The organism is Caulobacter sp. GW821-FHT05F04, from assembly GCF_059419665.1.
This window is the reverse complement of the sequence record NZ_JBWKSF010000003.1, coordinates 336,941-389,655: the sequence shown is the minus strand read 5'-3', so window position 1 is coordinate 389,655 and position 52,715 is coordinate 336,941. Positions and strand designations below refer to the sequence as shown.

The 52,715-nt window shown below is 68.0% G+C and carries 63 protein-coding genes, 1 tRNA gene and 1 pseudogene (2 of these 65 running past the window's edge); 31 read left to right on the top strand and 34 right to left on the bottom strand.

All coding sequences use genetic code 11. The features are described 5' to 3' along the window. The 3 genes from AC07R7_RS10530 to AC07R7_RS10520 all read left to right on the top strand — a co-directional run. Positions 1-480, top strand: partial view of a demethoxyubiquinone hydroxylase family protein gene (locus AC07R7_RS10530; RefSeq protein ID WP_494635106.1) — the 3' portion only. Its footprint begins 81 nt before the window's first position; 480 of the gene's 561 nt are visible here — the last part of the coding sequence; its start codon lies off the left edge, out of view; it ends in the stop codon at positions 478-480. 75 nt (positions 481-555) lie between these two features. After that, complete coding sequence (locus tag AC07R7_RS10525) at positions 556-2,322, top strand: M1 family metallopeptidase (protein WP_494635105.1); 1,767 nt, start codon at positions 556-558, stop codon at positions 2,320-2,322. A gap of 81 nt (positions 2,323-2,403) precedes the next feature. Beyond that, positions 2,404-2,904 carry a VanZ family protein gene (locus AC07R7_RS10520; protein WP_494635104.1) on the top strand — a complete coding sequence of 167 codons (501 nt, stop codon included), beginning with the start codon at positions 2,404-2,406 and terminating at the stop codon, positions 2,902-2,904. On the opposite strand, the gene AC07R7_RS10515 is transcribed toward AC07R7_RS10520, so the two are convergent. The 5 genes from AC07R7_RS10515 to AC07R7_RS10495 all read right to left on the bottom strand — a co-directional run bounded on the left by AC07R7_RS10515 (position 2,897) and on the right by AC07R7_RS10495 (position 5,510). Continuing rightward, positions 2,897-3,181, bottom strand: a complete 285-nt coding sequence (locus AC07R7_RS10515) for a hypothetical protein (protein WP_494635103.1) — start codon at positions 3,179-3,181, stop codon at positions 2,897-2,899. The genes AC07R7_RS10520 and AC07R7_RS10515 overlap by 8 nt on opposite strands. Positions 3,182-3,315: 134 nt before the next feature. Then, entirely contained in the window at positions 3,316-3,879 is a 564-nt protein-coding gene (locus AC07R7_RS10510) for an HNH endonuclease (RefSeq protein ID WP_492840044.1), read from the bottom strand. A 174-nt stretch (positions 3,880-4,053) separates the two neighbouring features. After that, positions 4,054-4,695, bottom strand: coding sequence for a DNA-3-methyladenine glycosylase family protein (locus AC07R7_RS10505; RefSeq protein ID WP_492887936.1), 642 nt, complete (start codon positions 4,693-4,695; stop codon positions 4,054-4,056). Between the two features lie 52 nt (positions 4,696-4,747). Further along, a complete protein-coding gene (gene greA / locus AC07R7_RS10500) occupies positions 4,748-5,230 on the bottom strand; it encodes a transcription elongation factor GreA (RefSeq protein WP_494635102.1) in 483 nt (160 codons plus the stop codon). A gap of 169 nt (positions 5,231-5,399) precedes the next feature. Next, entirely contained in the window at positions 5,400-5,510 is a 111-nt protein-coding gene (locus tag AC07R7_RS10495; protein ID WP_492103908.1) for a hypothetical protein, read from the bottom strand. A 162-nt stretch (positions 5,511-5,672) separates the two neighbouring features. Here AC07R7_RS10495 and AC07R7_RS10490 point away from each other — a divergent pair, with 162 nt between their 5' ends. Both AC07R7_RS10490 and gluQRS read left to right on the top strand, forming a co-directional pair. Continuing rightward, complete coding sequence (locus AC07R7_RS10490; RefSeq protein ID WP_494635101.1) at positions 5,673-6,302, top strand: TetR/AcrR family transcriptional regulator; 630 nt, start codon at positions 5,673-5,675, stop codon at positions 6,300-6,302. 19 nt (positions 6,303-6,321) lie between these two features. Further along, positions 6,322-7,161 (top strand): tRNA glutamyl-Q(34) synthetase GluQRS, encoded by an 840-nt coding sequence (gene gluQRS / locus AC07R7_RS10485; RefSeq protein ID WP_494635100.1) that lies wholly within the window; start codon positions 6,322-6,324, stop codon positions 7,159-7,161. Here gluQRS and AC07R7_RS10480 read toward each other — a convergent pair. From AC07R7_RS10480 to AC07R7_RS10460, 5 genes are all read right to left on the bottom strand, one after another. Continuing rightward, positions 7,158-7,472, bottom strand: a complete 315-nt coding sequence (locus AC07R7_RS10480) for a winged helix-turn-helix domain-containing protein (RefSeq protein WP_492887932.1) — start codon at positions 7,470-7,472, stop codon at positions 7,158-7,160. The two genes, gluQRS and AC07R7_RS10480, sit on opposite strands and share 4 nt — an antisense overlap. Positions 7,473-7,479: 7 nt before the next feature. After that, positions 7,480-8,112, bottom strand: coding sequence for a hypothetical protein (locus AC07R7_RS10475; protein ID WP_492887931.1), 633 nt, complete (start codon positions 8,110-8,112; stop codon positions 7,480-7,482). Positions 8,113-8,144: 32 nt separating this feature from the next. Continuing rightward, positions 8,145-9,362 carry an acyltransferase family protein gene (locus AC07R7_RS10470; RefSeq protein WP_494635099.1) on the bottom strand — a complete coding sequence of 406 codons (1,218 nt, stop codon included), beginning with the start codon at positions 9,360-9,362 and terminating at the stop codon, positions 8,145-8,147. Between the two features lie 106 nt (positions 9,363-9,468). Then, the gene (locus AC07R7_RS10465) at positions 9,469-10,203 is read right to left on the bottom strand and encodes a GNAT family N-acetyltransferase (RefSeq protein ID WP_494635098.1); all 735 of its coding nucleotides are present in this window, start codon (positions 10,201-10,203) and stop codon (positions 9,469-9,471) included. Next, positions 10,200-10,823 carry a TlpA family protein disulfide reductase gene (locus AC07R7_RS10460; protein ID WP_494635097.1) on the bottom strand — a complete coding sequence of 208 codons (624 nt, stop codon included), beginning with the start codon at positions 10,821-10,823 and terminating at the stop codon, positions 10,200-10,202. The genes AC07R7_RS10465 and AC07R7_RS10460 overlap by 4 nt, the downstream gene beginning before the upstream one ends. Between AC07R7_RS10460 and argH the strand changes: the two genes are divergently transcribed. The 4 genes from argH (at position 10,824) to AC07R7_RS10440 (ending at position 15,564) form a co-directional block, all read left to right on the top strand. Then, positions 10,824-12,245 carry an argininosuccinate lyase gene (gene argH / locus AC07R7_RS10455; RefSeq protein ID WP_494635096.1) on the top strand — a complete coding sequence of 474 codons (1,422 nt, stop codon included), beginning with the start codon at positions 10,824-10,826 and terminating at the stop codon, positions 12,243-12,245. Continuing rightward, a complete protein-coding gene (locus tag AC07R7_RS10450; protein WP_492887926.1) occupies positions 12,242-12,565 on the top strand; it encodes a hypothetical protein in 324 nt (107 codons plus the stop codon). Before argH ends, AC07R7_RS10450 begins: the two co-directional genes overlap by 4 nt. A gap of 9 nt (positions 12,566-12,574) precedes the next feature. Further along, positions 12,575-13,855 carry a diaminopimelate decarboxylase gene (gene lysA / locus AC07R7_RS10445; protein WP_492887925.1) on the top strand — a complete coding sequence of 427 codons (1,281 nt, stop codon included), beginning with the start codon at positions 12,575-12,577 and terminating at the stop codon, positions 13,853-13,855. Between the two features lie 110 nt (positions 13,856-13,965). Beyond that, positions 13,966-15,564, top strand: a complete 1,599-nt coding sequence (locus tag AC07R7_RS10440) for a methyl-accepting chemotaxis protein (protein WP_494635231.1) — start codon at positions 13,966-13,968, stop codon at positions 15,562-15,564. Between the two features lie 6 nt (positions 15,565-15,570). Here the strand turns inward: AC07R7_RS10440 and AC07R7_RS10435 are convergent, their stop codons facing one another. Next, positions 15,571-16,155, bottom strand: coding sequence for a phosphoribosyltransferase (locus AC07R7_RS10435; RefSeq protein WP_494635095.1), 585 nt, complete (start codon positions 16,153-16,155; stop codon positions 15,571-15,573). Next, a complete protein-coding gene (locus AC07R7_RS10430) occupies positions 16,094-17,059 on the bottom strand; it encodes an MJ0042-type zinc finger domain-containing protein (protein ID WP_494635094.1) in 966 nt (321 codons plus the stop codon). Before AC07R7_RS10430 ends, AC07R7_RS10435 begins: the two co-directional genes overlap by 62 nt. Positions 17,060-17,117: 58 nt before the next feature. Here AC07R7_RS10430 and ftsE point away from each other — a divergent pair, with 58 nt between their 5' ends. From ftsE to AC07R7_RS10410, 4 genes are read left to right on the top strand one after another with little or no spacing between them, the layout of a single operon-like run. Then, entirely contained in the window at positions 17,118-17,825 is a 708-nt protein-coding gene (gene ftsE, locus AC07R7_RS10425; protein ID WP_494635093.1) for a cell division ATP-binding protein FtsE, read from the top strand. Further along, entirely contained in the window at positions 17,822-18,715 is an 894-nt protein-coding gene (locus AC07R7_RS10420) for a cell division protein FtsX (protein ID WP_494635092.1), read from the top strand. Before ftsE ends, AC07R7_RS10420 begins: the two co-directional genes overlap by 4 nt. A gap of 13 nt (positions 18,716-18,728) precedes the next feature. Next, positions 18,729-19,346 carry a YdcF family protein gene (locus tag AC07R7_RS10415; RefSeq protein WP_492840010.1) on the top strand — a complete coding sequence of 206 codons (618 nt, stop codon included), beginning with the start codon at positions 18,729-18,731 and terminating at the stop codon, positions 19,344-19,346. Next, a complete protein-coding gene (locus tag AC07R7_RS10410; RefSeq protein WP_492887921.1) occupies positions 19,343-20,047 on the top strand; it encodes a lysophospholipid acyltransferase family protein in 705 nt (234 codons plus the stop codon). Before AC07R7_RS10415 ends, AC07R7_RS10410 begins: the two co-directional genes overlap by 4 nt. An 11-nt stretch (positions 20,048-20,058) precedes the next feature. Here the strand turns inward: AC07R7_RS10410 and AC07R7_RS10405 are convergent. Beyond that, positions 20,059-20,152, bottom strand: a pseudogene (locus AC07R7_RS10405) (hypothetical protein); the annotation flags it as partial. 14 nt (positions 20,153-20,166) lie between these two features. After that, positions 20,167-20,730 (bottom strand): gamma-glutamylcyclotransferase, encoded by a 564-nt coding sequence (locus AC07R7_RS10400; protein ID WP_494635091.1) that lies wholly within the window; start codon positions 20,728-20,730, stop codon positions 20,167-20,169. Positions 20,731-20,759: 29 nt separating this feature from the next. On the opposite strand from AC07R7_RS10400, the gene AC07R7_RS10395 reads away from it, so the two are divergent. The 4 genes from AC07R7_RS10395 to AC07R7_RS10380 all read left to right on the top strand — a co-directional run bounded on the left by AC07R7_RS10395 (position 20,760) and on the right by AC07R7_RS10380 (position 24,787). Next, positions 20,760-21,782, top strand: coding sequence for a DUF2125 domain-containing protein (locus tag AC07R7_RS10395; RefSeq protein WP_494635090.1), 1,023 nt, complete (start codon positions 20,760-20,762; stop codon positions 21,780-21,782). 114 nt (positions 21,783-21,896) lie between these two features. After that, positions 21,897-22,697 (top strand): chorismate mutase, encoded by an 801-nt coding sequence (locus tag AC07R7_RS10390; RefSeq protein WP_494635089.1) that lies wholly within the window; start codon positions 21,897-21,899, stop codon positions 22,695-22,697. Positions 22,698-22,726: 29 nt separating this feature from the next. Beyond that, positions 22,727-23,848 carry a histidinol-phosphate transaminase gene (gene hisC / locus AC07R7_RS10385; protein WP_494635088.1) on the top strand — a complete coding sequence of 374 codons (1,122 nt, stop codon included), beginning with the start codon at positions 22,727-22,729 and terminating at the stop codon, positions 23,846-23,848. Then, on the top strand, positions 23,849-24,787 hold the full coding sequence (locus AC07R7_RS10380) for a prephenate/arogenate dehydrogenase family protein (protein ID WP_494635087.1): 939 nt from the start codon (positions 23,849-23,851) through the stop codon (positions 24,785-24,787). An 18-nt stretch (positions 24,788-24,805) separates the two neighbouring features. Here AC07R7_RS10380 and AC07R7_RS10375 read toward each other — a convergent pair whose 3' ends face one another. Then, the gene (locus AC07R7_RS10375; RefSeq protein WP_492840003.1) at positions 24,806-25,660 is read right to left on the bottom strand and encodes a DUF6065 family protein; all 855 of its coding nucleotides are present in this window, start codon (positions 25,658-25,660) and stop codon (positions 24,806-24,808) included. Positions 25,661-25,912: 252 nt separating this feature from the next. Here AC07R7_RS10375 and AC07R7_RS10370 point away from each other — a divergent pair, with 252 nt between their 5' ends. Together AC07R7_RS10370 and AC07R7_RS10365 are read left to right on the top strand one after the other, a co-directional pair. Then, complete coding sequence (locus AC07R7_RS10370; RefSeq protein ID WP_494635085.1) at positions 25,913-26,248, top strand: EF-hand domain-containing protein; 336 nt, start codon at positions 25,913-25,915, stop codon at positions 26,246-26,248. 341 nt (positions 26,249-26,589) lie between these two features. Further along, positions 26,590-27,426 carry an alpha/beta fold hydrolase gene (locus AC07R7_RS10365; protein WP_494635230.1) on the top strand — a complete coding sequence of 279 codons (837 nt, stop codon included), beginning with the start codon at positions 26,590-26,592 and terminating at the stop codon, positions 27,424-27,426. Between the two features lie 54 nt (positions 27,427-27,480). Here AC07R7_RS10365 and AC07R7_RS10360 read toward each other — a convergent pair whose 3' ends face one another. Next, positions 27,481-28,125 (bottom strand): winged helix-turn-helix domain-containing protein, encoded by a 645-nt coding sequence (locus tag AC07R7_RS10360; RefSeq protein WP_494635084.1) that lies wholly within the window; start codon positions 28,123-28,125, stop codon positions 27,481-27,483. A 147-nt stretch (positions 28,126-28,272) separates the two neighbouring features. Here AC07R7_RS10360 and AC07R7_RS10355 point away from each other — a divergent pair. Further along, positions 28,273-28,347, top strand: a tRNA-Gly gene (locus tag AC07R7_RS10355). A 12-nt stretch (positions 28,348-28,359) separates the two neighbouring features. Here AC07R7_RS10355 and AC07R7_RS10350 read toward each other — a convergent pair. From AC07R7_RS10350 to AC07R7_RS10325, 6 genes are all read right to left on the bottom strand, one after another. Then, the gene (locus tag AC07R7_RS10350; RefSeq protein ID WP_494635083.1) at positions 28,360-29,238 is read right to left on the bottom strand and encodes a TraB/GumN family protein; all 879 of its coding nucleotides are present in this window, start codon (positions 29,236-29,238) and stop codon (positions 28,360-28,362) included. A gap of 47 nt (positions 29,239-29,285) precedes the next feature. Beyond that, entirely contained in the window at positions 29,286-30,182 is an 897-nt protein-coding gene (locus AC07R7_RS10345) for an alpha/beta fold hydrolase (protein WP_494635082.1), read from the bottom strand. A 106-nt stretch (positions 30,183-30,288) separates the two neighbouring features. After that, entirely contained in the window at positions 30,289-30,483 is a 195-nt protein-coding gene (locus AC07R7_RS10340) for a helix-turn-helix transcriptional regulator (RefSeq protein ID WP_099576561.1), read from the bottom strand. After that, entirely contained in the window at positions 30,480-31,064 is a 585-nt protein-coding gene (locus tag AC07R7_RS10335; protein ID WP_494635081.1) for a hypothetical protein, read from the bottom strand. The genes AC07R7_RS10340 and AC07R7_RS10335 overlap by 4 nt, the downstream gene beginning before the upstream one ends. A 128-nt stretch (positions 31,065-31,192) precedes the next feature. After that, entirely contained in the window at positions 31,193-31,495 is a 303-nt protein-coding gene (locus AC07R7_RS10330) for a hypothetical protein (RefSeq protein ID WP_494635080.1), read from the bottom strand. A gap of 334 nt (positions 31,496-31,829) precedes the next feature. Next, entirely contained in the window at positions 31,830-32,858 is a 1,029-nt protein-coding gene (locus AC07R7_RS10325) for a 2'-deoxycytidine 5'-triphosphate deaminase (protein ID WP_492839996.1), read from the bottom strand. A 179-nt stretch (positions 32,859-33,037) separates the two neighbouring features. On the opposite strand from AC07R7_RS10325, the gene metZ reads away from it, so the two are divergent. The 3 genes from metZ (at position 33,038) to AC07R7_RS10310 (ending at position 35,459) form a co-directional block, all read left to right on the top strand. Beyond that, positions 33,038-34,222: an O-succinylhomoserine sulfhydrylase gene (gene metZ, locus AC07R7_RS10320; RefSeq protein WP_492887909.1), complete on the top strand. Its 1,185-nt coding sequence runs from the start codon at positions 33,038-33,040 to the stop codon at positions 34,220-34,222. Further along, a complete protein-coding gene (apaG, locus tag AC07R7_RS10315) occupies positions 34,203-34,667 on the top strand; it encodes a Co2+/Mg2+ efflux facilitator ApaG/CorD (RefSeq protein ID WP_125158662.1) in 465 nt (154 codons plus the stop codon). The genes metZ and apaG overlap by 20 nt, the downstream gene beginning before the upstream one ends. Before the next feature lie 138 nt (positions 34,668-34,805). Next, positions 34,806-35,459 (top strand): RhiA family protein, encoded by a 654-nt coding sequence (locus AC07R7_RS10310; RefSeq protein WP_492887908.1) that lies wholly within the window; start codon positions 34,806-34,808, stop codon positions 35,457-35,459. 18 nt (positions 35,460-35,477) lie between these two features. On the opposite strand, the gene AC07R7_RS10305 is transcribed toward AC07R7_RS10310, so the two are convergent. The 4 genes from AC07R7_RS10305 to AC07R7_RS10290 form a co-directional block, all read right to left on the bottom strand. Further along, positions 35,478-36,389: an Hsp33 family molecular chaperone gene (locus AC07R7_RS10305; protein WP_492839993.1), complete on the bottom strand. Its 912-nt coding sequence runs from the start codon at positions 36,387-36,389 to the stop codon at positions 35,478-35,480. A gap of 56 nt (positions 36,390-36,445) precedes the next feature. Further along, the gene (argF, locus tag AC07R7_RS10300) at positions 36,446-37,381 is read right to left on the bottom strand and encodes an ornithine carbamoyltransferase (protein ID WP_494635079.1); all 936 of its coding nucleotides are present in this window, start codon (positions 37,379-37,381) and stop codon (positions 36,446-36,448) included. A 114-nt stretch (positions 37,382-37,495) separates the two neighbouring features. Beyond that, the gene (locus tag AC07R7_RS10295) at positions 37,496-38,713 is read right to left on the bottom strand and encodes an aspartate aminotransferase family protein (protein ID WP_494635078.1); all 1,218 of its coding nucleotides are present in this window, start codon (positions 38,711-38,713) and stop codon (positions 37,496-37,498) included. A gap of 153 nt (positions 38,714-38,866) precedes the next feature. Further along, positions 38,867-39,688, bottom strand: coding sequence for an ABC transporter permease (locus tag AC07R7_RS10290; RefSeq protein WP_494635077.1), 822 nt, complete (start codon positions 39,686-39,688; stop codon positions 38,867-38,869). 239 nt (positions 39,689-39,927) lie between these two features. Between AC07R7_RS10290 and gcrA the strand changes: the two genes are divergently transcribed. The 5 genes from gcrA (at position 39,928) to AC07R7_RS10265 (ending at position 43,840) form a co-directional block, all read left to right on the top strand. Next, entirely contained in the window at positions 39,928-40,455 is a 528-nt protein-coding gene (gene gcrA, locus AC07R7_RS10285) for a cell cycle sigma 70 cofactor GcrA (protein WP_492887904.1), read from the top strand. Positions 40,456-40,582: 127 nt separating this feature from the next. Then, the gene (gene xseA, locus AC07R7_RS10280) at positions 40,583-42,109 is read left to right on the top strand and encodes an exodeoxyribonuclease VII large subunit (RefSeq protein ID WP_494635076.1); all 1,527 of its coding nucleotides are present in this window, start codon (positions 40,583-40,585) and stop codon (positions 42,107-42,109) included. A gap of 28 nt (positions 42,110-42,137) precedes the next feature. Next, positions 42,138-42,353, top strand: coding sequence for a DUF2093 domain-containing protein (locus AC07R7_RS10275; protein WP_494635075.1), 216 nt, complete (start codon positions 42,138-42,140; stop codon positions 42,351-42,353). Next, positions 42,338-43,189: a M23 family metallopeptidase gene (locus AC07R7_RS10270; protein WP_494635074.1), complete on the top strand. Its 852-nt coding sequence runs from the start codon at positions 42,338-42,340 to the stop codon at positions 43,187-43,189. The genes AC07R7_RS10275 and AC07R7_RS10270 overlap by 16 nt, the downstream gene beginning before the upstream one ends. Before the next feature lie 132 nt (positions 43,190-43,321). After that, complete coding sequence (locus tag AC07R7_RS10265; RefSeq protein WP_492839985.1) at positions 43,322-43,840, top strand: response regulator; 519 nt, start codon at positions 43,322-43,324, stop codon at positions 43,838-43,840. Positions 43,841-43,856: 16 nt separating this feature from the next. On the opposite strand, the gene AC07R7_RS10260 is transcribed toward AC07R7_RS10265, so the two are convergent. Further along, positions 43,857-44,804, bottom strand: a complete 948-nt coding sequence (locus AC07R7_RS10260; RefSeq protein ID WP_492839984.1) for a lysophospholipid acyltransferase family protein — start codon at positions 44,802-44,804, stop codon at positions 43,857-43,859. Between the two features lie 174 nt (positions 44,805-44,978). Here AC07R7_RS10260 and AC07R7_RS10255 point away from each other — a divergent pair, with 174 nt between their 5' ends. Together AC07R7_RS10255 and hisN are read left to right on the top strand one after the other, a co-directional pair. Further along, positions 44,979-45,368: a helix-turn-helix domain-containing protein gene (locus tag AC07R7_RS10255; RefSeq protein ID WP_494635073.1), complete on the top strand. Its 390-nt coding sequence runs from the start codon at positions 44,979-44,981 to the stop codon at positions 45,366-45,368. Positions 45,369-45,410: 42 nt separating this feature from the next. After that, positions 45,411-46,247 (top strand): histidinol-phosphatase, encoded by an 837-nt coding sequence (hisN, locus tag AC07R7_RS10250; protein WP_492887900.1) that lies wholly within the window; start codon positions 45,411-45,413, stop codon positions 46,245-46,247. Here hisN and AC07R7_RS10245 read toward each other — a convergent pair. From AC07R7_RS10245 to AC07R7_RS10225, 5 genes are all read right to left on the bottom strand, one after another. Then, positions 46,222-47,217: an alpha/beta fold hydrolase gene (locus AC07R7_RS10245; protein WP_494635072.1), complete on the bottom strand. Its 996-nt coding sequence runs from the start codon at positions 47,215-47,217 to the stop codon at positions 46,222-46,224. The genes hisN and AC07R7_RS10245 overlap by 26 nt on opposite strands. 6 nt (positions 47,218-47,223) lie before the next feature. Further along, positions 47,224-47,532 carry an SCP2 sterol-binding domain-containing protein gene (locus tag AC07R7_RS10240; protein ID WP_492887899.1) on the bottom strand — a complete coding sequence of 103 codons (309 nt, stop codon included), beginning with the start codon at positions 47,530-47,532 and terminating at the stop codon, positions 47,224-47,226. 90 nt (positions 47,533-47,622) lie between these two features. Further along, positions 47,623-48,273: a DUF2987 domain-containing protein gene (locus AC07R7_RS10235; protein ID WP_492887898.1), complete on the bottom strand. Its 651-nt coding sequence runs from the start codon at positions 48,271-48,273 to the stop codon at positions 47,623-47,625. Then, positions 48,270-49,166: a class I SAM-dependent methyltransferase gene (locus tag AC07R7_RS10230; RefSeq protein WP_494635071.1), complete on the bottom strand. Its 897-nt coding sequence runs from the start codon at positions 49,164-49,166 to the stop codon at positions 48,270-48,272. Before AC07R7_RS10230 ends, AC07R7_RS10235 begins: the two co-directional genes overlap by 4 nt. A 58-nt stretch (positions 49,167-49,224) precedes the next feature. After that, positions 49,225-50,067 (bottom strand): class I SAM-dependent methyltransferase, encoded by an 843-nt coding sequence (locus AC07R7_RS10225; RefSeq protein WP_494635070.1) that lies wholly within the window; start codon positions 50,065-50,067, stop codon positions 49,225-49,227. Positions 50,068-50,301: 234 nt separating this feature from the next. Between AC07R7_RS10225 and AC07R7_RS10220 the strand changes: the two genes are divergently transcribed. After that, entirely contained in the window at positions 50,302-50,763 is a 462-nt protein-coding gene (locus AC07R7_RS10220) for an Hsp20 family protein (protein ID WP_492839977.1), read from the top strand. Positions 50,764-50,839: 76 nt separating this feature from the next. Here AC07R7_RS10220 and AC07R7_RS10215 read toward each other — a convergent pair whose 3' ends face one another. Together AC07R7_RS10215 and AC07R7_RS10210 are read right to left on the bottom strand one after the other, a co-directional pair. Beyond that, positions 50,840-52,102, bottom strand: coding sequence for a pentapeptide repeat-containing protein (locus AC07R7_RS10215; RefSeq protein ID WP_494635069.1), 1,263 nt, complete (start codon positions 52,100-52,102; stop codon positions 50,840-50,842). A gap of 100 nt (positions 52,103-52,202) precedes the next feature. Further along, on the bottom strand, positions 52,203-52,715 hold the 3' portion of the coding sequence (locus tag AC07R7_RS10210; protein ID WP_492887894.1) for a pentapeptide repeat-containing protein. Its footprint extends 747 nt past the window's final position; only the last 513 of its 1,260 coding nucleotides appear in the window; its start codon lies off the right edge, out of view — the gene reads right to left on this strand; it ends in the stop codon at positions 52,203-52,205.

Genomic DNA, 52,715 nt, shown 5'->3' with positions numbered 1-52,715 from the left:
GGCGAGCTGGCGGCCGTCCACATCTATCGCGGCCAGGCGGCCGTCATGCGCGCCGCGCCGGGTCGCGAGCGCATCACCGCTCAGCTGACGGAGATGGAGGGTCACGAGCAGGTCCACCTCAGCCGCTTCAACGAACTGCTGACCGAGCGCAAAGTCCGCCCGACCCTGATGTCGCCGGTCTGGCGCGCGGCCGCCTTCGCGCTTGGCGCCGGCACCGCCCTGCTGGGCGACAAGGCCGCCCATGCCTGCACCGAGGCGGTCGAGACCGTGATCGAGAAGCACTATGCCGGCCAGATCGAGGAGTTGAAGGACCGCGATCCGGCCCTGGCCGCCGAGCTGACCCAATTCCGCGACGACGAGCTTGGTCACCGCGATATCGCCATCGAGGAAGGCGCGCACGAGGCCGTCGCCTATCCGCTGCTGACCGCCGTGATCCAGGCCGGCTGCCGCGCGGCGATCAAGATCAGCGAGAAGATCTAGACCCTCGGGTTGGCGTCCGCCGCGCGCGGGCCTACCGATGCTCCCCACAAGACCTTGCGTTGGGGAGTCGCCGACTTGTCGTTCCGTATCTTCGCCGCCTCCGCGGCGTCGCTTCTGGCTTTGTCGACAGCGACTTCTTCCGTCGCTTGGGCCGCCGAGCCCCTGAAGACCAGCGAACTCAGTCTACAGACCGGCGGTCCGATGCCCGCCGAGCAGCGCGCGCTGGGCTTTGAGCACGCCGACCTCAAGTTCAGGATTCTGCCCGACAGGAAGGCGATCGAGGGCGAGGCGACCCTGACCTTCACGGCCAAGGCGCCGCTGACCAAGCTGGTTCTCGACTTCGATCGCGTCTTCACGATCCGCAAACTGACCATCGACGGCAAGGCGCTGAAGCCCGTGGCCTGGAGCAATCCCGAGGGCCGGATGACCATCACCCTGCCCCACAAGGTGGCCAAGGGGCGCTCGATCACCGCCGTGATCGCCTATGACGGCGTCCCGCTGGAAGCCAAGCGCGCGCCGTGGGACGGCGGCTTCGTCTGGAGCAAGGCCCCGACCGGCGAGCCCTGGATCGCCACCGCCGTGCAGGGCGACGGTTGCGACATCTTCTGGCCCTGCATCGACTATCCGACCGGCGAGCCCAAGCTGGTCGACCTGCACATCATCGTCCCCGCCCCTCTGGTCGCCCCGGCCAACGGCGTCTTCAAGGGCATGACCGAGAAGGACGGCTGGCGGACCTACAACTGGCGGGCCAAGACCCCCAACACCTACGCTATCGCTCTGGACGTCGGCCCCTATGAGGAGACGACGGCCAGCTACAAAAGCCGCTTCGGCGACAGCTTCCCGATGTCGTTCTGGTATCTGAAGGGCGGCGCCGACAAGGCCAAGGGCCTGTTCGCCGAGTTCGCGCCGATGCTGGACTTCTACGAGCAGATGATCGGCCCCTACCCCTTCCGCGACGAGAAGATGGGGGTGGTCGAGACCCCGCACCTGGGCATGGAGCACCAGACGATCAACGCCTACGGCAACAAGTACAAGAAGGAGGTCTACGGCTTCGATTGGCTGCTGCAGCACGAGTTCGCGCATGAGTGGTTCGGCAACCAGCTGACCAACAGCGACAACGACGACATGTGGCTGCACGAGGGCTACGGGACCTACATGCAGCCGCTGATGTCACAATGGCTGCACGGCGACATGGAATACATGGCGCGTCTGAACCAGATGCGGGTCGACACCAAGAACAGGTTCCCGATCGTATCCGGCAAGCCGCTCAGGGAAGACGAGGTCTATAACAGCGAGCGCGGGCCCGGGAACGACATCTACTACAAGGCCGCCAACGTCCTGCACACGCTGCGGACCCTGATTGGCGACGAGGCCTTCTTCAAGATCACCCGCATCGCCGTCTACGGCCGCGACGATCCCAAGCCCGGCAATTTTACCCCCCGCTACCTGGGCACCCAGGACTATATCAAGATCGTCAACCAGGTGACGGGCAAGGACCACGGCTGGTTCTTCGACGTCTATCTCTACGAGGCCGCGCCGCCGGAACTGGTCGAGACCCGCGAGGGCGGCGATCTGATGCTGACGTGGAAGGCGCCCAACGGCAAACCCTTCCCCATGCCGGTCGACGTCAAGGTCGGCGACAGGATCGTCACCCTGCCGATGGCCGACGGGACGGGTCGGGTCAGCGTCGGCGACACCGTGCCGGTCATCGTCGACCCGGCCTCGAAGATCCTGCGCCGGCAGCCCTATCTGGAAGCCTACCAGGCCTGGAAGAAGGCCCAGGACGACGCCGCCAAGGCCGAGGCCGAAGCCAAGAAGAAGGCGGACGCCGGGAACAAGTAAGCCTCCGCTAACCCTGTCCGTTCACCGGATGGCGCGACCTTCGCTGTTAGGACCCTGTCGTCCTTCCGGAGGTCGCGTTCCATGTTCAAGCCCGTCCACTTCGTCGCCGCCGCGCGCTTCACGCTGCTGGCCGGATCTTTGGCTGTCGCGGTGCTGACCCTGGGTCCGTTCCAGGGCGCGGAAGGTCATTTCGGCCTCACCGACAAGGAAGCTCACGCCATCGCGTTCGGCGGCCTGCTGGCGGTGTCTTTCCTGGCCTTCCCGCGGATGCGCCGCAATGACCTGGCGATCGCGGCCCTGGTGCTGGGCGCGGCCGTCGAAGTGGCCCAGCTCATCGCCCATCGCGACGGCAACATCGCCGATTGGCTGGCCGACGCCGCCGGCGTTCTGACGATCTACGGCGCGAGCATGATCGAAACGGTTCGCAAGATGGCCCGCGAACAAGGCAGCCTGACCTTCGCGCAGATCGCCGCGCAGGACCGCCGTCGGGGCCGCCGCCGTCGCGCGACGGCGTTCGAACCGGTCGAGACGGACGCGCCCAGCTTCGCCGAGCGCGCCGCCCGTCGGTTTCCGGTCAGGTAATACGCTTGACGCTGACCGGGTCGCTGCCGGGGAAACTCTCTTCCAGGCCCTCGTCCAGCAGGGCTTCCTGACGGTTCTCGGACTTGGCGACCTTGCCCGCAAGCTGGTCGTGTTTCTCATTGTCGGCCAGCGGACGCTTGGCCTCGCGCGCATGCGGGGCGTCTATATGCCGGTCTTCCTGACGGATCTTGCCCTCCGAGGCCGTATCGGCCGTGGAGGCGGCGGTGCCGTGCGTGAAGTGGCGTTGGTCGTCTTCGGTATTGGGTTGTCGGCTCATGGCGTGGTCTCCCGTGGCTTTTTAGCCTCGGAGTAAAAACCCGCCGGTCCAGGTTCGGGTTGCATGGCAACGGCGAGGGGACAGCTATCCCCTCGCGCGCGGCCCGGGCCGTTTTGCCGTCCGAAGCCGGAGGCCTAAGCCTCCAGCTCGATGTCCCAGTACAGATAGTCCAGCCAGCTGACGTGCAACCGCCCCGGCGGAAACCGACGTCCCCGCTCCTGTAGTTCGTGCATCGACGGACGGCGAGCGTTCTGGAAGGGCTGCATACCCGCTTCGCGCGGCGTGCGGCCGCCCTTGCTGAGGTTACAGGGCGCGCAGGCGGTGACGATATTCTCCCAGGTGGTCCGGCCGCCGCGCGAGCGGGGGATCACGTGGTCGAAGGTCAGATCCTCCGGCGAACCGCAGTACTGACAGCTGAAGCTATCGCGCAGGAACAGGTTGAAGCGGGTGAAGGCCGGCGGCCGCTCCTGCGGAACATACTGCTTCAGCGCCACGACGCTGGGCAGCCGCATCTCGAACGACGGCGAATGGACGACCTGGTCATAGCTGGCCACGACATCGACGCGATCCAGGAACACCGCCTTGATCACCTCCTGCCACGGCCAGACGGACAGCGGATAGTAACTGAGCGGCCTGAAATCGGCGTTGAGCACGAGGGCCGGCATGCCCGAGGGCGGGCGCGTGAGGACCTGCATCAGATCCCCCCTTCGAGGCGAACGGCTAAGCGTTCAGCACCTCGGCTGATATGATACGCGACAGGACTGAAGACGGGCCTCCTTCCTACGCTATTCAGGGAATCGCCATTCATTCCCGAACGCATGGAAAGGATGGGCCATGTCAGCGACAGAACCAAGACATCTCGCCGACAGGGCTCAGAAAGGCGCGATCTCGCGTCGTTTCACGGCGCCGTAGCAGGCCCAAAGCAGATGGGCGGCGACGCCGCGATAGGGCCGCCAGAGTTCGGCGCGGGCATAGGCCTGCTTCTCGTTGGGCCGGACCTCGGACCGGTCGGCCCAGCGCATGGCCTCCTGCAGGGCGATGTCGCCGCCAGGGAACATGTCCAGCCGCCCTTGGGTGAACATCAGATAGACCTCGGCGGTCCAGCGGCCGATGCCGGTGATCGCCGTCAGCGCCGCGATCGCCTCCTCGTCGGACAGGCCCGGCAGGGCGTCGAAGTCGCACGTCCCGGCCAGGTGGGCGTGGGCTATGGCGCGGACATAGCGAGCCTTGGGCCGCGAAAGGCCCAGCGACAGCAGATAGGCGTCCTCGTGGCCCATCACCGCGTCGGGAGTCATCTCGGGCAGGCCCGCCTCGACCCGCGCCCAGATGGCGGCGGCCGAGGCCAGCGACACCTGCTGCTGCACGACCATCTTCAGCAGACCCGGAAAACCGCCCGTGCTCACGCGCCATTCGAAGGGCGGCGTAACGGCTTCCAGGGCGGCCAGCGCCGGGTCGGCGGCGGCCAGGCGCCGGCGGGCTTCGAGCAGGGCGTCGGCGGTCGGTGGAACGAACATCGGCCTCAAGGGACCCCGCCCCGCGGCCGCTGACAATCCGGAACTTGCTGAACTATCCGATGCTGGTGATCTCGACCTCGCCGCCGGGCGCGGGGGAGACGTCGCCGACGACCTTCCCGAGCAACGCCCGGGCGATCGGGGCGACATAGGACACCGAGCCCTGGGTCGGGTCGGCTTCGTCCTCGCCGACGATGCGGAAGGTCTGCACGCGACCGTCCTCGCGCTCGAAGGTCACGCGGTCGCCGAACTGCACGGCGGTCTTGTCCGGGTCGCGCTCCATCAGCTGGGCGGTGGCGCGGCGAGCCGACCAGTAGCGCAGATCGCGGGTGGCGCGCGCCATGGCGGTGCGATCGCCATCGGCCGCCCCGCCGGCGCTCTGGGCCGCGCTATAGGCGGCGCGCGCCGAGGCCAGCTCGGCCTCGATCTGGGCCAGGCCTTCCGGCGTGACGAGATTGGGATGGGTGGAGATGGGGCGATCGGGCAGATCGGCCGCGAAGGCCTCGCTGTCGCCTTCCTTGGTGAAGGCGACGCTCATCGGACGATGTCTTGGATCATGGAGAAAGCCTGCGACGCACACGAATGAAACGGCGTCGGAAGGCCTAACGCGTCCGGTTCTGGTTAGCTCCGCGACAGCAAAGCTTCAAGCCGAACGCGGCGGCGGGCGCTCTGAGGCAAGCCCGCCGACAGCGGGCCATCAGTCTTTATTAGAGAACAACGCCTGCGACAGCGGCGGCGACGCCAAGAGCGATGACGAGGAAATAGCCGGCGGCCAGACGGTCGAAAGCGTTTTCAAAAGCGGCGAGCGTACGTTGCATGGGATGTCCCTCAATGCCTTGTCCTACCCCCGATGGGCTCTGGCCAAGCCTGCGCCGAGCCAATCTGGACGATGCTTAGATAGCACCAATCTGAACGACGTCAAGATAATCTATACAGTGTTTGGATGAAAATCTGAAAAGGTGCTGTTACAGTGAGGACCCATGACCACCGCGACCGCCGAATCCCGTCCGTATCACCATGGCGACCTGAGCCGCGCCCTGATCGACGCCGCCCGCAAGATCCTCGAAACAGAGGGTCCGGCGGCCTTGTCGCTGCGAGCCGTGGCGCGCGAGGCCGGGGTCAGCCCCGCCGCGCCCTATCATCACTTCAAGGACAAGGCCCAGTTGCTGGAGACCGTCGCCCACGAGGGCTGGCATGAGCTGGACGTGGCCCTGTCCGCGGCTCGCGCCTCGACCGACGACGCTCGCGCGCGGATAAGCAATCTGGGCGTGGCCTATGTCTGCTTCGCCCGCGACAACCCGGCGCTCTATCGCGTGATGTACGACCGCTCGCGCGACAAGGACGCCCTGCCCGACCAGTTGAAGGACGACGGCGCCTATTGCCAGGTCCGTGACACCATCAACGAAAACAGCGGCGGTCACGTCAGCGACATCGACCTGGAGCTGGCGACCATCGCGGCCTGGTGCGCCGGTCACGGTCTGGCGGAGATGATCGGCTTCAAGCAATTCACCACGCTGAAGGCGCAACTGGGCGGCGAGGAGGCCTTCCTGCGCGCCGTGTTCGAGCACCTTGGCATGTTCGCGAAGTTCACCACGCCCCCTCAAGGCTGAATTGGGACTGAGAGCGAGCGTGACCTTCGTCACCCGGTTCGCCCCGTCGCCGACGGGCCTTCTGCATCGCGGCCACGCGTTCTCGGCGCTGACGGCCTATCGCGCCGCGCAAGAGGCCGGCGGCCGCTTCCTGCTGCGCATCGAGGACATCGACGCCACCCGCTGCCGGCCGGAATACGACGCGGCCATCTTCGAGGACCTGGCCTGGCTGGGCCTGGAGTGGGAAACGCCCGTCCGCCGGCAGTCCGAGCATCTGACCGACTACCACGCCGCGATCGAGACCTTGCGCGAACGCGGCCTGGTCTATCGCTGCTTCAAGACGCGCAAGGAGATCGACATCGGTCGCGCCCCGCACGCGCCGGCGGTTCCATATGTCGGCGCCCCCCTGCCCGCCGACGAGGAAGCCAAGCGCCTCGAACGCGGCGAGGCCTTCGCCTGGCGGCTGTCGCTGGCGGCGGCGCGTGACGCGCTCGGTGGCTTCGAGGGCCTGACCTTCGTCGAGGAGGGCGCGGGCCCCGACGGCGAGACCGGCGTCATCCAGGCTCGCCCGGAAACCGCCGGCGACATCGTCCTGGCCCGCAAGGACGTCGGCGTCGCCTATCACCTGGCCGTGGTCCACGACGACGCCCTGCAAGGCGTCACCCACGTGATCCGAGGCGTCGACCTGTTCGAGGCCGCCCACATCCAGCGCCTGCTGCAGGCCCTGCTGGGCTACGCGACGCCGACCTACCGCCATCACGGCCTGCTGCTCGGCCCGGACGGCAAACGCTACGCCAAGCGCGACAGGGCCCAGACTCTGCGGGAACTCAGGGCCGCGGGCATGAGCGCGGCCGAGCTGCGGGCCGAACTCGGCTTTTAGGCCCCGCCCCCGGCCTGCTCGACCAGCTGGCCCATCGCCTTCAGATAGTTCGAAAAGGCCGCTCTCCCGGTCTCGGTCAGGCGCACGCGGGTCAGGGGCTTGCGGCCGACGAAGCTCTTGTCGATCGAGACGTATCCGGCCTCCTCCAGCTTGCGCAGGTGGATCGACAGATTGCCCTGGGTGACCTCCAGGACGTCCTTCAGCTCGGTGAAGTCGGCGACCTCGGCGCTGGCCAGGTAGGCGACGATCCCCAGCCGCACGCGGCCATGGATGACGTCGTCCAGCCCGCTAATGTCGAACCTGGGCGCCACGATCGTCTCAGGCGCCTGGCCGCAGGGCCTGGCGCATCATGAAGAAGCCGGGGGCCCCCATGAAGGCGAACAGGCCGAAGGTCGCGATCGCCAGATAGAGGTCCGCGCGATGGATCAGCATTCCCATGGCGACGCCCGACACCAGCCAACCGATCGCCACCAGCGCCATCCACGCCCGCTTGCGCAATACGAAACTCACGTACCAGACCGCGCCCTGCAGGATGAACACCACGGCCGGATGGAACAGCCAGTAGCGGAAGTCGTGGTTGCGCGCGGCGGCCGAGGCGAAGACCACCACCAGCGCCAGATTGGCGATGCCCGTGCCCGCGAAGGCGGCGTTGACGGCGCGGTTGGTGACGCCGCGCTGGGGGTTCTTGCGGTCGATGACGATGACGATAGTCATCAGGATCAGGAAGATCACCGTCGGCGCCCAGGCCATCACGATGTTCCCCGTCGCCCCCAGGGTCAGGAGGCCCTTTTCCTGGACGAAATAGCTCAGGGTCTGGACGCCGTAGAGCACGCCCGCCGAGCCATAGAGCGCGCCCCCGGCCACGCCAAGCCCGCCGCGCTCGTTGCCGCCCTCGGCGAGGCCGCGCAGGAAGGCCAGATCGTCCTGGGCGCTCTTGAGCTTGTCGTTCATGCCGATCCCCTTCAGCGCTGCATCATGACGGCTCACAGGATTCGTCCCAACAGCGGCATGCGGCGCAGGACCATGGTGGTCAGCCAGCTGAGCACGACGGCCCCGCCGAACGCGACGCACCCCTTGGCGAAGCCGCCCCAGGCCTGCGGCAGCATCAGCCACCCCAGCCAGGCGGTGAAGACGTAGTGGGTCAGGTACATGCCGTAGGCGTTGGCTTGCAGGCTCCGACCGATGGGCCCCGTCTCGCGGACGAAGCGCAGGAAGGTCGCCAGCGCCGCGAACGACAGCGTGGCGCAGGACAGACAGAACATCAGCCCGCCGAACGAATCCAGCAGCGGCCTGGGCGGAGGGTTCGGCGAGAAGGCGATGATCATGGTCGCCACCGCCCCGACGATCGGCAGGATCGGGGCCAGCTGCCAGAGCTGCCAGCGCTTGGCGAGCTTCCCCTCGGGATCCGTCAGGCCATGTCCCACGCCTGCGGCGCCGACCGCGATCCCGGCCAGGAAGTAGACGAAGTAGTGGCCGATGCGGGCCGTCTGGACCACGAACGGTCCGACCATTGTCCAATGACCGAACGGGGTTGTCATGACCAACGGCAGATAGGCCATCAGGCTTACCGCCGCCAAGCCGCAGAAGAACCGACCTGGCTTGGCGTCCGCGCCTTTCGCCGCGCGACCGAGGACGTCGGTGACGCCAGGCCACATCGCGTAGACCGCCGCGAACAGCCCGCCGAACGCCAGCAGCACCCACAGGAACCAGGCCGGGCCGCTGGGCCAAAACGGCAGGCGCGTCCAGGCCTCGGCGAAGGGGGTGAACGACGGCGCGCCGCCCGACTGCAGCCAGGCCGGGAAATAGGCCAGCGGGGCCAGCAGGCCGACGGCGAGGACGAACGGGACGCCCAGGCGCAAGGCCCGGCTCCTAAGGTAGCCGCCTGCCCCCTTGGCCCGCAGGCCATCGGCGACGAACAGGCCCGAAATGAAGAACATCAGCGACATGAAGAAGAGGTCGTTGACCAGGGTAACGAGGCTCCAGCCGCCAAACTTCTGCGGGTCTGCCACCGGGAAAGCCGTCCAGAGAATCGGCTGGGCGTCGAACGCCTTCGGGGCCGGCGCGTACGGGTGATAGGTCAGCACCGCGTGGTGGGCGATCACCAGCAGGGTGACGAAGGCGCGCAAGGCGCCGATGGCCGCGTTGCGACCGCCGATCTGGACGAGCGTCGATCTCTCGGAGGCGCTGAGGGGCGCGTGCATGGCTTCGGTTTCCCCCTTGAAGATGGCCACACCATGGATCAACAAGTTTGTTTTGTAAACTAGTCTACCCCACTTAGGCGACGCCAGGCGGAGCATCGCGCTGCCTTCAGCGAACCCAGTAGCGGTAGCGATACCCTGGCGTGAAACCCTCGTCGGCATAGAGGGCGATGGCTGGCGCGTTGTCGGCCTCGACCTGCAGCCAGGCGCGGTCGGCGCCCAGATCCTTCGCCTCGGCCAGCAGGGCGCGCAGCACTCGGCGGGCCAGACCCTTGCGGCGATGGTCGGGGACGGTGCGCATGCCGAAGATCCCGGCATAGCCGCCGCCGATGGCGCTGGCGCTGGCCCCGATCGCCGCCGGGACGCCGTCGATGTCCAGCCGCGCGAAGCGGGCCGGCGGAGGGATACGGCCAAGCGCCTCCAGCCGTTCGCGACCATCCTCCGGGTTACCGGCCGTGGCGGTGAACACGGCTTCGAAGGTGGCGTCCGGCGTGTCCGACAGGCGGACGCCATCGTCGCCTTCCCCACTGGTCTGACCCAGCATCACTAGGGTCGCCTTGCACGCCGCGTAGCCTCGGGCCGCCAGACGCTCGGCCAGGTCGGCCGGCGCCACGACACCATCGGTCAACTTGAAGCGCGGCGGCAGGCCGCGTTCGACGAACCAGGCCTCGACCGCATCCAGCGCCGCTTCCGGATCGCGATCCGGCGCCGCCAACGGCCAGCAGGCGTTGATCCGCATCGACTGGCCGGACGAGGCGTTCAGCCGCCACCCACCCAGCCGCGCCCGCTCGCGGGCCGGCCAGGCGTCGTCGGCCAGGGGTTCTAGAAGCGCCGGATCGATCACTTCTCGGCCAGGAGCTTCTCGACGATTCCGCGCGCTTCCGGGCTGGACCAGTCGGCCGGACCGGCCATGCGGGCGCGCTCACGGCCCTGGCGGTCGTAAATGATCGTCGTCGGATAGCCGGCCGCCTTGGGCTCCAGCGCGAACGAGAGCTTGTAGCCCGGATCGCGATAGGTCTTCAGCGGCGGATTGGCGGCCATCTCCTCGTTGACCAGGTTCAGGTCGCTATCGCGGTCGACGCTGATCGGCAGCACGGTGACCGGCTGGGTCGCGTAGACGGACTGCAGCTTGGCCAGGGTCGGCATCTCGGCCTTGCACGGCGCGCACCAGGTCGCCCACAGGTTCATGACCACCACGCGGCCCTTGAAGTCGGCCAGAGTGGCGGGCTTGCCGTCCAGGCTGGTGAACACCGTGTCGGGCGCGGGACGCGGCGTGGCGGGCACGTCGAGCTTTTCCAGCGTCCCCTTCTTGAATTCTGTGAGGTCGGCAGGCCCATGGGGTTTGAACGAAGCACTGGCGATGACGTATAGAACCGCCGCCACGCCGACGAGGACGACGCCACCCAGCGCCAGCCTCACAGGGTTGCGCTTCTTGGCCGCCGCCTCCGATTGGACTTCGCTCATATGACCGACAACGCCTCCGATACGCCCAAGGCCGACAAGGGCCAGGGCCAAGCCATGTGGGGCGGTCGGTTCTCGGCCAAGCCGGCGGAACTGATGCAGGCGATCAACGTCTCCATCGGCTTCGACAAGCGCCTCTGGGCGCAGGACCTGGCAGGCTCCCGCGCCCACGCCCGGATGTTGATCAGCCAAGGTGTGATTGCAAGCGCCGACGGCGAGGAAATCCTCAAAGGCCTCGACGCCATCGAGGGCGAGATCACGGCCGGGGTCTTCCCGTTCCGCGACGAGTACGAAGACATCCACATGAATATCGAGGCGCGGCTGCGCGAGCTGATCGGCGCGACCGCCGGCCGGCTGCACACCGCCCGCTCGCGCAACGACCAGGTCGCCGTCGACTTCCGCCTGTGGGTCCGCGACGCCGCCGACCGCTCGGCCGCTCAATTGGAGGCCCTGCAAAAGGCCCTGCTGGCTCAGGCCGAGGTTTATGCCGACGCCCTGATGCCGGGCTTCACTCACCTGCAGCCGGCCCAGCCGGTCACCTTCGGCCACCACCTGATGGCCTATGTCGAGATGTTCGGTCGCGACGCCAGCCGCTTCCGCGACGCCCGCGCCCGCATGAACGAGTGCCCGCTGGGCGCGGCGGCCCTGGCCGGCTCGCCCTTCCCGATCGACCGCCACCAGACGGCGGCGGCCCTGGGCTTCGACCGCCCGACCGCCAACTCGCTGGACAGCGTCTCGGCCCGCGACTTCGCCCTGGAAGCCCTGTCGGCCGCCTCGATCACCGCCACGCACCTGTCGCGCCTGGCCGAGGAGATCGTGCTGTGGACGACGCCGATGTTCGGCTTCATCAAGCTGACCGACGCCTTCACGACCGGCAGCTCGATCATGCCGCAGAAGAAGAACCCCGACGCCGCCGAGCTGATCCGCGCCAAGGTCGGCCGCATCCTGGGCTCGCTGACCACCCTGACCGTGGTCATGAAGGGTCTGCCGCTGGCCTATTCGAAGGACATGCAGGAAGACAAGGTCCCGACCTTCGAGGCCTTCGACGCCCTGGAACTCAGCCTGCTGGCCATGGCCGGCATGGTCGCCGACCTGACCCCGAACACCGAGACCATGGCCAAGGCGGCTGGCGCGGGCTTCTCGACCGCCACCGATCTGGCCGATTGGCTGGTGCGGACGCTGAACATGCCTTTCCGCGACGCCCACCACGTGACAGGCTCCGCCGTGAAGACGGCCGAAGGGCTTGGCGTCGATCTGGCCGATCTTAGCTTGGAGCAGTTCCAGGCGATCGAGCCCCGGATCACCCAGGACGTCTACGCCGTTCTGACCCCGGCCGCCTCGGCGGCCAGCCGCATGAGCTACGGTGGGACCGCCCCCGCCCAGGTCCGCGCCCAGATCGCGCGTTGGAAGGAAGTCCTCGCATGACCCCCTTTAAGAAGAACTTTGGGCGCCCCGTCACCCTGCTCGCCCTGACCGCCATGGCGCTCACGGCCGCCGCCTGCGGCAAGCAAGGCGCCCTGGAGCGTCCCGCGCCGATGTGGGACCCGGCCAAGAAGGCCGCCTGGGAAGCCGAACGCCGCGCCGCCTCGGCCCAGGCCAATCAGCCGGCCCGCGCCGGCGGCGCCCAGGAGATCCGAGACCCGGCCTCCAGCAACCGCACCATTCGCGAAGCGCCGCTGCCGGGCACCAACGATCCGTTCGGCGGCCCCTCGCAAGCCGGCTTCCCCGGCGCCACGCCCAGGTAAGAGATTCCGTTGAACCACTTCGAGTACGGCCCCGAGGGCCTGGCCTGTGAAGGCGTGCCCCTGGCCAGGATCGCGGCCGAGGTCGGCACGCCCGTCTATGTCTACAGCCGCGCCACGCTGGAGCGGCACTTCACCGTGTTCCGCGACGCCCTGATCGCCGGCGGCGTGGTCGACCCGCTGGTCGCCTACGCCGTGAAGGCCAATTCCAACGTCGCGGTGCTGAAGGTTCTGGGCGATCTGGGCGCCGGGGCCGATACGGTCTCGGAGGGCGAGGTCCGCCGCGCTCTGGCCGCCGGCATCCCGGCCGAGCGCATCGTCTTCTCCGGCGTCGGCAAGACCCGTCGCGAGATCGCGTTCGCTCTCAAGGTCGGCGTCGCCGAGATCAACGTCGAATCCGAGCCGGAGATGAACCTGATCGCTCAGGTCGCGGCCGAGCTGGGCGTCCGCGCCAAGATCGCCTTCCGGGTCAATCCCGACGTCGCGGCCGGCGGTCACGCCAAGATCGCCACCGGCAAGTCCGAGAACAAGTTCGGCGTCTCGTTCGCCGAGGCGGCGCGCCTCTACGCCAACGCCAGCAACAACGCCAATCTCGAGCCCATCGGCGTGGCCTGCCACATCGGCAGCCAGATCACCGACCTGACGCCCATGCGCGCGGCCTTCGCCAAGATGCGGGGCCTGGTCGAACAACTGCTGGGTGAAGGCCTGTCGGTCGAGCGCCTGGACCTGGGCGGCGGCCTGGGCGTGCCATATTTCAACAGCCCCGCGCCGCCCTCGCCGGCGGAGTTCGGCGCGATGGTCGGCGAGGTCACCAAGGGCCTTCCCGTCAAGCTGGCCTTCGAACCCGGCCGGGTCATCGCCGCCAACGCCGGCGTGCTGGTCTCGGAGGTGATCCATGTCCACGAGCGTCCGGAAGGCCGCAAGTTCCTGGTCATCGACGCGGCCATGAACGACCTGATCCGTCCGGCCATGTACGACGCCTTCCATGACATTCGGCCGGTGATCAAGCGCGCCAAGGACCAGCAAGGGACCGAGACGGTCTATGACGTGGTCGGCCCGATCTGCGAGACGGGCGACACCTTCACCCGCGATCGCGCCCTGCCGCCGTTCGGCGCGGGGGATCTGGTGGCCTTCATGTCGGCCGGCGCCTATGGCTCGGCCATGGCCAGCGAGTACAACACCCGGCCGCTGGTCCCTGAGGTTCTGGTCGATGGCGACCGCTACGCGGTGATCCGCAAGCGCCCGACCTATGAGGAAATGCTGGCGCGCGACCTCATCCCGGACTGGGTCTAGGTAGTCTTACGGAAGCCTCAAAAAATAGCCCTACCGCCACAAGGGATTAACCATCGGCGCCGTAACAGTGGTCCAGTCTCGGGGAACAGTGGAGCTCGGCGGTGGGCAACCTGATTGAATTCGACAGTATCGAAGCTCAACGGAAGCTCGGCGGTTATCTGGTGCTGGCCTGTATTGGGGCGCTGGTGCTGATCACCCCGGCCGCCGCGATGATGACGGGTCGCCCGGTCCCGCCGCTGGCTGGCGGCTCGGTGCTGCTGGCGGCCCTGGCCTGGGGCGGCTGGGCGATCTGGCGCGACAACGCCGCTCAGCGAATCTCGACCGCGTTGACCTTGATGGGCCAGGTCAGCCTGTTCATCGCCGCTTTTTCCGGCCATCCCCTTCAAGCCGACGCCCGCATGGCCTACCTCGCCGCCCTGGCCCTGCTCGTCGCCTATGGCGACTGGCGCGCCGTCGCCGTGGGCGCGGCCACCGTGGTGGGGATCGAGCTGTCCATGGCCGCGATCGCTCCACACGTCCTCATGAGCGGCGAGGTCACGCCCCTGCGCCTGGCCTTCGACGCCGGCGTCACCCTCGCCACCTCCTGGTCGCTGATCTGGCTGACCGCCGGCGTGTCGCGGCTGTTCGTCACCGTCACCGCTCGTACCGACAAGGCGCTGGACGCGGCTTCGCGCGCCGACGCCGCCAACGCCGAGGCCGAGGCCCAGCGCAACGCTCGTGATATGGCCAATGCCGAACAGGCTCGCCAGAAGGCCGCGCTGGAAGCCGAGCAGACCCAGGTCGTCGAGGAACTGGCCACGGCGCTGGGTCACCTGTCGCGCGGCAACCTGACCTGGCGGCTGGAACACGCCTTCGCCGCCCGCTACGAGCCGCTCCGCGCCGACTATAACGACGCTCTGTCGCGCCTGCAGGCCGCCATGCGCGAGATCGCCGGCAACGCCGCCAGCATGACCGCCGGCGTCGCGGACATGTCGCGCGCCTCCGACGAACTGGCCCGTCGCACCGAGCACCAGGCCGCCAGCCTGGTTCAGACCACGGCCGCCCTGGGCGAGATCACCGTCGCGGTCAGCAGCACCGCCGACAGCGCCAGCCAGGCCAACGCCGCGGCGGCCTCGGCCCGCCAGGAAGCCGAAAGCTCGGATCCCGTGGTCAGCGAGGCCGTCGAGGCCATGACCCTGATCGAAACCTCGTCCGGCCAGATCGGCAAGATCATCGGCGTGATCGACGAGATCGCCTTCCAGACCAACCTCCTGGCGCTGAACGCCGGCGTCGAGGCCGCGCGCGCGGGCGAGGCCGGGCGCGGTTTCGCGGTCGTGGCCCAGGAAGTTCGAGCCCTGGCCCAACGCTCGGCGAGCGCGGCCAAGGAGATCAAGGACCTGATCAACGTCTCGGGCCAACAGGTCAGCGCCGGCGTCGAGCGCGTGGGCCGCACCCGCGAGGCGCTGCAGCGGATCATCGCCCGCGTCGCCGAGATCGACGCTCAGGTCAAGGCCATCGCCGCCTCCGCCCACGATCAGGCCCTGGGCCTGGGCGAGGTCAACGCGACGATGGGCGAGATGGACCGGGTCGTGCAGCAGAACGCGGCCATGGTCGAGGAGACCACCGCCGCCGCCCATGCGCTGCACAACGAGACGCAGGAACTGGCCAAACGGGTCGACCTGTTCGAGATCGACAAAAAGCCGGCGGCGCGCCCGCAGCGCGCGGCCTAAGGGCCTCTAGTCCAGAGCGCCGATGTACGGCAGGCCGCGGCTCTTGCCCTCGTCGTCGAGGCCGTAGCCGACCAGGTAGCGCGCGGGCGCTTCCCAGGCGACGAAGTCGGGCTCCATGCCGCGATCCTTGGGCCAGGGCTTGCGGGCGAAGACGGCGGTCAGCACTTCGCTGGCCCCGGCGTCCTTGACCAGACGGGCGGCTTCCGACAGCGACAGGCCCGTGTCGAACACATCGTCGACCACCAGGGCGCGGCGGCCGACCAGCGGGCGTTGCAGGTCGGCGCGGACCTCGCAGCGGCCCGTGCTCTTGCGCTCGTCGTGATAGGAGGCCAGCCACAGGGCGTCGAACCGCACGTCGCGGCCGGCCTTGTAGAGGGCGCGTGTGAGGTCGGCGGCGAACCAGAGGCCGCCGGTCAGCAAGCAGATCACGACGGTGTCGTTGTCGATGCGCGGCGCGATGGCTTCCGCCAGCTTCCGAACCCGCTCGGCGATCTCGGCTTCCGAGATCAGGACTTCGGGCTGTTTGGTGTCATTCATGGTGGGCGGGTTCATGAGAGTCTGCTGGGGGAGGAGTTTCGTCCCCGCTCTCATGTACTGGGGGTTCCTGTCCAGCCGCTTCGTGTTCGACGGGGGCGTCTTGAGCGCCGCGCAGGTCCAATTGAGGCTCGCCGCCGTGGCCTTCGGGCTTGTGGAGCGCCGCCTTCACCGCCTTGGCCGCGCCGGCTTCGGTCGCGAAACCGATCTGCAGATCCTTGGCCGTCCGCGGCGGGTTCATAAAGGTGATCGAGAAGTGGCGCACCTCGCCCGGGGGGATCTTGGCGTCGACGGCGGCGGCCAACTGGCCGGCCACGCGCTTTTCCTGCTTGTTCAGCAGCTCGACCCGCAGTGGCGGGGCCAGCACTTCATGTTCGGTGATATTGCGGATCGAGCCGGTGATGGTCACGGCCGCGTGGCCATCCAGCATCACGGGCTGGGCCTTGATGCTGCCGCGGTCAATCACCAGGCCGATGGTGTTCACCGGCAGGCCAACGGCGGCGTAGGCGCCGGCCGAGCCCGGCAGGATCTTGACCACGTCGATGCGGAAGATCAGGGCGGCGACCACGACCACCGCCATGGCGGCGGCCATGCCGGCCCAGATGACGCCGGTGGTGGTGGCTTCGCGCAGGCGACGCTCGGCGTCGGCGCGAGCTCGGAAGACCTTGGGAAGCTCCTCGCCCGGCAAGGCGCTGACCGGCGGTTCCTCGGCGTCGGCCCCCGCGCCCTCGGCCACGTTTTCAGCGGTCTGCTCGGCGCCCTCGGCCTGGCTGGCCAGCGTCGGCGCTTCGGGTTCGTCGAAGAGGTCGTCAGCGGTTTCGTTGCGCGCGTTCCAGCGATGGCCGCACGAAGCGCAACGCACGACGCGACCAGCCGCGCCGACCTTGGAGTCGTCGACGAAATAGCGGCTGGCGCACTCCGGACAGGTCAGTATCATGGCCGCGAATCGAACGCTCCCCACATACCTTAAGGGGGTCGCTGATTTTAACCCTGATGTCCAGAAACCCAAGTGACGCGCCTTGCGGATCGACACAGAACAGGGCGATGACGCCCTTCCGGTGGTCCGGTTCGATGGCGTCTCGATGCGTTACGGCCGCGCGCCGGAAACCCTGAGGGATATCAGCTTTTCCTTAGGGCCAGGCTCGTTCCATTTCCTGACCGGCGCGTCGGGCGCGGGCAAGAGCTCCCTCCTCAAGCTGATCTATCTGGCGCACCGTGCGTCACGGGGTCGCGTCGAGCTTTTCGGGCGCGATGTCAGCCTCACCCATACCTCGGACCTGCCATTCCTGCGTCGCCGGATCGGGGTGGTGTTCCAGGAATTCCGGCTGCTGGAGCACCTGTCGGTATTCGACAACGCCGCCCTGCCCCTGCGTATCCTCAAGCGCAAGCCGGCCACCTACCGCGAGGATGTCGCCGAACTGCTGACCTGGGTGGGACTTGGTGAACGCATGCATGCGCTTCCCGCCACCCTGTCCGGCGGCGAGAAGCAGCGCCTGGCCATCGCCCGCGCGGTCGTCGATCGCCCCGACGTCCTGCTGGCCGACGAGCCGACCGGCAATGTCGACCCGGCCATGTCGCTGCGCCTGTTGCGCCTGTTCGTCGAGCTGAACCGCCTGGGCACCACGGTGCTGATCGCCACCCACGACGAGGATCTGGTGGCCCGCGCCGGCCGCCCGACCCTGCACCTCGAACACGGTCGCCTGGTCGACGTGGGAGGTCAGTCATGAGCGAGTTCTTCCAAGTCGCCCGCTGGAAGCCAGGCCCGCTGCTGCCGCCGCGCGACGCCCGTGACGGGGCCTTGGTGTTCGTGGTGGCGGTGCTGTGCTTCCTGGCCTGCCTGACCGCTTTCGCCGCCCTGGCCGCTAACCGCGCCGCCCACGGCTGGACCTCGCAACTGGTCAACTCCGCCACCGTGGTGGTCCGGGCCCGCGCCAACGAGACGCCCGACAGCGCCGCGGCCCGCGCCGCCGAGACCCTGGCCGGGGTCAGGGGCGTGGCCGAGGCCCAGGCCCTGCCGCGCGAAAAAGCCGAGGCCCTGCTCGCGCCCTGGATCGGCAAGGAGGCCCTGGTCGACGACCTGCCGACCCCGCGCCTCGTCACCCTCGAGCTCGATCCCAAGGCCCCGCCGACCGCCCAGGTGCTGGACAAGGCCCTGCGCTCGGCCGGCATCGACGCCACGGTCGACGACCACAGCCGCTGGATCGCCGACATCGAGCGCGCCGCCGACCTGGCCCGCCTGGCGGCCCTGGGCGTCTTCGCCCTGATCGCCGCCGCCACGGCCGCCGTCATCGCCTTCGCCACCCGCGCGGGCCTGGCCGCCCGCCGCGACGTGATCGAGGTGCTGCACTTCTCCGGGGCCGAGCAGGGCTTCATCGCCAGCCTGTTCCAGAACCGTTTCGCGACCATGGGCGCGCTGGCGGGCTTGCTGGGCGGAGCGGGCGCGGCCATCATCGGCGTCGTTGCGCGCTACTTCGGCGGCGGCGCGGGGGTTGCGCCGGTCCTGCCCTTGGCCTGGATCGATCTGGTCGCCGCCCTGCCCGCTCCGGTGGTCGCGGCCCTGATCGCCGGGCTCTCGGCCCGCCTGGCGGCGTCGCGCATCGTGGGGGAGATGCCGTGAAGACCCAAACGTCATGAAGACGCTCGCCGCGCTGCTGATCGCGCTGATGATCTGGGGCCTGGGCCTGCTGGCCTTCACCGGCCGGGTGGACCAGTCGACCCCCGCCAAGGAGCCGCCGGTCGCCGACGGCGTCGTGGCCCTGACCGGCGCCTCGACCCTACGCCTGGAAGCCGCCACCAAGTTGCTGGAGGAGGGCAAGGGCCAGCGTCTGCTGATCTCCGGCGTCAACCGCGAAGCCACCCGAGCCGATGTCCAGACGGTGACCAAGGCGGTCAAGCCGATCTATGACTGCTGTGTGGACTTAGGCTTCGCCGCCGCCAACACCGTCGGCAACGCCCGCGAGACGGCCGAGTGGGCCAAGTCCAAGGGCTATAAGAGCCTGATCGTGGTCACGGCCGACTATCACATGCCGCGCTCGATGCTGGAGCTGCGGGCCGCCATGCCGAACGTCGAGCTCTATGCCTATCCGGTCAAGACCGATCTCAACGCCCATCGCTGGTGGAAGACCAGCATCAGCGCCCGGCGGATGATCGTGGAATACTGCAAGTACCTGGCGATCCTGGGCCGTGAAGCGTTTCTAGGCCTGGGACCGAAAGAAAAGGCCGCCCCGGCCGCGAAGGAAGCGTCTTGATCTATCTGCGTTCGTTCCTCTTCCAGCTGTTCTTCTGGCTGTGGTCCATCGTCTGGGCCGTGGGCATGATCGTGACCTATCCGCTGCCCCGGCAGGCCAACACCTGGTCGCTGAAGACCTGGGCCAAGGGCCTGATCTGGAGCCTGCGCTGGCTGGCCGATGTCAGGGTCGAGGTACGCGGTCAGCGTCCGACGGACGCGGCCCTGGTCGCGGCCAAGCACCAGTCGATGTTCGACGTCTTCAGCCAGTTCGCCCTGCTGCCCGACGCCTGCTTCGTGATGAAGAAGGAACTCCTGATGGTGCCGCTGTTCGGCTGGCACGGGATGAAGGCGGGCATGATCGTGGTCGACCGCGCCGGCCATTCGACGGCGTTGAAGAAGCTGGTCCGCGACTCCGTCGAGCGCATGACGGAAAGCCGCCAGATCGTGATCTTCCCAGAAGGCACCCGCGGCCTCCCCGGCCAGCCCGGCGAGTACAAGCCTGGCATCGCCGCGCTCTATCGCGAACTGGAGATGCCGGTCACGCCGCTTGCCCTGAACTGCGGCAGCCACTGGAACAAGGGCTTCGTCGTCAAGCCGGGCACGATCGTCTTCGACTACCTCGAGCCGATCCCCGCCGGCCTGAAGCGCGGCGAATTCATGCGCGAGCTGCAAACCCGGATCGACACCGCGACCAAGGCGTTGGAGGACAGCGGAATTTAACCGCCGCGCTCCCGCCCTCGTCCTTCGACAAGCTCAGGATGAGGGCTATTGTCGATGGCGGTTCCAGTAGAAATCCTCATCCTGAGCCTGTCGAAGGACGAGGATTTCGGTCCACGACTCTAGCGGACCGGCTCGATCGCCTCGACCATCTTCAGCAGCTTCTCCATCGTACCGTCGCGCACCCCATCCTCGCGCAGGTGCAGGACGAGGTCGGAGAGGTAGTCGATGTTGCGGCCCGACAGGCCCTTGGCGCCCGCGATCAGCTGGGCCTGCTGCTCCAGGGTCAAGGCTCCGGCCCACTGGGCGTGCTTCATGTCCGACAGGAAGACCAGCGCCGGCGTCTTCTCGCCCCCCTCTGACCCGTTGTCGATCTTCACGTCGCGCCAGGTCTCGAAATAGGTCTCGGTCGGCTGCTCGCGTTCGCGCAGATAGGCGTAGACCGCTTCCCATTCGCCAGCCGCCACCCGGTAGGCCATGCCGCGCACCGCCCCGCCGGGAGCCAGGCCCAGCACAAGGCCCGGCCGCTCGTAGGTGCCGCGATGGTGGACGGAATAGATGCAGAAGGCCCGCCGGCGACCGTGGAGCACGGCCGTTCTTCGGTCTATGAACGGGAACCCGGGCCGCCACATGAGCGATCCGTATCCGAACACCCAGCGATCTTCGCCGTCGCCTGCCAAACCCATTCCCGATCCCGACTGGACGCGCCCTATACATGACCCATACCGACGCCCGCCCGTCCCGCAAAGCCCCCCAGAAGGCTCGGCGCAGCCGTCTGTTCACGCCTTTCATTCTCGCCGCCATCATCGCGGGCGGCTGGAGCTATGGCTGGTTCTGGCTGCGTGGTCAGGCCGAGCAGCGGATGGACGCCCAGTCGGCCGACCTGAAGTCGCGCGGCTATGACCTATCGTGGAGCGCCCGCACCTTCTCGGGTTTCCCGTTCCGCATGAACGTCGACCTGACCAACGCCCGCATGGCCGAGCCGACCGGCTGGGCCGTCCGCGCGCCGGTGCTGAAAGGCGAGGCCGAGATCTATGACCTGACCCACTGGGTGCTGGTCGCGCCGCAAGGCGTCGTCCTGACCCGTCCCGAGGCCGGCGACGTGACCATCACCGGCCAGGCCCTGCGCGCCAGCATCTCGCATGTCACCGAGTATCCGCCGCGCATCTCGGTCGAGGGCGCCAAGCTGACCTTCGTCCCCGCCCCGGGGACCAAGCCGTTCCAGCTGGTCTCGGCCCACAACATGCAGCTGCACACCCGCGGCGGTCCCGACGACCAGGGCGCGATCTTCTTCAAGGCCGACGGCGCCAAGACCGCCTTTACCGGCCTCCTGGGTCGCATCGCCCAGGACAAGACCGCCTCGATGATCCTGGAGACCCGCCTGTCGCACGTCTCGTACCTGCGCGGCCGCAACTGGGAGGCGGCCGTCAAGCGCTGGAGCGCGGCCGGCGGCCAGATCAGCGTTCAACAGAGCCAGCTGCTGGCCGGCGACGCGGAAGGCAAGGCCAAGTCCGGCGTGCTGTCGGTCGACGCCGATGGCGCGGTGACCGGGTCACTGAGCGTGGCGCTCAAGGAACGCGCCACCCCCGGCCAGCCGATCAAGACGCCGGAACAGGCTCTGGCCGCCGTCGCCCAAGCCGCCGGCCAGGAGCCGGTCATCGAGGCGGACCTTAGGTTCCAGAACGGCCGCACCTTCCTCGGCGTGATCGATACGGGCCCCGCACCGAAGGTGTACTGAACCCGAATGATGGATCACTGATCGCTGAGCGCGCAATTTTCTTCCCCAACAGGGCTGGCTATTGCGTGTTCGGCGGCAAAGACTATGGTCCGCCCTCCAATTTCGGGGAAGAACATGGGCAGCGACGCGACGGACGCCACACCGTCTCTCGAAGAGGTCCGATGGCGACTGGACGCCATCGACGGTGAATTGTTGAAGCTGCTCGACGAGCGCGCCGGTCTGGCCAGCGCCGTCGCGGCCGCCAAGCGCGCCTCCGGCGACACGGGCTTTGGCCTGCGCCCCGGCCGCGAGGCCCAGATCGTCCGCAAGCTTCTGGACGCGCCCCGCACCGGCGCCTCCAACGCCCTGGTCATCCGCATCTGGCGCGAGATCATGGCCGATAACCTGGCGCGCCAGGGTCCCTATCAGCTGGCCGTGTTCGGCGGCCGCGAACCGGCCCGCGCCGTCGAGCTGACCCGCCTGCGGTTCGGGACCGCCCCGCGCCTGTCGATTGTTCCCACCGCCCAGGACGCCCTGGCCGTGGCCCGCGCCCCGTGGGGCGTCGCCGTCATGCCGTTGGCGTCCGACACGCCTTGGTGGGGCCGCCTGCTGGCCGAGCCGAAGCTGAAGGTGTTCGCCGCCCTGCCCTGCCTGGCCACCTGGGGACCGCAAGCCGCCCTGGCCGTGGCCGAGGTCGAGGTCGAGCCCACCGGCCACGACCAGACCTTCTGGGTCACCGACTCCGCCAGGACCACGACCGCCATCGTCGACGCGCTCAGCCAGGACGGCGTCGCCGCCGAGCAGGTCGCCGAGGCCGGCGGCCTGAAGCTGTTCTCGCTTTCGGGCTTCTTCCAGGCCGACGACGAGCGCCTGGCCCGCGCGCCGGGTCAACTGACCGGCGTCATCGGGGCTGCGCCCGAACAGTTCGACGTGTAAGAGACGCCCGTCTCTAGACTGAGTATCCGATGACCGCCGTCCCCACCGATCGCTTCGCCGCGCCCCGTCCCGTTCCCAAGCCCGGGATCATGGACATCCACGCCTATGTCGGCGGCAAGTCGAAGATCGAAGGTGTCGCCCATCCGGTGAAGCTGTCGAGCAACGAGAACATCCTGGGCAGCAGCGACAAGGCCAAGCAGGCCTATCGCGACGCCGTCGACCGGATGCACATCTATCCGGACGGCAAGGCCAATATCCTGCGCGCCGCCGTGGCCGAGCGCTTCAAACTGGAACCCGAGCGCCTGACCTTCGGCGACGGCAGCGACGAGATCTTCGCCCTGCTGTGCCAGGTCTATCTGGAACCCGGCGACAATATCGTCCAGGGCGAGCACGGCTTCGCCGCCTACGCCATCGGGGCCCGCGCCTGCCAGGCGCAGGTGCGGATGGCCAGAGAGATCAACCACCGCATCGACATCGACGAGACGGTCAAGTGCGTCGACGAACGCACGCGTCTGGTGTTCATCGCCAATCCCGCCAACCCGACCGGCACCTGGCTGACCGGCGAGGAGATCCGCGCCCTGCACGCGGCCCTGCCGCCGTCGGTGATCCTGGTGCTGGACGGCGCCTATTCGGAATTCTGCAGCGATCCGCGCTTCGAGGACGGCCTCGACCTGGCCCGGACCGCCGAGAACGTGATCGTCACGCGCACCTTCTCGAAGCTGCACGGCCTGGCCGCCCTGCGCGTGGGCTGGGGCTATGCGCCGACGCACATCATCGAGCCGATCGAGCGCATCCGCCCGCCGTTCAACACCTCGATCCCCGGCCAGGAAGCGGCCGTGGCGGCCCTGTTCGACGACGATTTCCAGGCCCGCTCGCTCGCGCTCGTCGAGCGGTGGCGACCCTGGCTGGCCCAGCAGCTGGGCGGCCTGGGCCTGGAGGTGACGCCGTCGGCGGCGAACTTCGTCCTGGCGACCTTCCCGACCACGCCCGGCAAGACCGCGCTCGAGGCCGAGGCCTTCCTGGCGTCGAAGGGCTATCTGGTCCGCGCGGTGGCCAACTACGGCCTGCCCGACGCCATCCGGATCACCATCGGCCTGGAAGAGCAGAATCGAGCGGTGGTCGACCTGCTGAGCGAGTTCATGGCGCGCTAGATGTCCAGTCCCGATCTCCTCTATCCCAAGCTCACCGTCATCGGCTGCGGCCTGATCGGCGGCTCGGTGATCCGCGCGGCGCGCCAGCACGGCGTCGTCGGTGAAGTCACCGCGGCCGACGCGAGCGAGGCCAACCGCGCCCGCGTCGTCGAACTGGGCATCGCCGAGCATGTCACCGGCGACATCGCCGAGGCGGTGAAGGACGCCGACCTGGTGGTCATCGCCACCCCGGTGCTGTCGATCCCCGGCCTGGCCGCCGAGATCATCCCGGCCATGAAGCCCGGCGCGACCCTGACCGACGTCGGCTCGACCAAGGGCAATGTCGCCGAGGCCTTCCGCGCCCAGGATCTCTCGAAGATCTACGCCATCCCCGGCCACCCGATCGCCGGCACCGAGCAGTCGGGCCCGGATTCAGGCTTCGCCGAACTGTTCGAAGGCCGCTGGACGATCCTGACGCCGCTCGACAGCGATGACGAACATTACGCCGAGGCGGTCGCCAAGCTGTCGGCCTTCTGGCGCGCCTTCGGGGCCCAGGTCGAGCTGATGGACGAGAAGCACCACGACCTCGTTTTGGCCGTGGTGTCCCACCTGCCCCACCTGATCGCCTACACGATCGTCGGCAGCGCGGCGGACCTGGAGAACGTCACCGAGAACGAGGTCATCAAGTACTCGGCCTCGGGTTTCCGCGACTTCACCCGCATCGCCGCCAGCGACCCGACCATGTGGCGCGACATCTTCGTGGCCAACAAGGACGCGGTGCTCGAGATGCTGGGCCGCTTCACCGAGGACCTGCAGGCCATGAGCCGCGCGATCCGCTGGGGCGACGCCGACACCTTGCATACGCATTTCACCCGCACGCGGGCGATCCGGCGCGGCATCGTGGCGGCCGGCCAGGAAAGCGCCCTACCCAACTTCGGCCGGGACCGGGGCAAGCACTAGCCTCCGACCGGCGCCGCGTCAGTCGGGCTTGCGAGCGCCCTTGCGACCGACGGGACAGACCCGCCGCGAGCCCGTCTGCCGGAACTCGGCCAGCCGGATCTTCGACTCATGGTCGGCCGGCCCGGCCTGACCGTCGGGATGCAGACCGCGATAGTAGAGCTTCTGCCACTGGTCCGCCGGGTTTTTGGGTTTGTTGCTCCTGACCCAGTCCTGGAAGGCCGCCCGCGAGCGGCTCCATTCATGATAGGAGTCCAGAAGCTCGGGCAGGTCCTCCATCGGACGCAGCTCCGGCTTCAAGCCATCGACCACGCCGCGCGGCGTGGGGAAGAAGAAGCAGAACGGCTCGTTCTCCTCGAACCGGATCCAGTGATCCGGCCGGGTGAAGCGCCAGTTCATCGTGAAGGTGTAGGGCGACCAGTCGGTCTCGATGACGCCGCCCATCGGCGCGATGCCGTCCTTCATGGCGTTCGGCGGGCCGCCGACCCAAAGGTTCCAGCCCTCCGACGTGCGCATGATGCCTTCGACGTGGAAGGTCAGCGTGCCGCTGCCGAACAGAGAGACCGGGGCGTGCTTGGGGTCCGCGCCCTTGTCCAGCACGATCTCCACCGAATGGGTGCCGACATCGCCCAGCCAGCGGGCGGAGAAGCCGCACGGGCTCAGCATCACCCAGCCGTGGGCGTTGGCGATCGCCAGCGGCAGGCAACGATAGGCGAAGCTTTCGGGCGTGGCGGTCATCCAGTCGCGCTTGGCCGAGGCCGGTTCCACCCGCGGCTTCCAGCCCTCGTGCACGTAGCAGACCAGCTCGGTCTCGGCCGCCCGGACCGGGGCGGTCCGCGAACGCTCCGGAACCGAGCCCTTGAGCCGCTTTTTCATATCTCGCCTCGCAAGCTGGCGGTCCGCCTCACGAATGGCGAAGCCTCGTCGCAAGGTCGGGCCGTCGACGGCGCTTCTCGCCCTCGGATCTGACAGGTTCGGCCTATCGGCCACGCATGACAGTTTCGTGTCGCGTCGAACGCGTTCCGGCCAGGCGCTCGCGGCCCGGTCCGGCCGCAATCTCGAAACATCCTCGCAATATTCGCGGCCGATGACCAAGACAGGGACATCACCCGGAAGGAAACACCCCCCATGCGCCGCACGCTCACCGTAGCGCTCGCCTCGCTCACCGCTCTCGCCGCCGCCGGCGTCGCCATGGCCCAAGAAGGTCCGCCGCGCCAGATGCCGGCCCCCGAGGACATCTTCAAGCGCTGGGACGCCAATGGCGACGGCGTGGTCGACAAGGCCGAATGGGACGCCACGGGTCGCCCGGCCGACCGCTTCGCCATGATCGACGCCAACAACGACGGCAAGCTCACCCTGGACGAACTGAAGGTCGCCTTCGAAAAGATGCGTGCCCGCCGCTCGCAGGAAGGCGGCCCGCCTCCCGGCCCGCCGCCGGAAGGCCACCCGCCGCAAGGCAACTAAGCGCTCCCAATCCAGACGCTTTCGAACGCCGCCCGGTTCGCCCGGGCGGCGTTTTGCATTTCGGGCGCACGCATTGCCCGACAAGCCTCATGAACATTCAAACCGCGTCCAGGCCGTCCAATCCCGCCCCGCCCCTCCGGGCCAATGTCCGCCTCGCAGAACGACGGCGCGCCGCTCCAGGCGGGCGTCTCCACACGAGGGGCAAAGCCATGGACGCCAACGAATCCATCGAAACATCGCGTCGCGGCGTGCTTGCCGGCGGGCTGGCGCTCGGTGCGCTGACCGCCCTCCCCACCCTCGCCAATCCGGCCGTCGCGGCGGCCGCTCCAGGAGCTTCGAACATGAGCAGCGGTTTCATCACCACCAAGGACGGCACGCAGATCTTCTACAAGGACTGGGGCCCCAAGACCGCCCAGCCGATCGTGTTCCACCACGGCTGGCCGCTGAGCGCGGACGACTGGGACAATCAGATGATGTTCTTCCTGGGCCAGGGTTTCCGCGTCATCGCCCATGACCGCCGCGGCCACGGCCGCTCGACCCAGACCGACACCGGCAACGAGATGGACACCTACGCCGCCGACGTCGCGACCCTGACCGACCACCTGGACCTGAAGAACGCCGTCCACGTCGGTCACTCGACCGGCGGCGGCGAGGTGATCCACTACGTCGCCCGCGCCAAGCCGGGCCGCGTCGCCAAGGCCGTGCTGATCGGCGCCGTGCCGCCGATCATGCTGAAGACCCCCGCCAATCCGGGCGGTCTGCCGATCGAGGTGTTCGACGGCTTCCGCGCCGCCCAGATCGCCAACCGCGCCCAGTTCTTCCACGATGTGGCGGCGGGTCCCTTCTATGGCTTCAACCGCCCGGGCGCGAAGGTGTCGCAAGCCACGGTCGAGAACTGGTGGCGCCAGGGCATGATGGGCGGAACCAAGGCCCACTACGACTGCATCAAGGCCTTCTCGGAGACCGACTTCACCGAGGACATGAAGAAGGTCGACGTGCCGGTGTTCCTGATGCACGGCGAGGACGACCAGATCGTCCCGATCGACGACAGCGCCCGCCTGGGCATCAAGCTGCTGAAGAAGGGCACGCTCAAGACCTATCCGGGCTTCCCGCACGGCATGGCCACCACCCATCCCGACGTGATCAACCCCGACATCCTGGCCTTCATCAAGGCCTGATAGGCCGAGGCCGGACGAGGAAGGCGGGCGCTGCAACGCCCGCCTTTTTCACGCCTAGCGCTCGACGAACTCACGCGAGATCGGCGGCGGCTCGCAACCCGGCGACGAAGGCCGTGGCAGAGCCTGGTCGGCCTCGGTGGGTCGGCCCACGCCGCGAATGACCTGAACCTGCCTCAGGCAGCGACCGTCGGCCGTGCGCTGCATGCGGATCTTGCGAATCTCGAAATGGTCGGGCTCTTCCGCCCGGACCCAGGCATAGGCGCCGACCCCGCCCAGGCCGCCGACCATCATCGCCAGAGCCGCGCCGCCGGCCACCCAGGCCGGTCCCAGCGCCCAGCGCGGGGCGGGCGGGCGCAGGCGTTCGGGCGGCTCCTCGAAGATCCAACGATAGCCGAGCCTGGGCACCGTCTCGATGTAGCGCGGCGCGCGGTCATCGTCGCCCAGGACCTGGCGCAGCTTGGACACGGCCTGGCTGAGGGCCCCGTCGGAGCCGTCACCCCGGCCCCACACCGTCTCGATCAGATGGTCGCGCGAAGCGGTCAGGCCCGGCCGCTCGACCAGGGTCAGCAGAAGGTCGAAGACCCTCGGCTCCAGGCTGCTGGCGCCCACGGGGGCCCGCACGCGACGATTTTCGACATCGATCGTCACCTCGCCGAAGACCATCCGGGGCGGCTTAGAGATTTCCGTCAGGACTTCCACGCGCCGATCGACTCCCCATCCGTGTCACCGCGGATAAGGAGACGAACTGTGCGGCGCAATTTGGTCATCTTGACCAGTGCGGAGCCTAGGCCTCGCGAAGGCGCCTTGAGTAGGCGGACGTCCCAGGCTAAACGGGGCGTCCCTTTGGCGGGCGTAGTTCAGAGGTAGAACGCAAGCTTCCCAAGCTTGATGTCGGGGGTTCGATTCCCCCCGCCCGCTCCAAAGTCCCTCCCCCTACTCCACCCGCTCGGCCTTGACGCCCAGCTTGGCCAGCTGGACCTGGACGCTGTCGGGCCCCACCAGGTGCCCCGAGCCGACGGCCACGAAGCTGACACCCTTGCCCGCGAGCTTGGTCTTCAGCTGGCCGGCCCAGTTCTGGTTCCGCTTGGTGATCAGGAGGTCGTAGAGCTCCGGGTACTGGCCCTTCATCTCGGTGACGAATTCGGTCTCCAGCTCGGCGGTGTCGCCGGCGGCCCAGGCGGCGACCATCTTGTCGATCTTGCCGACGCCCTCGTCGGCCTCGTCCAGGGTCGAGCTCAGGAACTCCACCTCGGTCTTGACCGGCAGGTCGGCGAAGAAGCGGATCTGCTGCTCCGGCGTCTCGAAGGCGCCTTCCGGCTTGCCGGCGGCCTTGACCTCGGCGGCCAGGATCGGCTCGACGCCGCTCTTGGGATCGTAGCCGGCCTTGATGACGGGGATCAACGACAGCTGCACCGCCGCCAGCCAGGGCCGCATGGCGTTCAGCAGTTGCGGCGGCACGCCGCCCACCTGGGCCAGGGCCGAGGCCTTCTGGAAGGCGGCCGCGTCGATCTTGCCCGACAGCGGCTGGTTCGGATCCAGGCCGTATTTCATCACCAGCGGCTGCATCACGGCGGGGTCGTCGGCGCCGACGATCTCCAGGGTCAGGTCACCGCTGTCCTTCAGGGCCTTGTCGATCCTGGGCGAGCGCCAGATCGTGCTGGGCTTCAGCACATGGATCGTGCCGAACAGATAGATGGTGGAGTCCGCGTCCTGGATCTTCCACAGCGCCGGCTCGGCCAGGGCGGTCCCAGCGAAACCCAGCGCCAGGACGGAGATCAGACCCGCCGCGACGCGACGAAGATTGAGAAGCATGGGACCCCCGCTGATGCGTCGGCCCCATGCTTGGACTGCGCCGCCCCCTACTTCAAGAAGGTCTCGACCGCGTCGGCGAAGGCCTTGGGCTGGTCGAACATGATGAAGTGGCGGCTGTCGTCGATGCGCTTCAGCGTCACGCCCGGCAGGCCGGCATAGGCGTCGGCATAGATCTTGTCGATCACCGCGGTCGGCGCGCCCATGGCCGGGTCATAGGGATAGAGCAGCGTGGTCGGGGTCTTGATCGCTGGCAGGTCGGTCCGGGCGTCGGTGGTCAGCAGGTCGTACAGGACGCGAGCCACGACCGATTGCGACGAGGCGACCGACCAGGCCAGGGCGGCCTTCTGGCCGTCCGGCGACTTGACCATGCGCGGCAGGGTCATCGCCTGTTGGCTGGCGAAGGCGTCGGCGCTCATGGCGATGGTGGCGTCGCGCATGGCGGCGGCCTGGGGCTTCATGCCTTCGGCCGTGGCGGCCGGCGAGAACAGCGACGAGAAGAAGGGCAGGCTGTCGACGATCAGCAGGCGGCTGACGTCCTCCGGGTGACGGCTGACCAGCAGCAGACCGGCAAAACCGCCCATCGAGTGGCCGATCACGGCCGGCGACTTGAGGTGATTGACCTTGATGTAGGCGTCGACCGCCTCGACCAGGGGCTCGACGACCGGCCCTTCGGCGTTGCCGGCCACCGGAGCGCCGGCGAAGCCCGCGACCTGAACGACGTGGACACGGTGGGTCGGGGCCAGTTGCTTGACGGTCTCGTCCCAGACCGCGCCGGACGAGGCCAGGCCGGGGATCAGGATGACGTCGGGACCCGTGCCCGTGACGGCGACCGTGATGCGGCCGTCGGACGGGGTGGCGGCGTGGGCGCGGCCGAAGACGCCGCAGGCGGCCATGATGGCCATCACCATGACGAAGAAGCGGAAGCGCGGCATGGGCGTGCACATGGTGTGTTCTCCTTGGATAGGGACGTGCGGAAGGCTCCGGCGCTCAGGCGCCGGACGCGGTTGGAAAGAAAAGTCGGTGGGTGGGAGCCGGCTCTGAGGCCTTGGCTCAGAGGTCGTCCTGGAAGATCGCTTCGATCGGCTGCTCGAACAGGCGAGCGATCTTGAAGGCCAGCGGCAGGCTGGGATCGTACTTGCCCGTCTCCAGGGCGTTGATGGTCTGGCGGGAGACCTGAAGCTTCTCGGCGAGGTCCGCCTGGCTCCAGTCGCGTTCAGCGCGGAGGACCTTCAGGCGGTTCTTCATTGGTACCGCCTCCGGATGATGGGCTGGCTGAAGCCCCAGGCCAGGCAGAACAGCGGGAAGACCAGGAACAGGGGCGGATTGGGCACGACCTCGGCATTGGCCAGGAAGCCCCAGACGGTGGAGACCCCCAGGACCGCGCCCAGGCCCCACAGCATGGCCTCGACATGGATCATGCGCTCGAACTCGTCGGGCTCTTCCTTCAGGTAAAGGCCCATCACGACCAGCACGCCCAGGATCGGGATCGCCGGCGCGGCGGCCACGAGCCACAGCAGCGGTCCGGTGAGATGGCCGCCGCGCAGCAGGCTCAGCGAACCGATCAGGATGACGCTGTAGGCCATCATCGCCACGCCCAGGCGGCGGCGATAGCGCTTCATGACCGGGCCGATCCGATTCCCCTTCAAACGCGAGGAGCCGACAAAGATATAGGCCATGTAGACCAGGACCCAGGCCAGGATCGCGACCAGCATCGCCGGTCCCTTAAACGGACGAGCATAGGCCAGCCAGAACGGGACGGCGGCCAAGGCCGCCACGCCGGCGAAGAACAGGAGATATCCAGGCCACCTAGGCTTTGCATCTTCCATGACAAGCAACCCTCTCAATTTGACAAGCATACTTGTCACATCGAGATGCGACCATGTCAAGGAAAGTTGTCATTTTGTCATGCAACCCAATCTAAGAGATTATGGCGCCTGACGTTTTCGGCAGCGCTTCAGGCCGCCTCGCGGTCCAGAAACGGGTCGGCCGGCGCCGCGTTGCGGGTCAGGCCGCGCCAGTGGATGGCCTCCAGGCGCTTGACCGACAGGGCGCGGCCCAGCACGCCAGGGCGCGGACGACTGACCACCTCCCAGCCGTAACGCGAGAAGCGATCACCGAAGTCGGCCCAGCGGATCACCCGCCCCCCGGCGTCCTGGCGCCAGACGGCCTTGTCGCAGCCAGGGATGCGCGCGCACCGCTCCCAGGCCTCGACGCGGCCTTGCAGGATCAGGAACCGATCATGTGCGATGCGGGCCAAGATGGCCTCCGTGGAGATTTAACCGGCCTCGCCACCCAGCGACTCGGTGAGTCGCCGCCGGCGAGGACGAGGGCTAGAATTTGTGTAACCGCACCGACTGTCCACTAGATGTGGTGCGGCGCGTTGCCGCGCGGCGGGGCTGCGACACCCATGTGCAGGCTCCGGACGGCATAGCCGCGCGCCTTCGGAAAGGCGGCAGACCTCGCGCGACAGGCGCTTCCAAACACGACGCACATACTCAAGGCCCGACCAGAACTGGACCTTCAGGTAAGCGGTAGCCTGGTAAGGCGCGAGTGAACACGCCCCGCGACCTAACGCCTCAGCGCGCTGAAGCTCAGCTCCACGCCTTGAAATGCTTGGACAATTTCAGCCCCTGGCGCTGGTAGTGCGAGCCGCCTTCGCCATACAGCCTGACGGGGCGCGCGGTCAGCGGCTCGTAGACCAGCCGCGCCACGGTCTGGCCGTCCTCCAGCAGGAACGGCGTCTCGTGGCTGCGCACTTCCAGCACGCCCTTGGAGCCCGTCGCCAGGGCCTCCTCGGTGCCGAAGCCGGGGTCGAAGAAGCCGGCATAGTGGACGCGGAACTCGCCGACCGAAGGATCGATCGGGGTCATCTCGGCCGCTTCCAGCACGGGGATCTCGATGTTTTCCTTCGAGGCCAGGATGTAGAACTCGCCCGGATCCAGCAGCAGTTCGCCGTGGCGAGCCTCTAGCGGCTCCCAATAGTCGCGCGGGTCGTGGCCGTCCTCGTGGTCCAGGTCGACGACGCCGGCGTGGCGGCGGCCGCGGAAGCCGACCAGGCCGTTCGGGCCCGGCGTCAGGTCCACGCCAACACTCTTGATCGACAGCTTGGCCGGTTCGCCGCGCTTGAGACGCAGTTGGTTCAGCCGCGTGCCGGAGCGCACGAGCACCGAGAAGGTCTGCGGCGCGATCTCCATATAGAGCGGACCGTCATAGCCGGCGTCGACGTCGTCGAAGGCGCGGCTGTGGTCGGTCAGCAGGCGCACGAACACGTCCACGCGACCGGTCGAGCTCTTGGGATTGCCGCGCGCCGAGACATTGCCCGGCAAGGCCAGGCTCTCCTGCAGCTCGGCGATGTAGACGCAGCCCTTCTCCAGCACCGCGCCCTTGGTGAGGTCCAGCTCGTGCATGGCGACGTCCTTCAGACGCTCCACCACCCGGCGGCCCAGGCCCGGCAGGAACGAGGCGCGGACGCGCCAGGCGCGCGCGCCCAGCCGCAGGTCCAGGCTGGCGGGCTGCACCTGGTCGGTGTCGAAAGGCGTGGCCGAGGTGATCGCCTCTTCGACGATCAGGTCCTCGATGGTCTGGCAGGGCAGAATCCCTGCGGCGTGGGCGTCGGTCATCGGCGCGACACTCGCCAAACCGCGACACAAAGGCAAGGCGGGAGAGACGCCAGTTCGCCTGAGACAATGTGATTTTCGCCCGTGACAATTCTCCGCTCGCGGACGGGGCGTTCAGGCTTGACCAAGACCCCCTCGCCGCTCCTTATGCCGGCGGTTTCAAGCGTAGAGAGGCAAGGCCCGTGGCCGAGGATCCAAAAGACTGGGACGTCGCGACGAAGCTCATCCGTGGGGGCATCGCGCGGTCGCAGTTCATGGAAACCGCCGAGGCGCTCTATCTGACGCAGGGCTTCACCTATGACAGCGCCGAGGCCGCCGACCGCCGCTTCTCCGGCGAGGATCCGGGCTTCGTCTATTCGCGGTTCAACAACCCGACCGTGAAGATGTTCGAGGACCGCCTGGCCCTGCTGGAAGGCGCCGAGGTTTGCCGCGCCCAGGCCACCGGCATGGCCTCGATCCACTCGGCCCTGATGGGCCTGGTCCGCGCAGGCGATCACGTGGTGGCCGGCCGCGCCCTGTTCGGCTCGTGCCGCTGGATCGTGTCGGAGTGGCTGCCGCGCTTCGGTGTCGAGACCACCTTCGTCGACGCCACCGACCTGAAGGCATGGGAAGCGGCGATCCGCCCGGGCACCAAGGCCGTGCTGATCGAGACGCCCTCGAACCCGGTCCTGGAAATCACCGACATTCGCGCCGTCTCCGAGATGGCCCACGCGGTCGGCGCCAAGGTCATCGTCGACAACGTCTTCGCCACCCCGATCTTCCAGCAGCCGCTGGAACTGGGCGCCGACGTGGTGGTCTACTCGGCCACCAAGCACATCGACGGCCAGGGCCGCGTGCTGGGCGGGGCCATCCTGACCAGCGAGGCGATCAACGAGGAATTCTACCGCGACAGCCTGCGCCACACCGGCCCGTCGCTGTCGCCGTTCAACGCCTGGGTGATGCTGAAGGGCCTGGAAACCCTGGACCTGCGCGTTCGCCGCCAGGCCGACAGCGCCCTGGCCCTGTCCAACACCATCGCCGAGCACAAGAAGGTGCAGCGGGTGCTCTACCCGTTCCGCGCCGACCATCCCGGCCACAATGTCGCCAAGGCGCAGATGAGCGGCGGCGGCACCGTGATCGCCATGGACCTCGGCTCGCGCGAGGCGGCCTTCAAGTTCCTGAACGCCCTGGAGATCGTCGACATCTCCAACAATCTGGGCGACGCCAAATCGATGGCGACCCACCCGCCGACCACCACCCACCGTTCGGTGCCCGAGGAACTGCGCCCGTCCCTGGGCGTGACCGAGGGCGGCGTGCGCCTGTCCGTGGGCCTGGAAAGCCTGGCCGACCTTCAGCGAGATGTGATCCGTGCGCTCGATCAGGCGTGAAACCTCCCCGCCGATGCAGCGGATGCGCCGCCGTCGCGGCCAGGACGGCGCGGCCTACGAGGCTCGCACGCGCGACATCGTCGTGCGCGTCTTCGCGACCTACGCGGCCGAGGAATCCTCGCCCGATCAGGGCCTGTATCTGTGGTCCTATACGGTCGAGATCGAGAACCACGGGACCGAGACGGTGACCCTGATCTCGCGGCGCTGGTCGATCACCGACGGCTTCAACCGCGTGAACGACGTCGAGGGCTCGGGCGTGGTCGGCGAGCAGCCGGAACTGAAGCCGCGCGAGGCCTTCCGCTACGTCTCCAACTGCCCCCTGCCCACGCCGTCCGGCGCGATGAAGGGCAGCTATCAGATGGTCACCGACCAGGGCGAGGTGTTCGAGGCCGAGATTCCGGAGTTCTCGCTGCACCTGCCCGGCGCGGCGGCGAAGCTGAACTAGGAGCCGTTTCGCGTCGCGCCACAAAAATCATAGATTGCATCCCGGAGCACTTCACGCGTTAATGGAGTGGATTTTTTGGGGGAAGCACGACGCGGCTCGGATACGCGAAGGCGCCTCCACGATCCGGGAGGCTCCGCGATGGCGACCTACACCATCAAGATTTTCAATCAGTCTCAGGTCACGAAGTCGTTCGTGGCGTTCCTGCAGCAACCGACCGTGGTGTCCAGTGGCGGTTCCACGCCAGTCTATACGAACGCCTGGGCGACCTTCGAGAACATCACGAATGGCGCCTGGGATTCGGTGACCTACACCGAAAACACCTATGCCTATTGGGGGCAGCCAGCTGATCGCTTGGACCACGGGACCGTGCTGGACTCCGGAGGCGTCATCGGCGTGGACTCAAGCACGAACGACACGGTCACCTTCACCAACACGGGCGCGACGGGGTTCACCGGCGTGAGCAGTCCCGGTCACGCGCAGAACGGGTCATTCCAGATCGTGACGAGCAGCGACTTCACGCCGATCAGCAACTTCGTCTTCGGCCTAGCTACCGATAACGGCGGCGCGATCCCCTCGCCCGTCGCGACCTTCAACGCCGCGCCGAACGAACGATACAACATCACGCCCGTGGTGAAGTTCTACGTCGCCGACACCGCCTGTACGCCCGGCGAGGTCATCGACATGGACGCGATATCGAACGACTACGCCGCGATCGACTTCACCGGCCGCTCGGAGACGACGGCCACCGTGATCCAGGAACCGAATGGCGCTTACACCGTCGTCTATGAGTGACGACTTCGGGCCCGGCGGTCAGGCCGCCGCCGGCGCGTCCAGCTTGTAGACGCGCGAGCAGTACTCGCAGGTCACGTGGATCTTGCCGTCGGGCTCGACCATGTCGGCGACTTCCTCGGCCGAGAACGAGTCCATCACCACGGCGATGCGCTCGTCCGAGCAGCGGCAGAACGCCCGCATCGGCTTTTCTTCCAGCAGCCGCACGCCGTCCTCGTTGAACAACCGCCACAGCAAGGTCGGGGTCGTGAGGGTCGGGTCGACCAGCTCGTCCTCGCCCGTGGTCTCGAACAGGGCCTGGACGTGGGTCCAGGCGTCCTGGGTGTCGCCGCGGGACTGATCGCCCGCGATCATCTGGATCAGGATGCCGCCGGCGCGCCACTTCGGCCCTTCGCCGGTGTCGACCTGGCCGACGGCCAGGCGCACGCGGGTCGGGGTCTGTTCCGACTGGGCGAAGTACTGCTCGGCGCACAGGGCCAGGGTCTCGCCTTCGATCGGCGTGACACCCTGATAGCGGTCCATGTCCGCGCCCTGGTCCAGGGTCATGATGAACACGCCGCCGCCCAGCAGGGTCTTGGCGCCCGGACGCGTGAAGCCTTCCGAGAGGGCCGCGACCTCCTCCGGGTCGAACCGGCAGTAGCCGCGCAGGCCGCCGCTGGTGTCATAGTCGACCACGACGTAGCGCACGGGGCCGTCGCCCTGGGCCTGGATGATCAGCCGGCCCTCGAACTTCAGGCTGGAGCCGACCAGGGCGGCCAGCGCGCAGGCCTCGCCCAGCAGGTTGGCGACGGGCTCCGGATAGGCGTGGCGGGTCAGCACCTGGTCGACGGCGTCGCCCAGGCGGACCACGCGGCCGCGCACGGGCAGGCCTTCGATCTGGAATGCGGAAACGACGTCGTCGAGGACGCCAGGATTGGAGGCGATGTCGGTCATGGGGAGGCTAGATAGGATGAGGGGGTGACAATTGCGAGGGCGCCGCCCCGACTGCCCTACCCGATCGCTCCGAACACCCACGCCAGCACGGACTTCTGGGCGTGGATGCGGTTCTCCGCCTCGTCCCAGACCAGCGAGCGCGGGCCGTCCAGCACGGCGTCGGTGACTTCCTCGCCCCGGTGGGCCGGCAGGCAATGCAGGAAGACGCCGTCGCCGGCGGCCAGATCCATCAGGGCGTCGTCGACCTGGTAGGGCTCCAGAGCCGCCAGGCGCTCGTCATGGTCGGTGTCGCCCATCGAGACCCAGGTGTCGGCTACGACGACGTCGGCCCCGGCGACGGCCGCCTTGACGTCGGTGGTCATGCTCACCTTGCCCTGCAGGCTCTCGGCGCGGGCCAGGTCGTGCAGGTCGGCGTGATAGACCGCCGGGCAGGCGATCTTCAGCGTAAAGCCCAGCAGCGGCGCGGCGTGGATGAAGCTGGAGCAGACATTGTTGCCGTCGCCGACCCAGGCGATCGTCTTGCCGGCGATCGGGCCGCGATGCTCCTCGATGGTGAGGATATCGGCCATGATCTGGCAGGGGTGGCTCTTGTCGGTCAGGCCGTTGATCACCGGCACGGTGGCGACCTGGGCGAAGCGCTCGACGTCGGCGTGGCTGTTGGCGCGGATCATCACCGCGTCGACCATGCGCGACAGCACCTTGGCGGTGTCCTCGATGGTCTCGCCCCGGCCCAACTGCATATCCGACGAGGTCGAGATGATGGCGCTGCCGCCCAGCTGGCGCATGGCCGCGTCGAACGAGAAGCGGGTGCGGGTCGAGTTCTTCTGGAAGATCATCGACAGCACGCGGTCCTTGGCCGGCGCGTCGGCGTCGACCTTGCCCTGCGGCCAGCCCTTGCGGGCGGCCTTGCGGGCGTGGGCGTCGTCGAGCAGCAGGCGCAGGGTCGCGCCGTCCAGCTTCCACAGGTCGATGAAGTGCCGGGGTTGAGTCATCGGACTATCCCTAATTCCCGTCTCCCCGGCGAACGCCGGGGCCCAGAGTCATCCTGGAAGTCAGCGGGCTTGATCTGGGTTCCGGCCTTCGCCGGGAAGACGGAGATGAGTGTTTTAGGCTGCGGCCTTGGCGCGAGCGACCTCGCAAGCCTTCTCAAGCTTGGAGATCGCCTCGCTGGCTTCCTCGATGGTGAGGTTCAGCGGCGGCAGCAGGCGCACGCAGTTGTCCCCGCCGCCAGCCACCAGCAGGTGCTGGTCGCGGGCCAGGGCCATGAACTCGCGATTGTTGGGGATCAGCTTGACCCCGATCAGCAGGCCCTTGCCGCGGATGTCGACGATGACGTCCGGGAAGCGATCCTTCAGACCGTTCAGCTGCTGGGTGAAGTAGCCGGCGACGGTCTTCACGTTGTCGAGGATCTCGGGCGTGTTGATCGTGTCGAAGGCCGCCTTGCCGACGGCCATGGCCAGCGGGTTCCCGCCGAAGGTCGAGCCGTGGACGCCCACGACCATGCCCTTGGCCGCTTCGGTCGTGGCCAGGCAGGCGCCGATCGGGAAGCCGCCGCCCAGGGCCTTGGCCACGGCCATGATGTGCGGCTCGCCGCCCGGAGCCCATTCGTAGGCGAACAGCTTGCCGGTCCGGCCCATGCCGCACTGGACCTCATCGTAGATCACCAGGACGCCGTGCTCGTCGCACAGCTGGCGCAGGCTGACGAGGCAGTGCTCGGGAATCGAGCGCGCGCCGCCCTCGCCCTGCACGGGCTCGACGATGATCGCCGCCGTGGTCGGGTTGGCGATGGCGGCCTTCAGGGCGTCGTGGTCGCCGAACTTCAGCTGGCTGTAGCCCGGCAGGCGCGGACCGAAGCCCTCGACATAGCTGGGATTGCCCGAAGCGTTGACCGCCGCGTACGAGCGGCCGTGGAACGAGCCGTCGAAACCGTAGATCTCGGTCCGCTCGGGCTGGCCGTTGGCGGTGTGATACTTGCGGGCCGTCTTCAGCGCGCACTCGATCGCCTCGGTGCCCGAGTTGGTGAAGAACACCACGTCGGCGAAGCTGTGGGCGCACAGCTTGTCGGCCAGCTCTTCCTGCTCGGGGATCCGATAGATGTTGGAGACGTGCCAGAGCTTTTCGCCCTGAGTCTTCAGCGCCTCGACCAGGACGGGGTGGGCGTGACCCAGGCCGTCGGTGGCGATGCCGGCCACGCAGTCCAGGTACTCGCCGCCGTCCGTAGAGAACAGGCGCGCGCCTCGGCCTCGCTCGAACGCCAGCGGGGCGCGGTTGTAGACGCCCATGATGTGGTGCTGCGAGGGGTTGGACGACGTCGCGGTGCTCAAGACCGGCCTCCCAAAAAGGAAAGAAGCCCCCGCGCGTGAGCACGGGGACCGGAAGGCCGCAGGTTGTCGCCGTGGAACGACGTCCTGTCAATCAACGGACTGTGAAGGCCGCTGAAAAACCGACGAGTTTTCGGCTCGCCGACGCCGGCGGCCTCAGCTCTTCAGGCGATAGCCGGTGACGAACAGGCGCCAGCACCACAGGAACATCCCCGCGGTCAGCACGCCCATGCTGATCACGCCGATCAGGATCGAGCCGTCGGCGTGGCCGATGAAGCCGTAACGGAAGCCGTCGATCAGATAGAAGAACGGGTTGAAATGGCTGGCCGAGCGGAACGGCTCGGGCAGCTTGTCGACCAGGTAGAAGGTGCCCGACAGGAAGGTCATCGGCATGATCAGGAAGTTGGTCACGGCCGCCAGCTGGTCGAACTTCTCGGCCCACAGGCCGGCCAAAATGCCGGCCAGGCCCAGGATCAGCGAAGCCGTCACGGCGAAATAGACGATGGCCCAGGGGTGGGCCAGCTGCAGCCCCGCGCCCGGCAGCACGCCGATGACCAGGGCGGTGACGGCTCCAACCACGACGCCGCGCGTCGCCGCGCCCAGGGCGAAACCCAGAACCTGCTCCAGCGCCGACAGCGGCGGCGTCAGGAAGTCCGGCGTCAGGCCCATCATCTTGGCCTGGATCAGCGACGACGACGAATTGGCGAAGGCGTTGTTCAGGATCGCCATCATGATCAGGCCCGGGGCCACGAAATGGCCGAAGGTCACCCCGCCCACGGCCGGCCGGCTGGCGCCCACGGCGACCACGAAGACCAGCATGTAGAGCAAGGTGGTGACCACCGGCGCGGCCACCGTCTGGGTGCCGACCTTCCAGAACCGGCGGATTTCGCGCTGATACAGCGTGGCGAACCCGGACCAATTCCAGCCGTGATAGTCGCGCGGCTGCGGCGGAATGACGCTGTCGGCCATGTCTCTCATACGCTCAACCCGTTGTGTTGCTTGGCCATGTGCGCCCTGAGGCGCCTTTCCGCAAGCTTGGGCTTGCCGGAATCAACATCTTGTTTCTGTGGACAGAGTCGTTACCGCCTATTGTGCGCCTTAACACATTCTTTACGATATCTAGTAGGACGACCGCCGGCGGGGCGGTTTGAACACCAGATATGGGGTGAGGAGCGTGGGGACGCGCTTCACCTCCATCCAAACGGCGGAGACGGGTTATGAGCTGGACCGACGAACGGGTTTCGACCTTGAAGAAGCTCTGGCTGGACGGCCTTTCCGCCAGCCAGATCGCCAAACAACTGGGCGGCGTCACGCGCAACGCCGTCATCGGCAAGGTGCACCGCCTGGGCCTCTCGGGCCGCGCGGCCCCCTCGCAGCCGGCGCGTCCGGCGTTCAAGGCTCCGCGTCCGGCGCGTCCGGCCGCCCAGGCCATGCCCTCGGCGCCGCGTCGCGTGACGCCGGTCGAGGCGCCGTCGTCGGTTCCGGCGGCCTCGGCCTCGACGCCGCCATCGCTGCCGGCCTTCCGGCATGAGGAGCCGGGTTCGGCCACCGTGCTGACCCTGGGCGCGCACATGTGCAAGTGGCCGATCGGCGATCCTTCGACGGACGGCTTCACCTTCTGCGGCCGTCGCTCGTCGGACGGCCCCTACTGCATCGAGCACGCCCGCGTGGCCTACCAGCCGCAGCAGACCAAGAAGAAGGGCGGCGCCACCGAGCTCGCCCGTTCGCTTCGCCGCTACATCTAAGAACAACAATAGTCTCTCAGGCGGCGGATCCCGGGGCGCTCACGCGCCCCGGGATTTTCCATTTCTCGAGGCGGTCTCGCGACTGCCCGGGATTTTCCATTTCCGGGGGACGTTCTAGATAGGACGCATGACGGACCTCGCGCCGAACGATTCCAACGCCCCGCCCTATTCGGTCTCCGAGCTGGCCTTCGCCCTGAAGCGGACGCTGGAGGACCGCTACGGCTTCGTGCGGCTGCGCGGCGAACTGTCCAAGGTCACTCACCACGGCAACGGCCACGTCTACCTGACCATCAAGGACGACAAGTCCGCGATCGACGGCGTGGTCTGGAAGGGCAATGTCCGGGCCTTGAGCGTGCGGCCCGAGCATGGGCTCGAGGTCATCGTCACCGGCAAGATCACCACCTATCCGGCCGGCTCGCGCTACCAGATCGTCATCGACAGCATGGAAGCCGCCGGCGTCGGCGCGCTTCTGGCGCAACTCGAACGCCTGAAGGCCAAGCTGGCCGCCGAAGGCCTGTTCGCGCCCGAGCGCAAGAAGCCCCTGCCCTCGATGCCGGCCGTGGTCGGCGTCATCACCAGCCCGACCGGCGCGGTGATCCGCGACATTCTCCATCGCATCCGCGACCGCTGGCCCTGCCAGGTGCTGGTCTGGCCGTGCGTCGTCCAGGGTGACGCCGCCGCCGGCCAGGTCAGCGCGGCCATCCGGGGTTTCAACGCCATCCAACCCGGCGGCCCCGTGCCGCGCCCCGACATCCTGATCGTGGCGCGCGGCGGCGGTTCGGTCGAAGACCTCTGGGCCTTCAACGACGAGGGCCTGGCCCGCACCGTGGCCGAGGGAACCATCCCGCTGATCTCGGCGGTCGGTCACGAGACCGACACCACCCTGATCGACTTCGTCTCCGACCGCCGCGCCCCCACCCCGACGGCCGCCGCCGAAATGGCGACGCCGGTGCTGGCCGAGCTGCGCGCCCTGATCTCGGATTTCGACCGCCGCCTGAACCGCTCGGGCGCGCGCCTGATCGAGGACCGCCGCACGCGCCTGGTCAGCGCCGCGCGCGGCCTGCCGCGTCCCGACGACATCCTGGCCCTGGCCCAGCAGCGCTTCGACATCGCCTCCGGACGCCTCGACGCGGCCCTGCACCGCAACACGACGGTCCACGCTCAAGAGTTGCTGAAGGTCACCGCGCGCCTGACGCCGGAGGTGCTGACCCGGCAGCGCGCCATCAAGGCCGAGCGTGTGGGCGACCTTGGCCGCCGCCTGGACCTGGCCGCCCGCCGCGCGCCCGACCGCGTCGCCCAGCACGCTCGCCTGCCCGCCCTGTGGCAGCGCCTGAACGCGGCGGGGAAACGTCGCCTGCAGCGCGATGTCGACCGCCTGTCCAGCCTGGAAAAGCTGCGCCAGTCGCTGAACCCCGAGCGGCCGCTGGAACTGGGCTTCGCCCTGGTCCGCAAGGGCGACGGAACGCTGGCGCGTTCGGCGGCCGACCTTGTCTCCGGCGAACGCGTGAACCTGAAGTTCAAGAGCGGCGACCGCGACGCGGTGATAGACGGCGAAGGCGGGTTCGTCCCACCGCCAGCGCCGGTGTCCGTCCCCGCGCAGAAGCCCCGCCCCAAGCCGGCGGCGCCGAAGACCGATCAGGGCGATCTGTTCTGAAGCCCCGCATTGGCGTAGAGTAAGAGCCATGAACGCTTTCGATCGTGATCTCGGCAAGTCCGACGGCTTGGCCGTCCTGCACTATGGCGACGGCGAGTACGCCGTGCTCAGCCCCGGCCGCTTCGTGCTGTGCGCCATCACCAACAAGCAGATCCCGCTGGAGGGCCTGCGCTACTGGAGCCCCGAGCACCAGGAAGCCTATGCTGGTCCCGCCGAGGCGCTGAAGCGTTGGCAGGGAGCCTGAGCCGCCGCGCGGTCCTCGCCGCGCTTCCGCTCTCGGCCGCCCTCACGACGACGACCCGCGCCGCCGCGCCCGGCCTGTCGTTGACGGGCCGGTTCGTCCAGGGCGGCTACGCGGTGGGCCGCACCACGCCTCGCGCGGTGATCGATCTCGACGGCCAGGTGCTGACCACCGCCTCGGCGGAGGGCTGGTTCGTGATAGGCTTCGACCGCGATGCGCCGCCGACCAGCAAGATGACGATCACCACGCCCGACGGCTCGGCCTCCGACGAGCGGGCTGTCGCGATCGGCGACTTCGACGTCCAGCGCATCGATGGCCTGCCGCCCGAACAGGTGACGCCGACCGACCCGGCGCTGCTGGAGCGGATCACCGCCGAGAACCTGCGCAAGGTGGCCGGCTTCGCCAGCCAGGTCGACCTGGAGGGATTCCGCGACGGCTTCATACTTCCGGTTGCAAGCGCGCGGCGTTCAGCCCGGTTCGGCGGCCAGCGCATCCTCAACGGCGAGCCCAAACGTCCCCATTATGGGGTTGATCTGGCCACGCCCGTGGGCGCGCCGGTGCGCGCGCCAGCCGGCGGCCTGGTGTGTTTCGCCGAGACCGGATTGCACTACGAAGGCGGTCTCGTCCTGGTCGATCACGGCCAGGGCCTGGTCACCGCCTATCTTCACCTGTCGAAAATCCTCGTCCCGGCGGGCACTTACGTCAAGCAGGGCCAGCTGATCGCCGAGACGGGAAAGGCAGGCCGGGCGACCGGGCCGCATCTGTGCTGGCGCATGAAGTGGCGCGGCCGCAATCTCGACCCGTCACTGCTGGTCGGCGCCGGCCCCTTCCGCGCTTGAAATTCTGGCATTTCGCCCCTGGCGCGAATTTCAATCCTTAGGTAGCTATGCCGCCGCATCGGGACATGGAGACGCGGGGGAGCGGCTTCGGGGTTCCGATCTTCCCGTATGATTTGAGGAGGCGGCTTCCGCATGTCGGCGGCGTTCGAAAAGCTGCGCTTTTTGCTGGTGGATGATAACCAGCACATCCGGTCGATCGTCTCCGCGATCCTCAAGGGCGTGGGCGTTCGGCACATCCGTGAAGCCATGGACGGGGCCGAGGGCCTGCAGATCCTGCGCGACTGGCAGACCGACATCGCCATCGTCGACTTCAAGATGACCCCCCTGGACGGGGTGCAGTTCACCCAGTTGGTCCGCAACTCGCCCGACAGCGTCGACCCGTTCCTGCCCGTCATCATGCTGACCGGCTTCGCCGAGCGTCACCGCGTGTTCGAGGCCCGCGACGCCGGGGTGACCGAGGTGGTGGTCAAGCCGGTGACGGCCCGCTCGCTGCTGGACCGGATCAACACGGTGATCTTCCACCCGCGGCCGTTCATCCGTTCGGGGGACTATTTCGGCCCCTGCCGCCGCCGTCGCGTCGACCCGCACTATAGCGGCCCCTTCCGCCGCTCCGGCGAGAAGGACGCGCCTGCCGACACGCTGGAGATCTAGAGCCTGCTAAAGGGCTCTAGGCGCTGGCGTCCTGGGCCGCGCGTTCGCGCTCGGCCAGTTCCGCATAGACCTCGTTCGGCCAGCGGCGGTGAACCCAGAACCACTCGGCCGGCCGCTCGCGGATGCGGTCTTCCATGAAGGCGTTGATCATCCGCACCCCGGCCTCGATGTCGGCCGTGCGGTTGCCCGTGTTGGGCGGGACGATCGGCGCGTGCACCACCGCCCGGAACCGCGCGCCCTTCAACCGCTGCACGGACATCGGCTGCAGCACCGTGCCAAAACGGATCGCCATCCGCGTCGGAGCCGGCGCGGTGCGGGCGTCGTGGCCGAAGAACGGGGCCGCCACGCCGCTGTTGAACTTCTGATCGTTCATCAGGGCGACCGACCGTCCCTCCATCATGCCCTTCAGCAGTTCGCGGGACCCGTCGCCGCCCTTGGGCGCGAACAGCCGCACCCCGTAGCGGAAGCGGCTGTCGCGGATGCGCTTGTCGACATAGGGGTTGTTGGCCGCGCGATAGGTCATCTCGCAGATCACGCCGCTGTCGACGATGGCCGCCGGCATGACCTCCCAGTTCGACAGGTGCCCGGAGACGAACACCACCGGCGTCTTCTGCTCGGCGATCTGCGCCAGGCGCTCGGCATTGACCACCTCGACCCGGCCGGTGGACGGCAGGATCTTGTCCATCAACGGAAACTCGGCGAACGAGCGGCCCAGGCCCTCCCATTGCTCGTCCAGAATCCGCGCGTGCCAGGCGGCGTCCTTTTCCGGAAAGGCCAGCTTCAGATTGCGGGTCGCCACCTTGTGCGCGCCGCTGAGCGGCCCGAACGTGCGGCCCAGCCAGCCGCCGAAGTCCGAAGCGCGGTCCACGCCCATCAGACGCACAGCGCCGATAAAGAGGTCGAAGCCCAGGGCCTCCAACCGCCACAGAATGTCCTGAACCCAGGGCTGACGCTTATCCGACATAGGTCCTAAGTAGGCTGTCTCGCATATCTCGCGCAACGTCGCCCAGAGCGCGTTAGGCGGCGAAGCCGCGCGCGCTCTGGACCAACGCGCTCTTGCCCGGCACGCGACTTGCGGCTGTCAGCCCAGGCCGTTCCGTTTCGGGACGGCTCGAGAAAGCTAGGGGGCACGGCTTCCATGGGTAACGACATCGATACGCACCTGGGCAAACGCCTGCGTCGCCGCCGTCGTCTGCTGGGTTTGACCCAGCAACAACTGGCGGGCGCCGTCGGCGTGCGATTCCAGCAGATTCAAAAGTACGAGTGCGGCGCCAACCGCATCTCCGCCGCGCGTCTGTGGCAACTGTCCGAGGCCCTGGAAGTGCCGGTCGGCTACTTCTACGACGGCCTGTCGGACGTGCGCCGCGAGGCCGCCGGCGAGTCGGCCGAGGGGGGCGAGATGTTCGCTCGCAAGGAGACGCTGGACCTGATCCGCGCCTACTACCTGCTGGGCGAGCGTCCGCGCCGTCGCCTGCTGGACCTGGCCAAATCGCTGAACGGCGGCGGTCCCGAGCACGCGGACGCCTGACAACGGTAGCTTACGTGAGGCGGGGGCGCTAAACCCCCGCTCATGACGCTTTCCGCTGACCGGCTCACGGCGCTCGACGCCTTCATCATCGATCTGAACCGCGCGTCCGCGGATGCGATCTTGCCGCTGTTCCGGGCCGACCATGGCCTGGAGGACAAGGGAGCCGGCAAGAACCTCCCGCGCGACAGCCACGCGGCGTTCGACCCCGTGACCGAGGCCGACCGCGGCGCGGAAGCGGCGATCCGCAAGCTGATCGGCGAGCGGTTCCCCGAGCACGGCGTGATCGGCGAGGAGTACGGCGAGGACCGTCCGGACGCAGAGTTCGTCTGGGTGCTGGACCCGATCGACGGCACGCGCGCCTTCATCTCCGGCCTGCCGCTGTGGACCACCCTGGTCGGCCTGCGCCATCAGGGTCGCCCGGTGCTGGGCTCGATCGGCCAGCCCTATGTCGGCGAGCTGTTCATCGGCCACGCCGGCGGCTCGCGCCTGCTGGCGCAGGGCCGGGAGACGCCGATCAGGGTCCGCGAATGCGCCGACCTGACCGACGCCGTCATCGCCACCACCGATCCCGACGCCTGCTTCGACGGAGCCGAACGCGGCGCCTGGCTGCAGGTGCGCTCGGCCGCCAAGCTGGCCCGCCTGGGCTGCGACGCCTACGCCTACGCCATGGTCGCCATGGGCAAGATGGACATGGTCATCGAGGCCGGCCTCAAATCCTGGGACATCGAGGCCGCCATCCCCGTGATCGAGGGCGCCGGCGGCCTGGTCACCAACTGGCGCGGCGAGCCGGTCGGCCCGAACGGCGGCCAGATGGTCATCTCGGGCGATCGCCGCCCGCTGGACGAGGCCCTGGTCAGTCTGAAGCGTTCGGCGAAATAAACGGCTCGCGCGGAGCGACCGGATCGACCGCCTCGTCGAAGGTCTTCCAGAACAGCGCCCGGCGGGGATCGGTCTCGATCAGGATCTCGTGGAACGCGCCCGGGACCTCGACATAGCGGCCCTTGGGGATGCGGCGGGCGATCGACTCCGCGTCGGCGTTCAGCACGCGGTTGTCCAGTTCGGCCCCGACGATGGTCACGGGGATCTGGATCTTCTCGACGCCCTTGCTTCCCCGCAACCAGGCGCAGGCCGAGATCGCGAAGTCGGCCCAGCCCCAGGTCATGCCGCCCAGGGCGATCTCAGGATCGGCCCTTAGCTGCGCCTGGTAGCGATCAAAGCGCGTCTCGTCATGGGTCAGGGCGTCCCCCTGGAAGGTCTGGACCAGCGGGTCGTAGGCGGCGGACACATAGTCGCCGGCCAGACCGACCCGCGACATCGTCCAGGCCAGGGGCCTGGCCAGCCAGGGCGGCACGCCCGCGGTGTTCAGGCCCAGCATCGGCGCGGACAGCACGGCGGCGTCGAAACGGGTCTCGCCATGGGCCAGGGCCAGCATGGTCAGGCAGCCGCCCATCGAGTGGGAGACGGCGATCCACGGTCTGGGCATCCGCGCCTCGAACGCGTCGAGCAGCGCCTTGTGGTCGGAAATGAAGGTCTTGAAGCCCCGGGCATGGCCCCTGAGGCGGTCCGGCAGGCCGCGGGCCGACAGCCCCTGCCCTCGCCAGTCATGCAGCAGCACGGCGAAGCCGCGGCTCAGAAGGTCCTCGACGACCTCGAAATATTTCTCGATCGGCTCGCTGCGTCCGGGGCTGACCACCACCGAACCCCGCGCGGGCCCTTGCGGGAAAAACGTCGCGGCGCGGAGGGTCGCCCCATCCGCGCCGCTAAACCATTCGGCCCCAGTCGAATTTGGGCCGTGATCGGGAACCGGAGCCTCGGGAATCGAGACCAGACGCGCCGGTTCTTCCGTCATCTCAAGTTAGCGCATCTTGGCGAACAGCGCGCCCATCTTGGGCTGCAGCGCCATGGCCGTGCCCATGTCCGACAGCTTCAGCTTGCCGGTCATGACCGCCATGGTCGGGTCCAGCGAGCCGGCGCCCATGGCCAGCAGATCGTCCAGGCTGAGCGTCATGGTCAGGTCGGCGGGCTTGTCTTCGTTGGTCACCGAGCCGCCATCGATATGGATGACGCCGGCGTCCTTCAGATCAAACTTGAGGCTCTTGCCGAGACCGCTGTCGTCGCCCACGGCGCCCTTGATGCGATCGGTGATTTCCTGAAGCGTGGCCATGAGCGCGATCTCCCTCTGCGCGAAAAAGTGTGGCGAATAGCTAGACCGGGCCGTCCTGTTAAGTAAACACCGTTCAGACGACCCAGGGTCTTATTTCTTCCCGTCGTAGAACCCGACCTTAGTTGGCGTTTTTGTCAACTTTACCCGTACGGCGCCCTGATGATCGGCGGGACGGAAATAGGGCGTCCCTTCTGCCCGCGGCAGCGACGCGATGTGTCCATCGGCGAAGATCGCCACGCCGCCGTCGGCTTTGGGAAAGGCGACGCCGGTCATCTTCGGAGCCATGAACGCCATCGGACCGGCGGCCTTGCCGATCACGGTGTTGGCCTCGTTGACCGTCGCGACCAGCTCGCGGGCGTCATACTCGGCGGCCGGCTTCAGTTGAGCGCCAAAGTTCATCATCGAGCCCATCTTGGCGTCGGATGGCACGTCGAGAACCAGGGTCGGGTCGCCGTCGAGCTGAGACAAGGTCGGCAGGCTGTCGAAATAACCGTCGGCGTTGACCGGCAGCGGCGTGCGCGCGCCGTTCTTCTCCACCATGACGACCTTCAGGTTCGACGCGGGCTTGCCGTCGCGCTTGAGGGCGTAGGACAGCTTGACCCGCGCTCGTTCGGCGGCCGGAACCTTGAGATAGCGGTCCAGGAACGGCAGCACCTTGGAGGCCGGCGCGGTCTTCTCGGCCAAGGCGGGCGTGGAGGCGGCCAGGGCGGCGATCAGGATCAGCGAAGCGGCGCGTTTCATTTGGGCTTCACGAACTTGAGGGTCATGCGGTCGCTTTCGCCGATGGCGTCATATTTGGAATGGTCGAAGCCAGCCTCGGCCGGCTCCCCACGGGGTGCGGAAAGGCGCGTCGGCGGCAGGGTCCAGACGCCGAACGGGTGGTCCTTTGTGTCCCGGGCGTTGGCGTTGATCTCGCTGGTCCCGGCTAGGACGAAACCGGCCTCCCTGGCCATCTGGATCACGTAGTCCTGCTGCACATAGCCGTCGGCGGCCAGCACGTCCTGCACCCGGCCCGGCTCGCCGCGGTGCTCCTCGACGCCCAGGATACCGCCCGGCTTCAGGGCCGCCAGGGCGTCCTTGAAGGCCTTCTCGGCGATGCCGCCGGCCATCCAGTTGTGCAGGTTGCGCAGGAACAGCACCAGGTCGACCGTCCCCGCCGGGGCCACCGGACCGCTGGTCGGGCCGAAGGCGGTGAAGGTCACCTCGCCGTAGATCTTCTTCTTTTCCGACAGCTTGCGACGGTAGGCCTCGACGATCTCCGCCGCGGCCGGCTCCGACGGATCGTCGGTCTGCAGTTCGGCTTCGTAGAGCTTGCCGTGGGTCTCGGCCAGGAAAGGCGCCAGGATGTCGGTGTACCAGCCCGCGCCGGGCCAGAACTCGACCACCGTCTGGCCGGGCTTCAGCCCCCAGAACTTCAGGGTTTCGACCGGATGGCGCCAGGCGTCGCGGGCGCGGTCGGCGGGCGGTCGCCAGTCGCCGGCCACGACCGCCTCGATGGTCGCCGGCCCGGCCTTCTGGGCCGCCTTGGCCTCGGTCTTGGCCGGGTCGTTCTTCTTGCCGCAGGCCGAGAGTCCCAGCGCGCCAACGCTCGCCAGGACTCCTCGCCGCGACCAATACCGAGCTGGAAGCATCATTCCCCCGTAATGCAGCCAGCCTGCCAGCCGACCTTGACCAAAGTCAGGCGGGTCAAACCTAGGCGGGCTTGCGGAAGCGCAGGGTCATGCGGTCGCTCTCGCCGATCGCGTCGTATTTGGCGCGGTCGAAGTTCGGATTGGCCGGCTGGCCGCCCGGCGCGGTGCGCTTGGTCGGCGGCAAGGTCCAGACGCCGAAGGGGTGGTCCTTGGTGTCCTTGGGGTTGGCGTTGATCTCGGACTTGGCGTCCAGCTTGAAACCAGCTTTCTCGGCCAGGGCGATCACGGTGGCGGTGTTCAGATAGCCGTCGGCGCCGGCGTCCTTTTCCGAGCGCGGATCGGCGCGGTGATCCTCGACGGCCAGCACGCCGCCGGGCTTCAGCACGGCGAAGAAGTCGGCGAACACCTTGTCGGCCATGCCCGGCGCCTGGGTCCAGTTGTGGACGTTGCGGGCAGTCAGCACGAGATCGGCCGAACAGGGCGCGCCCAACGGGCCCGACTGGGCGCCGAAATTGACGAATTGCGGCTTGCCGTATCTGGCCATGTCGGCGAAGCGGGCCTCGAAGTCGGCGCGCCCCTTCTTGGCCCCTTCCGAAATCTTGGGGTTCGACAGATCGGCGACGCCGGCGACGTAGGTCCCGCCGGTGGCCTTGGCGTAGGGCGCCAGGATCTCGGTCCAGTAGCCGCCGCCGGGCGAGATCTCGATCACGGTCTGCTTGGGCTTCAGGCCCCAGAAGGTCAGGCTCTCGATCGGGTGGCGCGCGCCGTCGCGGGCGACATCGCCGGCGGGACGGGTCGGCGAGGCGACGGCGGCCTTCAGGGCCTGGTCGGTCGAGGCGAAGGCGGCGGGCGCGGCCAGGGTGATGGCGGCGGCGAGCAACAGCATGTGGCGGCGAAGCGGCATGGGGACGTGTCCTTCGGCATAACGGAGGCGGCGACCTTAGCCGGGGCGGCCGGTGCGTCAAACGATTCACGTTCTGCGAGCTTGCGCCCCCTTGAACCCGGGAATCCGCTCACCAACTATTTTCACGAAGGCGCTGGACACCCGGGCCTTCCGGACCACTTGGCGATGCCGATTTCGGGTCGCCGACGGGACGAAACATTCGAAGACCTTGCTTGAAGAGAAGGATCTGACCCTATGCGTACGATCGACCTTTCGCCCCTGTACCGCTCGCTCGTCGGCTTCGACCGCCTCGCCGACCAGCTGGACGCCGCCGCCCGCACCGAAGCGGCCTCGGGCTATCCCCCCTACAACATCGAACGCACCGGCGAGAACGACTACCGCATCGAGATCGCGGTGGCCGGTTTCAAGCCGGACGAACTGACCGTCGAGGTGAAGGAAAACCTGCTGACCGTCACCGGCCGCAAGGCCGCCAATGACGGCGACGCCAAGCAGTACCTGCACCGCGGGCTCGCCGAGCGCAACTTCGAGCGCAAGTTCCAGCTGACCGACTACCTGATCGTCGAAGACGCCGATCTGTCGAACGGCCTGCTGTCGATCGCGCTGAAGCGTGAACTGCCCGAAGCCCTCAAGCCCCGCACGGTGGAGATCAAGTCGAAAGCCGCTTCGACCCTGATCGAAGGCGAAAAGGCCGCCTAACGGCGGCGCCTCTTCCCAGTCTCCCCTCAATCCCCTCTGAACTTGGGCGGCGCAGCGATGCGCCGCCTTTTTCCGTTCAGGGCAGCGAGAAATCCAGGCCCTGAACCTGGCTCAGATCCACCTGGCGGAAACTGGCCTTGGCCACCCGAGCGCCGGTGAAGTCCGAGCCGCGCAGGTCGGCGCCGTCGAAGACGGCTTCGCTGAGATCGGCCGCCTGGACCAGGGCGTAGCGTATGCGCGCGCCCTGCAGGTTCGACTGGGTCTGGCGCGCCGGCCCCAGCGGCAGCGGCGACAGGAAGGCCTGGCGCAGGTCCGCCTTGGTCAGGTTGGCGCCGGTCAACCGGGCGCCGCGCAGATCCGCCTTGGTCAGGTTGGCCATGCGCAGGTCGGCGTTCTGCAGGTTCGCGCCCTGCAGCTGAGCGCCCGAGAGATCCAGGCCGACCATGCAGGCGCCCTTGGCGCTCATCGCCGTCAGGCGCAGACCCTTCAGCTTGTCGCCCAGCGGACGCAGGTCCTCGCCGTCCAGGCGGGCGGCCGCGCCCTCCTTGCCGCCGGTCTGGCACCAGCGCTGGTTGCCCAGGCAGCGATTGTAAAGTTCCTGAGCCTTGCCGATCGCCTCGCGGGTCACCGTGACCACCGCGCCGGTCATGCTGGCGCCGCTGGTGCGGGCCGTGGAGGTGTCCACCCCGGCCATCACCGCGCCCGACAGGTTCGCGCCTTCGAGATTGCAGCCCTTGACGTCGGCCCCGTCGAGGATGGCCCCGACCAGATTGGCTTCCTTGAGGTTCGCGCCCGCCAGCTTGGCGCCCCTCAGCGAGCAGTCGCTGAAGTCGGCCTTGAACGCGGAGACGCCCTCGAACTGCGAGCCGTCCAGGGTGGCGCCCGAGAAGTTGACCTCGTCCACCTCCCCCTGGCGGGTTTCGTGGCGCATGGTTTCGAGGCCCTTGCGGGGATGCGGGATGGCGATCTGACCTTCGCGGAAGTCGGCCTGGGTCAGGTCGGCCTGGGCGAGGTTGGCGCCGCGCAGGCAGGCGCCGCGCAGATCCGCGCGGACCAGCGAGGCCTGTCGCATGTCGCTCTTGCGCAGGTCGCAGCCAAACAGGCTGGCGCGGTCCAGCTTGGTGCGGACCATGCGGCAATTTTCGAGGACGGAAGCGGTCAGGTCCGCGTCAGTCAGATTCCGGAACGACAGATCTAGGCCCGACAGCTGCATGAAGCGTAGGGAGGCGCGTTTGCCGCCCTGCTTGCCGGTAACGAATTTCTCGTGCGCCGTTACGATCATGTCGAGCTCGGCTTGGCTCAGGCGACGACGCCCGACCACGCTTTGCGCGGCGTTCATAACGTTGGTTCCCCGTTAGGTGCTTTTCTGAGTTACGCGCACTCTAGCGACGAGGGACGAGCGAAGCGTTAAGCATGCGTCCTTTTGTCGCGTTATTTTCTCAGATCACGTCGTCCAAGCCACGCGCCGCCAGGCGGATCGCGCCGGTCAGGTCGACGTCCTTGAGCTGAGCTCCGGTGAAGTTGGCGCGCGACACGTCCGCCCCGGCCATCCGGGCCTGGCGAAGGTCGGCGCGCGCCAGATCGGCGTTGGCCAGGATGGCGCCCGTCAGGTCCACTGGCAGCACGCGGTCGGCGGCGATCAGCAGCGGCCCCAGTTGGGCGTCGCGCAGGTCCGAGCCGGTCAGCTTGGCACCCTTCAGCCGCGCGCCGCGCAGGTCGGCCCGGCGCAGGTTGCAGGCGCGCAGGTCGGCGCCGTCCAGTTGCGCGCCCTGCATCTGCACGCCTTCCATGTCGAGGCCGTAGAACACCGCGGCCTTGGCCGAGAGGGCCGTCAGGTTGAAGCCCCGCACCGAACGCAGATTGCGCAGGTCGGCCTTGTCGAACACCGACGGCTTGCCCTCGGCGCCGCCCGTGTCGATCCACCGCGCGTGGTCGGCGATCATCTGCTCGTA

What these genes read in the sequence shown, in the direction of transcription:
- AC07R7_RS10335 (WP_494635081.1), bottom strand. Translation starts at nt 31,064, where the DNA reads ATGGAAGATGCAAAGCCTAGGTGGCCTGGATATCTCCTGTTCTTCGCC.
- AC07R7_RS10290 (WP_494635077.1), bottom strand. Translation starts at nt 39,688, where the DNA reads ATGAGAGACATGGCCGACAGCGTCATTCCGCCGCAGCCGCGCGACTAT.
- AC07R7_RS10255 (WP_494635073.1), top strand. Translation starts at nt 44,979, where the DNA reads ATGGGTAACGACATCGATACGCACCTGGGCAAACGCCTGCGTCGCCGC.
- AC07R7_RS10435 (WP_494635095.1), bottom strand. Translation starts at nt 16,155, where the DNA reads ATGAGAGCGGGGACGAAACTCCTCCCCCAGCAGACTCTCATGAACCCG.
- AC07R7_RS10420 (WP_494635092.1), top strand. Translation starts at nt 17,822, where the DNA reads ATGAGCGAGTTCTTCCAAGTCGCCCGCTGGAAGCCAGGCCCGCTGCTG.
- AC07R7_RS10345 (WP_494635082.1), bottom strand. Translation starts at nt 30,182, where the DNA reads ATGTGCACGCCCATGCCGCGCTTCCGCTTCTTCGTCATGGTGATGGCC.
- AC07R7_RS10245 (WP_494635072.1), bottom strand. Translation starts at nt 47,217, where the DNA reads ATGACGGAAGAACCGGCGCGTCTGGTCTCGATTCCCGAGGCTCCGGTT.
- AC07R7_RS10350 (WP_494635083.1), bottom strand. Translation starts at nt 29,238, where the DNA reads ATGCTTCTCAATCTTCGTCGCGTCGCGGCGGGTCTGATCTCCGTCCTG.
- AC07R7_RS10380 (WP_494635087.1), top strand. Translation starts at nt 23,849, where the DNA reads ATGTCCAGTCCCGATCTCCTCTATCCCAAGCTCACCGTCATCGGCTGC.
- AC07R7_RS10450 (WP_492887926.1), top strand. Translation starts at nt 12,242, where the DNA reads ATGACCCCCTTTAAGAAGAACTTTGGGCGCCCCGTCACCCTGCTCGCC.
- AC07R7_RS10515 (WP_494635103.1), bottom strand. Translation starts at nt 3,181, where the DNA reads ATGAGCCGACAACCCAATACCGAAGACGACCAACGCCACTTCACGCAC.
- AC07R7_RS10505 (WP_492887936.1), bottom strand. Translation starts at nt 4,695, where the DNA reads ATGTTCGTTCCACCGACCGCCGACGCCCTGCTCGAAGCCCGCCGGCGC.
- AC07R7_RS10265 (WP_492839985.1), top strand. Translation starts at nt 43,322, where the DNA reads ATGTCGGCGGCGTTCGAAAAGCTGCGCTTTTTGCTGGTGGATGATAAC.
- AC07R7_RS10275 (WP_494635075.1), top strand. Translation starts at nt 42,138, where the DNA reads ATGAACGCTTTCGATCGTGATCTCGGCAAGTCCGACGGCTTGGCCGTC.
- hisN (WP_492887900.1), top strand. Translation starts at nt 45,411, where the DNA reads ATGACGCTTTCCGCTGACCGGCTCACGGCGCTCGACGCCTTCATCATC.
- AC07R7_RS10365 (WP_494635230.1), top strand. Translation starts at nt 26,590, where the DNA reads ATGAGCAGCGGTTTCATCACCACCAAGGACGGCACGCAGATCTTCTAC.
- AC07R7_RS10215 (WP_494635069.1), bottom strand. Translation starts at nt 52,102, where the DNA reads ATGAACGCCGCGCAAAGCGTGGTCGGGCGTCGTCGCCTGAGCCAAGCC.
- gcrA (WP_492887904.1), top strand. Translation starts at nt 39,928, where the DNA reads ATGAGCTGGACCGACGAACGGGTTTCGACCTTGAAGAAGCTCTGGCTG.
- AC07R7_RS10310 (WP_492887908.1), top strand. Translation starts at nt 34,806, where the DNA reads ATGGCGACCTACACCATCAAGATTTTCAATCAGTCTCAGGTCACGAAG.
- AC07R7_RS10415 (WP_492840010.1), top strand. Translation starts at nt 18,729, where the DNA reads ATGAAGACGCTCGCCGCGCTGCTGATCGCGCTGATGATCTGGGGCCTG.
- AC07R7_RS10520 (WP_494635104.1), top strand. Translation starts at nt 2,404, where the DNA reads ATGTTCAAGCCCGTCCACTTCGTCGCCGCCGCGCGCTTCACGCTGCTG.
- AC07R7_RS10495 (WP_492103908.1), bottom strand. Translation starts at nt 5,510, where the DNA reads ATGCAACGTACGCTCGCCGCTTTTGAAAACGCTTTCGACCGTCTGGCC.
- AC07R7_RS10235 (WP_492887898.1), bottom strand. Translation starts at nt 48,273, where the DNA reads ATGAAACGCGCCGCTTCGCTGATCCTGATCGCCGCCCTGGCCGCCTCC.
- AC07R7_RS10375 (WP_492840003.1), bottom strand. Translation starts at nt 25,660, where the DNA reads ATGAAAAAGCGGCTCAAGGGCTCGGTTCCGGAGCGTTCGCGGACCGCC.
- AC07R7_RS10475 (WP_492887931.1), bottom strand. Translation starts at nt 8,112, where the DNA reads ATGAACGACAAGCTCAAGAGCGCCCAGGACGATCTGGCCTTCCTGCGC.
- AC07R7_RS10305 (WP_492839993.1), bottom strand. Translation starts at nt 36,389, where the DNA reads ATGACCGACATCGCCTCCAATCCTGGCGTCCTCGACGACGTCGTTTCC.
- argF (WP_494635079.1), bottom strand. Translation starts at nt 37,381, where the DNA reads ATGACTCAACCCCGGCACTTCATCGACCTGTGGAAGCTGGACGGCGCG.
- AC07R7_RS10470 (WP_494635099.1), bottom strand. Translation starts at nt 9,362, where the DNA reads ATGCACGCGCCCCTCAGCGCCTCCGAGAGATCGACGCTCGTCCAGATC.
- AC07R7_RS10340 (WP_099576561.1), bottom strand. Translation starts at nt 30,483, where the DNA reads ATGAAGAACCGCCTGAAGGTCCTCCGCGCTGAACGCGACTGGAGCCAG.
- argH (WP_494635096.1), top strand. Translation starts at nt 10,824, where the DNA reads ATGACCGACAACGCCTCCGATACGCCCAAGGCCGACAAGGGCCAGGGC.
- AC07R7_RS10490 (WP_494635101.1), top strand. Translation starts at nt 5,673, where the DNA reads ATGACCACCGCGACCGCCGAATCCCGTCCGTATCACCATGGCGACCTG.
- AC07R7_RS10260 (WP_492839984.1), bottom strand. Translation starts at nt 44,804, where the DNA reads ATGTCGGATAAGCGTCAGCCCTGGGTTCAGGACATTCTGTGGCGGTTG.
- AC07R7_RS10370 (WP_494635085.1), top strand. Translation starts at nt 25,913, where the DNA reads ATGCGCCGCACGCTCACCGTAGCGCTCGCCTCGCTCACCGCTCTCGCC.
- AC07R7_RS10240 (WP_492887899.1), bottom strand. Translation starts at nt 47,532, where the DNA reads ATGGCCACGCTTCAGGAAATCACCGATCGCATCAAGGGCGCCGTGGGC.
- AC07R7_RS10230 (WP_494635071.1), bottom strand. Translation starts at nt 49,166, where the DNA reads ATGATGCTTCCAGCTCGGTATTGGTCGCGGCGAGGAGTCCTGGCGAGC.
- AC07R7_RS10460 (WP_494635097.1), bottom strand. Translation starts at nt 10,823, where the DNA reads ATGAGCGAAGTCCAATCGGAGGCGGCGGCCAAGAAGCGCAACCCTGTG.
- hisC (WP_494635088.1), top strand. Translation starts at nt 22,727, where the DNA reads ATGACCGCCGTCCCCACCGATCGCTTCGCCGCGCCCCGTCCCGTTCCC.
- AC07R7_RS10325 (WP_492839996.1), bottom strand. Translation starts at nt 32,858, where the DNA reads ATGACCGACGCCCACGCCGCAGGGATTCTGCCCTGCCAGACCATCGAG.
- AC07R7_RS10395 (WP_494635090.1), top strand. Translation starts at nt 20,760, where the DNA reads ATGACCCATACCGACGCCCGCCCGTCCCGCAAAGCCCCCCAGAAGGCT.
- greA (WP_494635102.1), bottom strand. Translation starts at nt 5,230, where the DNA reads ATGAGCGTCGCCTTCACCAAGGAAGGCGACAGCGAGGCCTTCGCGGCC.
- AC07R7_RS10400 (WP_494635091.1), bottom strand. Translation starts at nt 20,730, where the DNA reads ATGGGTTTGGCAGGCGACGGCGAAGATCGCTGGGTGTTCGGATACGGA.
- AC07R7_RS10220 (WP_492839977.1), top strand. Translation starts at nt 50,302, where the DNA reads ATGCGTACGATCGACCTTTCGCCCCTGTACCGCTCGCTCGTCGGCTTC.
- AC07R7_RS10225 (WP_494635070.1), bottom strand. Translation starts at nt 50,067, where the DNA reads ATGCCGCTTCGCCGCCACATGCTGTTGCTCGCCGCCGCCATCACCCTG.
- xseA (WP_494635076.1), top strand. Translation starts at nt 40,583, where the DNA reads ATGACGGACCTCGCGCCGAACGATTCCAACGCCCCGCCCTATTCGGTC.
- AC07R7_RS10390 (WP_494635089.1), top strand. Translation starts at nt 21,897, where the DNA reads ATGGGCAGCGACGCGACGGACGCCACACCGTCTCTCGAAGAGGTCCGA.